The 57,496-nt window shown below is 65.6% G+C and carries 51 protein-coding genes and 2 tRNA genes (1 of these 53 cut by a window edge); 32 read left to right on the top strand and 21 right to left on the bottom strand.

The features are described 5' to 3' along the window. A protein-coding gene (locus AC6CH3_RS16740; protein WP_498133480.1) for a prolyl oligopeptidase family serine peptidase crosses the window boundary here: on the bottom strand, positions 1–1,843 show its 5' portion. Its footprint begins 410 nt before the window's first position; only the first 1,843 of its 2,253 coding nucleotides appear in the window; its start codon is at positions 1,841–1,843; the stop codon falls past the left edge of the window. A gap of 61 nt (positions 1,844–1,904) precedes the next feature. Between AC6CH3_RS16740 and AC6CH3_RS16735 the strand changes: the two genes are divergently transcribed. Further along, positions 1,905–3,842, top strand: coding sequence for an FAD/NAD(P)-binding protein (locus tag AC6CH3_RS16735; RefSeq protein WP_498133479.1), 1,938 nt, complete (start codon positions 1,905–1,907; stop codon positions 3,840–3,842). Positions 3,843–3,886: 44 nt separating this feature from the next. Here the strand turns inward: AC6CH3_RS16735 and AC6CH3_RS16730 are convergent, their stop codons facing one another. The 3 genes from AC6CH3_RS16730 to AC6CH3_RS16720 all read right to left on the bottom strand — a co-directional run bounded on the left by AC6CH3_RS16730 (position 3,887) and on the right by AC6CH3_RS16720 (position 5,275). Next, positions 3,887–4,678: a VOC family protein gene (locus AC6CH3_RS16730; protein ID WP_498133478.1), complete on the bottom strand. Its 792-nt coding sequence runs from the start codon at positions 4,676–4,678 to the stop codon at positions 3,887–3,889. Positions 4,679–4,785: 107 nt separating this feature from the next. Beyond that, positions 4,786–4,917, bottom strand: coding sequence for a hypothetical protein (locus AC6CH3_RS16725; RefSeq protein WP_400579971.1), 132 nt, complete (start codon positions 4,915–4,917; stop codon positions 4,786–4,788). Positions 4,918–5,187: 270 nt separating this feature from the next. Next, positions 5,188–5,275: transfer RNA gene (locus AC6CH3_RS16720), tRNA-Ser, on the bottom strand. A gap of 113 nt (positions 5,276–5,388) precedes the next feature. Between AC6CH3_RS16720 and AC6CH3_RS16715 the strand changes: the two genes are divergently transcribed. The 8 genes from AC6CH3_RS16715 (at position 5,389) to AC6CH3_RS16680 (ending at position 12,121) form a co-directional block, all read left to right on the top strand. After that, positions 5,389–6,372, top strand: coding sequence for an NAD(P)H-quinone oxidoreductase (locus AC6CH3_RS16715; protein WP_400579973.1), 984 nt, complete (start codon positions 5,389–5,391; stop codon positions 6,370–6,372). After that, positions 6,372–6,920 carry a PadR family transcriptional regulator gene (locus AC6CH3_RS16710; protein ID WP_498133477.1) on the top strand — a complete coding sequence of 183 codons (549 nt, stop codon included), beginning with the start codon at positions 6,372–6,374 and terminating at the stop codon, positions 6,918–6,920. The genes AC6CH3_RS16715 and AC6CH3_RS16710 overlap by 1 nt, the downstream gene beginning before the upstream one ends. 120 nt (positions 6,921–7,040) lie before the next feature. Further along, a complete protein-coding gene (locus tag AC6CH3_RS16705; RefSeq protein WP_498133476.1) occupies positions 7,041–9,341 on the top strand; it encodes a carbon starvation CstA family protein in 2,301 nt (766 codons plus the stop codon). Positions 9,342–9,354: 13 nt separating this feature from the next. Continuing rightward, positions 9,355–9,546: a CstA-like transporter-associated (seleno)protein gene (locus AC6CH3_RS16700; protein WP_494033135.1), complete on the top strand. Its 192-nt coding sequence runs from the start codon at positions 9,355–9,357 to the stop codon at positions 9,544–9,546. A 2-nt stretch (positions 9,547–9,548) separates the two neighbouring features. Continuing rightward, a complete protein-coding gene (locus AC6CH3_RS16695) occupies positions 9,549–10,013 on the top strand; it encodes a GNAT family N-acetyltransferase (protein WP_498133475.1) in 465 nt (154 codons plus the stop codon). A gap of 38 nt (positions 10,014–10,051) precedes the next feature. Continuing rightward, the gene (locus AC6CH3_RS16690; protein ID WP_498133474.1) at positions 10,052–10,729 is read left to right on the top strand and encodes a bacterial proteasome activator family protein; all 678 of its coding nucleotides are present in this window, start codon (positions 10,052–10,054) and stop codon (positions 10,727–10,729) included. 7 nt (positions 10,730–10,736) lie between these two features. Next, positions 10,737–11,180 (top strand): hypothetical protein, encoded by a 444-nt coding sequence (locus AC6CH3_RS16685; protein ID WP_498133473.1) that lies wholly within the window; start codon positions 10,737–10,739, stop codon positions 11,178–11,180. Between the two features lie 95 nt (positions 11,181–11,275). Continuing rightward, a complete protein-coding gene (locus tag AC6CH3_RS16680; protein WP_498133472.1) occupies positions 11,276–12,121 on the top strand; it encodes an aldo/keto reductase in 846 nt (281 codons plus the stop codon). A 119-nt stretch (positions 12,122–12,240) separates the two neighbouring features. On the opposite strand, the gene AC6CH3_RS16675 is transcribed toward AC6CH3_RS16680, so the two are convergent. The 8 genes from AC6CH3_RS16675 to AC6CH3_RS16640 form a co-directional block, all read right to left on the bottom strand. Next, complete coding sequence (locus tag AC6CH3_RS16675; RefSeq protein ID WP_498133471.1) at positions 12,241–12,420, bottom strand: hypothetical protein; 180 nt, start codon at positions 12,418–12,420, stop codon at positions 12,241–12,243. A gap of 38 nt (positions 12,421–12,458) precedes the next feature. Continuing rightward, positions 12,459–13,484 (bottom strand): hypothetical protein, encoded by a 1,026-nt coding sequence (locus AC6CH3_RS16670; protein WP_498133470.1) that lies wholly within the window; start codon positions 13,482–13,484, stop codon positions 12,459–12,461. A gap of 279 nt (positions 13,485–13,763) precedes the next feature. After that, entirely contained in the window at positions 13,764–14,396 is a 633-nt protein-coding gene (locus AC6CH3_RS16665) for a DUF305 domain-containing protein (protein WP_498133469.1), read from the bottom strand. A gap of 126 nt (positions 14,397–14,522) precedes the next feature. Continuing rightward, positions 14,523–15,008, bottom strand: a complete 486-nt coding sequence (locus tag AC6CH3_RS16660) for a hypothetical protein (RefSeq protein WP_498133468.1) — start codon at positions 15,006–15,008, stop codon at positions 14,523–14,525. 76 nt (positions 15,009–15,084) lie between these two features. After that, positions 15,085–17,235, bottom strand: coding sequence for a heavy metal translocating P-type ATPase (locus AC6CH3_RS16655; RefSeq protein WP_498133467.1), 2,151 nt, complete (start codon positions 17,233–17,235; stop codon positions 15,085–15,087). A 63-nt stretch (positions 17,236–17,298) separates the two neighbouring features. Further along, positions 17,299–17,520 (bottom strand): heavy-metal-associated domain-containing protein, encoded by a 222-nt coding sequence (locus AC6CH3_RS16650; protein ID WP_498133466.1) that lies wholly within the window; start codon positions 17,518–17,520, stop codon positions 17,299–17,301. A 323-nt stretch (positions 17,521–17,843) separates the two neighbouring features. Beyond that, complete coding sequence (locus AC6CH3_RS16645; RefSeq protein ID WP_498133465.1) at positions 17,844–19,265, bottom strand: alkaline phosphatase PhoX; 1,422 nt, start codon at positions 19,263–19,265, stop codon at positions 17,844–17,846. Positions 19,266–19,400: 135 nt separating this feature from the next. Beyond that, positions 19,401–21,758, bottom strand: coding sequence for a SulP family inorganic anion transporter (locus AC6CH3_RS16640; protein ID WP_498133464.1), 2,358 nt, complete (start codon positions 21,756–21,758; stop codon positions 19,401–19,403). A gap of 148 nt (positions 21,759–21,906) precedes the next feature. On the opposite strand from AC6CH3_RS16640, the gene AC6CH3_RS16635 reads away from it, so the two are divergent. The 6 genes from AC6CH3_RS16635 (at position 21,907) to AC6CH3_RS16610 (ending at position 26,853) form a co-directional block, all read left to right on the top strand. Next, the gene (locus AC6CH3_RS16635) at positions 21,907–22,356 is read left to right on the top strand and encodes a hypothetical protein (protein ID WP_498133463.1); all 450 of its coding nucleotides are present in this window, start codon (positions 21,907–21,909) and stop codon (positions 22,354–22,356) included. Positions 22,357–22,414: 58 nt separating this feature from the next. Next, complete coding sequence (locus AC6CH3_RS16630; protein ID WP_498133462.1) at positions 22,415–23,245, top strand: ribose-phosphate pyrophosphokinase-like domain-containing protein; 831 nt, start codon at positions 22,415–22,417, stop codon at positions 23,243–23,245. Positions 23,246–23,247: 2 nt separating this feature from the next. After that, on the top strand, positions 23,248–24,792 hold the full coding sequence (locus AC6CH3_RS16625) for a nicotinate phosphoribosyltransferase (RefSeq protein WP_498133461.1): 1,545 nt from the start codon (positions 23,248–23,250) through the stop codon (positions 24,790–24,792). 32 nt (positions 24,793–24,824) lie between these two features. Beyond that, positions 24,825–24,989 carry a hypothetical protein gene (locus tag AC6CH3_RS16620; RefSeq protein WP_498133460.1) on the top strand — a complete coding sequence of 55 codons (165 nt, stop codon included), beginning with the start codon at positions 24,825–24,827 and terminating at the stop codon, positions 24,987–24,989. Next, positions 24,976–25,629: a hypothetical protein gene (locus AC6CH3_RS16615; RefSeq protein ID WP_498133459.1), complete on the top strand. Its 654-nt coding sequence runs from the start codon at positions 24,976–24,978 to the stop codon at positions 25,627–25,629. Before AC6CH3_RS16620 ends, AC6CH3_RS16615 begins: the two co-directional genes overlap by 14 nt. 150 nt (positions 25,630–25,779) lie before the next feature. After that, the gene (locus AC6CH3_RS16610; protein ID WP_498133458.1) at positions 25,780–26,853 is read left to right on the top strand and encodes a DNA polymerase IV; all 1,074 of its coding nucleotides are present in this window, start codon (positions 25,780–25,782) and stop codon (positions 26,851–26,853) included. 152 nt (positions 26,854–27,005) lie between these two features. On the opposite strand, the gene AC6CH3_RS16605 is transcribed toward AC6CH3_RS16610, so the two are convergent. The 4 genes from AC6CH3_RS16605 to tmk form a co-directional block, all read right to left on the bottom strand. After that, a tRNA-Thr gene (locus AC6CH3_RS16605) sits at positions 27,006–27,078 on the bottom strand. 121 nt (positions 27,079–27,199) lie between these two features. Next, positions 27,200–28,774: an alpha/beta hydrolase gene (locus AC6CH3_RS16600; protein ID WP_498133547.1), complete on the bottom strand. Its 1,575-nt coding sequence runs from the start codon at positions 28,772–28,774 to the stop codon at positions 27,200–27,202. Positions 28,775–28,837: 63 nt separating this feature from the next. Beyond that, positions 28,838–29,980, bottom strand: coding sequence for a DNA polymerase III subunit delta' (locus AC6CH3_RS16595; protein ID WP_498133457.1), 1,143 nt, complete (start codon positions 29,978–29,980; stop codon positions 28,838–28,840). After that, on the bottom strand, positions 29,977–30,633 hold the full coding sequence (tmk, locus tag AC6CH3_RS16590) for a dTMP kinase (protein WP_498133456.1): 657 nt from the start codon (positions 30,631–30,633) through the stop codon (positions 29,977–29,979). Before tmk ends, AC6CH3_RS16595 begins: the two co-directional genes overlap by 4 nt. Before the next feature lie 90 nt (positions 30,634–30,723). Between tmk and AC6CH3_RS16585 the strand changes: the two genes are divergently transcribed. Both AC6CH3_RS16585 and AC6CH3_RS16580 read left to right on the top strand, forming a co-directional pair. Beyond that, complete coding sequence (locus tag AC6CH3_RS16585) at positions 30,724–31,908, top strand: trans-sulfuration enzyme family protein (RefSeq protein WP_498133455.1); 1,185 nt, start codon at positions 30,724–30,726, stop codon at positions 31,906–31,908. A gap of 9 nt (positions 31,909–31,917) precedes the next feature. Beyond that, complete coding sequence (locus AC6CH3_RS16580; RefSeq protein WP_400580009.1) at positions 31,918–32,274, top strand: DUF2516 family protein; 357 nt, start codon at positions 31,918–31,920, stop codon at positions 32,272–32,274. 9 nt (positions 32,275–32,283) lie between these two features. Here AC6CH3_RS16580 and AC6CH3_RS16575 read toward each other — a convergent pair whose 3' ends face one another. Then, on the bottom strand, positions 32,284–33,123 hold the full coding sequence (locus tag AC6CH3_RS16575; RefSeq protein WP_498133454.1) for a class I SAM-dependent methyltransferase: 840 nt from the start codon (positions 33,121–33,123) through the stop codon (positions 32,284–32,286). Between the two features lie 70 nt (positions 33,124–33,193). Between AC6CH3_RS16575 and AC6CH3_RS16570 the strand changes: the two genes are divergently transcribed. Then, on the top strand, positions 33,194–33,940 hold the full coding sequence (locus AC6CH3_RS16570) for a phosphoglyceromutase (protein ID WP_498133453.1): 747 nt from the start codon (positions 33,194–33,196) through the stop codon (positions 33,938–33,940). 148 nt (positions 33,941–34,088) lie between these two features. Here the strand turns inward: AC6CH3_RS16570 and phoU are convergent, their stop codons facing one another. After that, a complete protein-coding gene (phoU, locus tag AC6CH3_RS16565) occupies positions 34,089–34,754 on the bottom strand; it encodes a phosphate signaling complex protein PhoU (RefSeq protein WP_498133452.1) in 666 nt (221 codons plus the stop codon). 205 nt (positions 34,755–34,959) lie between these two features. Here phoU and AC6CH3_RS16560 point away from each other — a divergent pair, with 205 nt between their 5' ends. Together AC6CH3_RS16560 and AC6CH3_RS16555 are read left to right on the top strand one after the other, a co-directional pair. Next, positions 34,960–36,141 carry a sensor histidine kinase gene (locus AC6CH3_RS16560; protein ID WP_400580050.1) on the top strand — a complete coding sequence of 394 codons (1,182 nt, stop codon included), beginning with the start codon at positions 34,960–34,962 and terminating at the stop codon, positions 36,139–36,141. Further along, positions 36,138–36,818: a response regulator gene (locus tag AC6CH3_RS16555; RefSeq protein WP_400580016.1), complete on the top strand. Its 681-nt coding sequence runs from the start codon at positions 36,138–36,140 to the stop codon at positions 36,816–36,818. Before AC6CH3_RS16560 ends, AC6CH3_RS16555 begins: the two co-directional genes overlap by 4 nt. 101 nt (positions 36,819–36,919) lie before the next feature. On the opposite strand, the gene AC6CH3_RS16550 is transcribed toward AC6CH3_RS16555, so the two are convergent. Then, positions 36,920–37,486, bottom strand: a complete 567-nt coding sequence (locus AC6CH3_RS16550) for a hypothetical protein (protein ID WP_498133546.1) — start codon at positions 37,484–37,486, stop codon at positions 36,920–36,922. Between the two features lie 327 nt (positions 37,487–37,813). Between AC6CH3_RS16550 and AC6CH3_RS16545 the strand changes: the two genes are divergently transcribed. The 6 genes from AC6CH3_RS16545 (at position 37,814) to rlmB (ending at position 42,773) form a co-directional block, all read left to right on the top strand. Then, the gene (locus AC6CH3_RS16545) at positions 37,814–38,296 is read left to right on the top strand and encodes a CarD family transcriptional regulator (RefSeq protein ID WP_026266570.1); all 483 of its coding nucleotides are present in this window, start codon (positions 37,814–37,816) and stop codon (positions 38,294–38,296) included. A gap of 150 nt (positions 38,297–38,446) precedes the next feature. Continuing rightward, complete coding sequence (ispD, locus tag AC6CH3_RS16540; protein WP_498133451.1) at positions 38,447–39,229, top strand: 2-C-methyl-D-erythritol 4-phosphate cytidylyltransferase; 783 nt, start codon at positions 38,447–38,449, stop codon at positions 39,227–39,229. Positions 39,230–39,266: 37 nt separating this feature from the next. Beyond that, positions 39,267–39,749 (top strand): 2-C-methyl-D-erythritol 2,4-cyclodiphosphate synthase, encoded by a 483-nt coding sequence (ispF, locus tag AC6CH3_RS16535; protein WP_498133545.1) that lies wholly within the window; start codon positions 39,267–39,269, stop codon positions 39,747–39,749. Between the two features lie 93 nt (positions 39,750–39,842). After that, positions 39,843–40,169 (top strand): hypothetical protein, encoded by a 327-nt coding sequence (locus tag AC6CH3_RS16530; protein WP_498133450.1) that lies wholly within the window; start codon positions 39,843–39,845, stop codon positions 40,167–40,169. 56 nt (positions 40,170–40,225) lie between these two features. Next, a complete protein-coding gene (gene cysS, locus AC6CH3_RS16525; RefSeq protein ID WP_498133449.1) occupies positions 40,226–41,689 on the top strand; it encodes a cysteine--tRNA ligase in 1,464 nt (487 codons plus the stop codon). Between the two features lie 91 nt (positions 41,690–41,780). Then, positions 41,781–42,773 carry a 23S rRNA (guanosine(2251)-2'-O)-methyltransferase RlmB gene (gene rlmB, locus AC6CH3_RS16520; RefSeq protein ID WP_498133448.1) on the top strand — a complete coding sequence of 331 codons (993 nt, stop codon included), beginning with the start codon at positions 41,781–41,783 and terminating at the stop codon, positions 42,771–42,773. A 105-nt stretch (positions 42,774–42,878) separates the two neighbouring features. Here rlmB and AC6CH3_RS16515 read toward each other — a convergent pair whose 3' ends face one another. After that, entirely contained in the window at positions 42,879–43,688 is an 810-nt protein-coding gene (locus tag AC6CH3_RS16515) for a carbon-nitrogen hydrolase family protein (RefSeq protein ID WP_498133447.1), read from the bottom strand. 114 nt (positions 43,689–43,802) lie between these two features. Between AC6CH3_RS16515 and glgX the strand changes: the two genes are divergently transcribed. The 3 genes from glgX to AC6CH3_RS16500 are packed head-to-tail and all read left to right on the top strand — an operon-like array spanning position 43,803 to position 46,774. Next, complete coding sequence (gene glgX, locus AC6CH3_RS16510) at positions 43,803–45,914, top strand: glycogen debranching protein GlgX (RefSeq protein WP_498133446.1); 2,112 nt, start codon at positions 43,803–43,805, stop codon at positions 45,912–45,914. A gap of 37 nt (positions 45,915–45,951) precedes the next feature. Beyond that, positions 45,952–46,413 carry a guanyl-specific ribonuclease gene (locus AC6CH3_RS16505; RefSeq protein ID WP_498133544.1) on the top strand — a complete coding sequence of 154 codons (462 nt, stop codon included), beginning with the start codon at positions 45,952–45,954 and terminating at the stop codon, positions 46,411–46,413. 4 nt (positions 46,414–46,417) lie between these two features. Then, entirely contained in the window at positions 46,418–46,774 is a 357-nt protein-coding gene (locus tag AC6CH3_RS16500; protein WP_400580031.1) for a barstar family protein, read from the top strand. A gap of 97 nt (positions 46,775–46,871) precedes the next feature. Here the strand turns inward: AC6CH3_RS16500 and glgP are convergent, their stop codons facing one another. Continuing rightward, entirely contained in the window at positions 46,872–49,490 is a 2,619-nt protein-coding gene (gene glgP, locus AC6CH3_RS16495; protein ID WP_498133445.1) for an alpha-glucan family phosphorylase, read from the bottom strand. A 188-nt stretch (positions 49,491–49,678) separates the two neighbouring features. Between glgP and AC6CH3_RS16490 the strand changes: the two genes are divergently transcribed. From AC6CH3_RS16490 to AC6CH3_RS16480, 3 genes are read left to right on the top strand one after another with little or no spacing between them, the layout of a single operon-like run. Beyond that, positions 49,679–51,694, top strand: coding sequence for an alpha-1,4-glucan--maltose-1-phosphate maltosyltransferase (locus AC6CH3_RS16490; protein ID WP_498133444.1), 2,016 nt, complete (start codon positions 49,679–49,681; stop codon positions 51,692–51,694). 5 nt (positions 51,695–51,699) lie between these two features. Next, entirely contained in the window at positions 51,700–53,496 is a 1,797-nt protein-coding gene (gene treS / locus AC6CH3_RS16485) for a maltose alpha-D-glucosyltransferase (RefSeq protein WP_498133443.1), read from the top strand. A 1-nt stretch (position 53,497) separates the two neighbouring features. Then, the gene (locus tag AC6CH3_RS16480) at positions 53,498–57,253 is read left to right on the top strand and encodes a 1,4-alpha-glucan branching enzyme (RefSeq protein ID WP_498133442.1); all 3,756 of its coding nucleotides are present in this window, start codon (positions 53,498–53,500) and stop codon (positions 57,251–57,253) included. Positions 57,254–57,496 lie beyond the last annotated feature (243 nt).

Below are 57,496 nucleotides of genomic sequence, written 5' to 3'. Positions count from 1 at the left end.
GCATGTTCCCCACGAGAAGGCCGCCGTTGGAGCCGCCCACGCAGCCCAGGCGTTCCCGGCTCGTGACGCCCCGCGAGATAAGGTGTTTCGCCACCGCGGCGAAGTCCTCGAAGGCCCGGTGCCGGTTTTCCTGCAGCGCCGCCCGGTGCCAGGAGGGCCCGTATTCGCCGCCGCCGCGGATGTTGGCCACGACATAGACGCCGCCGCGGCTGTGGGGTGCAACGCCGTCGGATGGGGCGGTCCGGCGCTCCAGCCAGGCTCGTCCCACGGCGCCGCTGTAGGCCGGGGTGCGGGACACCTCAAATCCGCCGTACCCGGAGAGCTGGGTGGGGTTCTGACCGTCCAGCACCAGGTTGCGCGCCGCAATCTGGAAGTACGGCACCCGGGTGCCGTCGTCGGAAACGGCGAAATGCTGCTGGACTTCGTACGCCGCGTCGTTGAAGAACGACGGCGAGGCCTTGACCACCGTGTGGCTGCTCACCACGCCCGCGTCCCCGGCAGGGTTTCCGCGGGGCAGGTTTCCGCGCGTAAGGGTTCCGCGGGTCAGGGTGGTGGGGGTGGTGAAGCCGGTGGCCACGAGCCAGAAATCGTCCCCTGCCCCTCTCGGGCCGCCGGGGGAGCGGTGGCCACCCTCGGAGCCGCCCTCGGCGTCGTCTTCGTCGTCCACGGCGAAGGCATTGACGTCGTGCAGCGGAGGGCAGGCGTCCAGCACCGAGGACGACCACCCCGTAGACGGGTCGAGCACGCGGATTTCCGAGGAGACGTCACGCAGCAGGTTGAGCAGCAGGAAGTTCCGTGTCCAGCTCCAGGACTGCAGGGATGTGTGGGCATCCGGGGTGAAGAGGACGGTCAACGAGCGCTCGCCGGCAATGTAACGGTCAAGGTCCGCCGCGAGCAGCGACCCGGCCGGATAGCTGGTTCCGTCCACCGTCCATTCGCGCCGCGGCCGGAAGACCAGCCAGTCCCGGTGTGCGCTGAGATTGACGTCCGTGGGCACATCGATGGCCGTCCAGGACCCGTCCTGCAGCAGTGACGTCGTCCTGTTGAAGAAATCGATCCAGTCCACCGCGAAGGTCCGCTCGAAACCGGGCGTGGAGTCGTGGGTCACGATCGCCATCATGTGGTCCTCGGGGATCTCGAAGATACGGACGGCGTCGGCCAGGGACTGGCCGCGGTGCAGCCTCACGGCGGTGCGCGCATAGGACGACGCGGTCCGCGGCAGGCCATCGGCGGTGCTGGCAACCAGCAGGGTGTCCGCATCCAGCCATGAGACGTTCCCCTTCGCCGTCGGCAGGTCAAACCCGCCGGCTGCCGGGTCAACGAAACGGCGGGTCTCGACGTCGAACTCGCGGTAGCGGTCGGCGTCACCGCCGTCGGGGGACAGGGCCAGCAGAGCCAGCCGGTAAGGCTGGCCGGGCTCCGGCCGGAGGAAGTTTGCCCCGTGGAAAACCCATTCCTCCCCTTCCTCGGCCGCGAGCGCATCCACATCCAGCAGCACATCCCATTCCGGGGCGCCGGTGCAGTAGCTCTCCCACGTGGTCCGGCGCCACAGGCCCTTCGGGTTCTCCCGGTCCTTCCAGAAGTTGTAGTACCAGTCGCCGCGCTTGGTCACCATGGCGATCTTGTCCGTGGAGTCCAGCACTTCGAGGATCCCGCCCTCAAGGCGCGCGTACTCCGCGTCCTCCAGCAGGTCCTCTGTCCGGGCGTTCTGGTCGCGGACCCATGCCAGCTGTTCCTCGCCGTAGATGTCCTCCAGCCAAATGTTTTCGTCGGTGGGCTCGGGCGCGGTTCCCTCGGGAACGCCGCCGGACGCGAAGGCAGAATCAGCTGCGGTGGTGGTCATCGCCCCATCCAAACAACATCCCGGCTCAGCTAGCAAGTCACATGCCGATACTCTGGATGGCGTGGTCACATCGCAAAGTATCCGGACGGCACTGATAGGCGCCGGCCCGCGGGGTACCAGCGTGCTGGAGCGGCTGCTGGCCAACTGGGCCGCCGGCGGGGCCGTCAAGGCGGGATCCCGCCTGCACATCGATGTGATCGATCCCCACCCGGCCGGCCCAGGGCATGTATGGCAGCCCGGGCAGTCGCGCCTGTATCTGATGAACACGCAGTCGTTCTACCCCACGCTCATCCCGGAGGACCCGCAGCTGGCCGCGCCCGTGGCCGGCACGACGTTCGACCGCTGGCGGCAGCGCCAGCAGCAGGACCCCCTGCCCGCCCTGACGGAGGACGATCGCGCCGAACTCGCCGTCCTCGGGTCCCGCGACTTCCCCAGCCGCGCACTGTACGGCCGGTACCTCCGCTGCACGCTCGAGGAACTGCTCGCCGTACTGCCCGACGGCGTCACCGTGGATTTCCACGAAACGGCGGCAACCGCCGTGCGGCGCCTCGGGGACGGAACGTTCGACGTCGAACTGGCCGGCCGCGGCACGCTCACCGCGGACTCGGTGGTGTTCGCCCTGGGCCACCTGGACTCCCGTCTCAGCCCGGAGCAGCGGCAGCTGCAGGCAGCCGCCGCCCAGCTGGGGCTGCGGTACTTTCCGCCCGCCGTCCCCGCGGACGTCGACTGGTCTGCAGTCCCCGCCCGGGAACCCGTGCTGGTCCGCGGCATGGGGCTGAACTTTTTCGACGTGATGGGCCAGCTCACCGAGGGGCGGGGCGGAAAATTCGTTGACGCCGGGGACACCCTCGAGTATCTGCCGTCGGGCCAGGAACCGCTGATCATCGCGGCATCCCGGCGAGGCACCCCGTACCGGGCCAAAGCCAGGCTGGAGGGCTACTACCCGGCGTCGGTGACCCTGCGGTACTGCACCGGGCCGGCGCTGCAGCGATTCGAGTCGACAGGCATCACCCCCGCTTTCGACCATGACCTCTGGCCCCTCCTGCACCGCGACGCCCTGTGGGCCTACTACTCCACCCTGATGCGCTCGGAGCCCGGAGCGGTGCCTGACCCCGCAGCGTTCCTGGACGAACTGGACGAGGCGCTGCACCCGCACGCGCACACCACGGCGAAGTGGGAGGAGACGGTCGGGGCCGTCGTCGAAAGCCATGTCCGCCCTGAACACAGGCTGGACCTGCTGAGCCTCGCCGCGCCGCTGGCGGGACGGACGTTCGAATCCCGTGCCGATCTGGATGCCGCCGTCGTCGACTACCTGCTCGACGATGCCCGCCGTTCAGCCCTTGGCGAGGGCGACCCCGTGAAGATGACCATCGGCGCGCTGCACCACGGCAGGGCGGTGCTGAAGTCGGTGGTGGCCGACGGCGGCATCACCGACGAGTCCTGGGTCGCTGGCCTGCGTGGCTGGTTCGAGTCCTTTGTTGAGGGCCTCGCGAGCGGTCCCCCGGCGCTCCGGGCCGAGCAGCTGGCCGCGCTGGCACGGGCGGGCGTGGTCAGCTTCGTCGGGCCGGACCCCAAATTCGGCCTCGACCGGAAGGCCGGGCTCTTCACGGCCGCCTCACCGTGGGTGGCCGGCGGCGCCGCGGCAGCGCGCACCATGGTGGAGGCCCTGGCGCCGGCCAACCGGGTGACCGTCAACGAGTCGCCGCTGCTGCAGCAGCTCCTCGCTGACGGGCTGGTGCGGCCGCGGACCATGATGACGGTGGAAGGCACTCCCGTCCAGGCCACGGGACTGGATGTCAGGCCGCACCCGTACCGCCCGGTGGCCGCCAACGGGAAAGTCTCCGGGCGGCTCTTCGTGTTGGGTCTCCAGCTTTCGTCTAACCAGTGGGGAACGGCCATCGCCGCAGAGGCCGTGCCGCAGCCCGGACCGGTCTACCCCAGCGGGCAGCGCACCCTGCGCGACGCCGACGAGATAGCCCGCGCCATCCTCGCCCTCTGAGGTTCAGCCCCTCAGGCCGAGGGACCCCATGGAATTGAAGGAACTCAGCCCTGCGCTGACTGGCCGGTGTCCGCCACGATTTTGAACATGGCGCCGGTGGGGTCGGTCAGTGTGGCCAGCCGTCCGAAGGGAGGGTCGTCGGGCCCGTCAACGACCGTCCCGCCCATGCTGACGGCTTTTTCGATGGACGCGTCGGCATCTCCGACGGCGAAGTACACCTGCCAGTTGGACGGGACGTCGGCCGGGAGGTAGCCGGAGGCGTCCATGATGCCGGCCTTCGCGTCCGCGCCGGCGCCCAGCGTGGTGTAGCGGAACTCCGGGGTGTCGCTCATGACGTCCGTGTCCCAGCCAAAGACCTCCCGGTAGAACTTCACTGCGGCGTCGTAGTCCTTGGTGTGCAGCTCGTGCCACGCGGGTGCGCCCTCCTCGGCCACCAGCTCATATCCCGGCATTTCCCCCGGCTGCCACACTCCGATGGCGGCGCCGGAAACGTCGCCGAAGACTGCCATGTGGCCCTGCTCGGGGACGTCCATGGGCTCCACGTAGATTTCCCCGCCGCTTGCGGTGACGGCCGCGGCTGTGGCAGCGGCGTCGTCCGTGCGCAGGTACGTGGACCACATGTCGGGCATGGCACCCTGGTCCGCAGGCTTCTGCATGATGCCCGCGACCATTTTGCCGTTCTTGTTTGCGGTGATGTAACCGCCGTACTTTTCCTCGTCACCGGTCTGGAATTCCCAGCCGAACAGATGGCCGTAGAACTTCTTCGCGGTGTCGGGGTTGGACGTCATCAGGTCAATCCAGCAGGGCGCACCGGGCGTGATCGCAGGCGTGGGCATAGTCGGCTCCTGTTTGTGTGCCGCGGAGTGCATGTCCGCGGAGCAAGGGATGTCGAGACAGGACCGACACTATGCCGGGGCTATGACAGTTTCAATGGTTTCCGCCGTCAGGGGCGGTCGGAAAACGACGTTCCGGGCTCGTTGTCGTCGTCGGCCTCGACCCATTCGATGAAGTCCTTGAGGGACATGCACCAGTAGTAGTCCGAGTACCTCAGGCTCTGCTTCTCGGCCTTGCTCACGACGACTACCTTCCCCCCAAAAGGGCGGCGGGTGTGGAACGGTGCTCTTATCTCGGAACCGGGGCAGGAGCACCGTTGATTCCTTCAAGTGAACGCCCTCAGGGGCGGTCCGCGCATGAGTGGTGCGTACTCGATTTTTCCGGCCGCCGGTACTCGCCGGTACTTGTTTTCCGGTTCCAGGTACACGCTCTACCTGCACACGCAAAAGGCCGGTGGGACCAACCCTGCGGTCGGCCCCACCGGCCTTCATCGTGCGCACAGTGCGCCGCGCGGAAGGTAAGAGATTCGAACTCTTGGTACGGGGTTACCGCACACTGGTTTTCAAGACCAGCTCCTTCGGCCGCTCGGACAACCTTCCCTGACTAGTAGTGTTTCATAGGCAGTTGGCTGCAACAAAAACCGAAATGTGGCGGTTGCTGCCGTTGCGCACTATTTTTGGGGCAGGAATCAGCTAGAAATCGGGAGTTCTCCATGAAAGCCGTCTACATCTCCGAGCCGGGCGGGCCGGAAATGCTGGAAATCCGGGAGGTCCCGGCTCCCGTTCCCGGGCACGGCGAGGTCCTGATCGACGTGGTGGCGGCAGGCCTGAACCGCGCGGACGTGCATCAGCGGAAGGGCTTCTATCCGCCGCCGCCGGGCGCCTCGGAAGTTCCGGGGCTGGAAGTTTCCGGCCGCATCGCCGGTTTCGGTCCGGGTGTCACGAAACCCTTTTCCATCGGAGACAAGGTGGTGGCGTTGCTGGCCGGAGGCGGATATGCGCAGCAGGTCGCGGTCCGCTCGGAGCAGGTAGTCAGAATTCCCGACGGCGTCGACCTGGTCACCGCTGCTGCGCTCCCGGAGGTTGCCGCGACCGTCTACTCCAACCTCATCATGACCGCACAGCTGCAGGCAGGTGAAACGGTCCTGGTCCATGGTGCCACCGGCGGTATCGGCACCATGGCCATCCAGTTTGCCAAGGCGATCGGGGCAACCGTCGCCACCACGGCCGGCACCGACGAGAAAGTCGGCACCGCCAAGGCTTTCCTGGGGGCTGACATCGCCATCAACTATGCGGAGGAGAACTTCGCCGAGAGCCTCCGGGCCCAGAACGGCGGCAAGGGCGCGGACGTGATCCTGGATGTCGTGGGCGCCAAGTATCTGCAGCAGAACGTCGACGCCCTGGCTGACTACGGCCGGCTCATCGTCATCGGACTCCAAGGCGGCACGAAGGGCGAACTGGACCTTGGACAGCTGCTGCGGAAACGCGCGGCCGTCGTCGCAACGGCGCTCCGGCCCCGGCCCGTGGAGGAGAAGGGCGCCATCATGACGGCCGTCCGGGACGCCGTGTGGCCCCTGATCGCCGACGGGCGGGTCCATCCCCTCGTGGACAAGACATTTCCTTTGGACCAGGTCAGGGCTGCCCACGAATACTTCGACGCGGGGGAACACGTAGGCAAGATCCTGCTGGTGGTTTAGTGTCCGTCCGGCACAGTCTCCTGGCCCTGCTGCACGACCGGCCGCGGTACGGCTACCAGCTCAGGAGCGAGTTCCACGACCGCACAGGCTCCGCCTGGCCGCTGAACATCGGACAGGTCTACACCACGCTTGACCGGCTGGAGCGTGACGGTCTGGTCCGGAAGGAAGGCGGCGACGGCGGCAACCAGGTGGTCTACGGCATCACCGATGCCGGGGCCGGCCAGGTGCGGGCCTGGTTCTCCTCGCCCGTGGAGCGGAGCACGCCGCCCCGCAATGAACTGGCCATCAAGCTCTCCCTTGCCCTGACGCTGCCCGGAGTGGACGTGACCGCCATGATCCGGGTCCAGCGCGCAGCCTCACTGGCCGTGCTGCAGGAATACACGAAGTCCAGGCGGGACATGGCCGCTAGCCCGCGCAGCGCCGACCTCGCTGGGCTGCTCGTGCTGGATTCCCTGATCTTCCAGGCAGAGGCGGAGGTCCGCTGGCTGGACCTCTGCGAGGCGCGCATGGCGCAGTTGGCGCCGGCCCCGGTGACCGCTGAGCGCTGAGCCATGACCGCTTGCCGCTTTGTCCGGCGGCACCCGGCGATCGATCGTATCGATTCGGGGCACCCGTTGGTAATGTGCGCTTGAGATGGTTGTCACATTTTTTGATCTCAAGGAGGAGACATGAGCAGCATGCCTGGCGGCAGGGCTCGCACCGCGGACGATGATCTGGAACTGACACCGGACCCGTCACTCCCGCCGACCGCCGTGGATGACGCGGTCCGCGAAGCGGAAGAGAAGAAGTGGACTCCCAGCCGGATTGCCATTTGGGTGGCGATCGCGCTGCTGGGCGGCGTGGCCTGGTTCATGCTGGCGATCATTCGTGGAGAAACGGTCAACGCGATCTGGTTCGTGTTCGCGTCCGTCTGCACGTACCTGATCGGCTACCGCTTTTACTCGAAGGTGATCGAACGCTACATCACCCGGCCGAACGACCGCCGCGCCACTCCGGCCGAATACAAGGCGGACGGCAAGGACTATGTCCGTACAGACCGCAACGTCCTGTTTGGCCACCACTTTGCTGCCATCGCGGGCGCCGGTCCGCTCGTTGGACCCGTCATCGCGGCCCAGATGGGCTACCTTCCCGGCACCATCTGGATCATCATCGGCGTCGTGCTGGCAGGAGCCGTCCAGGACTACCTCGTCCTGTTCTTCTCGATGAGGCGCGGCGGCCGCTCCCTGGGCCAGATGGCCCGTGAGGAACTAGGCGTGATCGGCGGAACAGCCGCCCTCGTCGCGACGCTGCTGATCATGGTGATCATCGTCGCCATCCTCGCGCTTGTCGTCGTGAACGCTCTTGGTGAAAGCCCGTGGGGCGTCTTCTCCGTGGGAATGACCATCCCCATTGCGCTCTTCATGGGCGTCTACCTGCGCTTCATCAGGCCCGGCAAAGTCATGGAAGTTTCGCTGATCGGCTTCGTCCTGCTCATGGCTGCCATCATCGGGGGCGGCATGGTCGCCGAGACTGAATGGGGCGCCGCGTTCTTCCACCTTGACAAGGTCACCATCGCGTGGGGCCTCATTGTTTACGGCTTCATCGCCGCGATCCTGCCCGTGTGGCTGCTCCTCGCTCCGCGCGACTACCTCTCCACGTTCATGAAGATCGGCGTCATCGTCATGCTGGCCCTGGCCATCATCGTGGTCCGTCCCGAAATCACGGTGCCGGCCTTCAGCGAGTTCGCCAGCCGCGAGGACGGTCCGGTGTTCCCCGGTGCGCTGTTCCCGTTCCTCTTCGTCACGATTGCCTGCGGCGCGCTGTCCGGCTTCCACGCACTGATCTCCTCCGGCACCACGCCGAAACTGATCGAAAAGGAACGCCAGACCCGCCTCATCGGCTATGGCGGCATGCTGATGGAATCCTTCGTGGCCATCATGGCCCTCGTGGCAGCCATCTCCATCGACCGCGGACTGTACTTCGCCATGAACTCGCCCGCCGCCCTGACCGGTGGAACCGTGGAAACCGCGGCCACCTGGGTGAACAGTCTCGGGCTCTCGGGCGTGAACCTGACACCGGACCTCCTGTCGCAGACGGCGGCCAACGTCGGTGAGGAAAGCATTGTCTCCCGCACCGGTGGCGCACCCACACTGGCCGTAGGGCTGGCCCACATCATGCAGCAGTTCATCGGCGGCACCGCCATGATGGCGTTTTGGTACCACTTTGCCATCATGTTCGAGGCGCTGTTCATCCTGACCGCGGTGGACGCCGGAACCCGCGTTGCCCGCTTCATGCTGCAGGACTCCATCGGCAACTTCGTCCCCAAGTTCAAGGAGCACTCGTGGCGGCCGGGAGCCTGGCTCTGCACGGCGATCATGGTCGGTGCGTGGGGCGCGGTGCTGCTGATGGGCGTCACCGACCCGCTGGGCGGCATCAACACCCTGTTCCCGCTGTTCGGCATCGCGAACCAGCTGCTTGCCGCCATCGCCCTTTCGGTATGCATGGCCATAGCGGCCAAACGCGGCACCTTCAAGTACCTGTGGATTGTTGCCCTGCCGCTGGCCTTCGCGGCCGTGGTCACCATCACCGCCAGCTTCCACAAGATCTTCTCCCCGGTGCCGGCCGTCGGCTACTTCGCCAACAACGCAGCGTTCTCCCGGGCACTGGCGGACGGCAAGACGGAATTCGGTACCGCGAAGACCGTTGCCGCCATGGAAGCCGTGGTCCGCAACACCATGATCCAGGGGTGGCTGTCGGTGATCTTCGTACTGCTGAGCATCATCGTCATCATCACGGCCATCATCGCCACCGTGAAGGCCTTCCGCCATGAGGCCGCCGGCCTGGACCACGCGGACCACGAAGACCCGCCGGTGGCGTCCAGGGGCTACGCGCCCGCAGGACTTATTCCGACCCCCGCCGAGCGTGAGCTGATGGCCGAGTGGAACAAACTTCCGGCGGACCTGAGGCTCGAAAAGTCCGCCCACCACTGATGCGGAGCCGGTCATGAACGCGATAGCAGAAGGGTTCCGGGGTTTCGCCCGGTACCTGGGTGGAGTGATGGGGGCCGACGCCTACCAGAAATACCTGGAGCACCACTTCGCCTCGGGGCACCTTGCCCAGCCCATGACGGAACGGGAATTCTGGCGGGACAGGACGGACCGCCAGGACAGCAACCCGCAGGGACGGTGCTGCTGACCATGGCTGTTCCCTCCGCCGCGCTGTCGATCCGCAGGATCGGGCCGGAGGACGGTGCATCGCTCAACGCCCTGGCGGAAACGGACAACCTGTTCGATGAAGATCCCGCCGTCGCGCCGTCGGGCGCCTTAACGCCCGACGGCGCCAGGGACTTCCTGGCGGATCCCACCGTCCTGTTCTGGCTGGCTGAGGCGGAAGACCGGACGGTGGGCTTCCTGCATTGCTGCGTGCAACGCCGTCGTACTGCCGGCCCATGGGCCGAACTGCTCCTCATGGAGATGGGCACCCACGCCGGCTGCCGCAGGCAGGGCATCGGGCGCGCCCTGATCGGCGCCATGGAGGACTGGATGCGTGCCAGCGGGGTGCGCGACGTGTGGGTCCCTGCCAACACCTCTGCCGTCGGCTTCTACCGGAAATGCGGTTTCGCTATGGACGAAGGCGAAATCCTGGTCAAGGAGCTTCATTGACTGGACTCCGCGTTCCGGGCTCATGAGAGTATGAACGCATGACCGATCCGAACGACACTCAAACCGGCCCTGCGGCTGCCTCCGGCGCCGGCCTCCAGGCGGCGCGGCCAAGTGACGACGTCCCCGTGGAGGGCACCCCCGTAGAGGCTGAGACAATCCCTGGCAATGGCGGAAAGCCCGGGCAAGCGGCCAAGCCGAGGGGAAGCAGCCTTCAGGACCTCGTGGACGAGCCGGCCAAGGTGATGCGCATCGGCACCATGATCCGCCAGCTGCTGGAAGAGGTTAAGTCGGCGCCTTTGGACGATGCCGCACGGGGCCGCCTGGCGGAGATCCACGAGCGCTCCATCAAGGAGCTCGAGGACGGCCTGGCGCCGGAACTGGTGCAGGAGCTGGAACGGATCAGCCTGCCCTTCCCGGACGACGGGACGCCGTCGGACGCCGAGCTTCGGATCGCCCAGGCCCAGTTGGTGGGCTGGCTGGAAGGCCTGTTCCATGGCATCCAGACGGCGATCGCCGCCCAGCACGCGGCACGGGAACACGCCATGGCGCAGATGCAGCTGAGGCAGCTTCCTCCCGGGACGGTCATCGCGCCCGGGGTAGTCATCGGAGAGAACGGCGAACCGCAGCGGGCCAAGGCCCCGCAGCAGCCGGGCTCGGATCCGCTAAAGCCGGGCCGGCAGGAAGAACCTGACCACGGCCCGGGCCAGTACCTGTAGGTCCGGCTTGGGGTTCTTCACTGCTGCCCGGCAAGGGCGGAAAGACGACGCCGAACTGGGTAAGGGGCTGTGGCGCCGCGCCAACGACCGCTTCCACAGGGGTCTGGACCGCTACCACCAGGTCCTCGAGGGCGTGGAGGACGAGCAGCTGTATGCCGAGCTGGTCGACATAGCCAACCACCTGGCGGAATTGTCCGGCCGTGTCAGGAAAGTCTGCGTCGAGGCGCAGCTGCGTTCCCCAAGCGACGGGCTGGACATTCCGCACTCACTGTCCGGTGTCCACCGCGCGCTGTCGAAGGCGGGAAATTCCCTGGCGGCTACGGCAGAGGCGGCAGCGATGCTGCGGCTTGCGGTTGGCCCGGTTCCCGTGGGGGCAGCCTCGGTCTGGAGGCGGGCAGAGACCGTCTTCGAACAGGTGGCGGATGCTGAGCGGCTGCTTGCCGAATCCTGAGTCCCTCAAAAAATTCCCGCCACAGGGCATTAAGCGCCTAGCTTAGCTTCCGGGCATTGGCTGCATCCCGGCGGGAGTGTTGGCAGGATGGATGAATGACTCCTTCACCGACACTGACATTCAATGACGGAAACACGATTCCCCAGCTCGGCTACGGGGTGTGGCAGGTGGAAGACGACGTTGCCGAAAAGGTCGTCTTCCAGGCTTTCCAGGCGGGGTTCCGCCACATCGACACGGCCAGGATTTACGGCAATGAGTCCGGGGTGGGCCGTGCCATCGCCGGTTCCGGGCTGTCGCCGGAGGAACTCTTCATCACCACCAAGCTGTGGAACTCCGACCAGGGCTATGAATCAACGCTCGCGGCGTTCGAGGAGTCCATGGAGCGCCTGGGACTCGAGACGCTGGACCTGTACCTGATCCACTGGCTCCAGCCGAAACAGGACAAGTACGTGGACACCTGGAAGGCCCTGATTGAGCTGCAGCAGCGCGGCCGGGTGAAGTCCATTGGCGTTTCCAACTTCACGGTTGAGGGACTGCAGCGGATCATCGACGAAACCGGAGTGGTGCCCGCCATCAACCAGGTGGAACTGCACCCCTTCTTCAACCAGGCCGGGCTCCGCGAGTTCAATGCCTCGCAGGGCATTCTGACCCAGGCCTGGTCGCCGCTGGGCCAGGGCGGCGAGCTGCTGGAGGATGCCACCATCACCGCCATCGCTGAGAAGCACGGCGCCACGCCCGCCCAGGTGGTTATCGCCTGGCACCTGGCCATCGGAAACGTGGTGATCCCCAAGTCCGTCACCGAGTCGCGGATCCGCGAGAACTACGCGGCGCTGAACATCACCCTGGACGCCGGGGACGTCGAAGCCATCAACGGCCTGGACCGCACGGCCGCCGGAACGGGACGCATCGGACCTGATCCGGCCGTCTCTGACTTCGCCTGATACCAGTCACGACTCCCGCCGCGCGGGCCCTGCACCGCTGAAACTGCCCTTGCGGCAGCATCATTCAACGGGGCGGGGCCCGTGTGAGCCAGGGCGTGCGCGGCCCAGACACAGGCCCGTCAGGCCGCCGCTTGCTCCTGTCGGATGGCCACCGCGTCAACGGTGGCCCAGTCGTCCTCACAGGACAGGCAACGGCTCATGAACCGCTCGGCTGCGGCAGAGGTATCAAAAACCTCGGTCCGGATCCGGCAGCTGTCGGCTTCGAAGAATGTGACGTGGAATTCCTGGTTCATTTCCATGACTCCATGGTGCAACCGGGGTCTGACATTTTTGTTCTTCAGTCCGGTGTGTTGCGCAGCCGGAGCACCCGCTGCTTCGCAAGCTCCGCCGTCCGCTGGCTCCGTTCAGCGGCGCGGGCGGCCTGCTTTGCCTCTGCCGCTGCCGTCTCGCGGTCCTTTCGGACGGCCTCCAGCGAGGCCTCCAATGCCTTTAGACGTTGCCTGACCTCCTTGACCTCGGCCGTCAGCCGGGTGAACTCCCCGGACGCCTCCTGGAAGGCTTCCTCTCGGGTTTCGGCCCCCGTCGCGGCTGATGCCGCCGCCGTCTCGGCCTCCGCGAGAGCGGCAAGGGCTTTATCCAGGATGGAGGGCGACGGCGGACGGGGCGTTCGTCCCACGGCCTGGAGGCGGGGCTTCTCCGGCGCGTCCGCAGGCTGTCGCCTTGGCATCGACGGCTTCGACGGCTTCGACGGCTGCCTCGACCGCGCGCCAGCCGCGCGCGGCGTTTCCGGTTCCGGGCGCGCTGGCATCGGCTGCGGCGGTTCGGTCCGCTCGGGCAACTGCCCGAGCGCGGAAGGAACGGCGACCGCGCCTTCGAGATCAACCCGGTCCACGCCGTCGGCCGTAAGAACCCGCAGAAGCATGCCGGTCTGGACGGCAGCCGCTGCAGCTGCGTCTGCTGTGGCTGCCCGCAGCGTCTCTTCCACTTCAGAGGCCACCGGGCCGCTGATGGCCCGGCCCTGCTGCTCCGCAGCGAGACGGGCGGCGTTGACGGCTTCGGCGAGGAGCTTGCGCCGCTCCCGGGACAGCTCCCGCAGGACTGCGGCATCGAGCGCGGCTTGCGCGCCCTGCATCGTCTCCCCAAGGTTCCGCAGCTGCCGCACGGCCTCCGGCTTGTGGTGCGCCAGCATGTTGACCGCCCATGCCGCGGCAGAGGGCTTCGGAAGGGCCTTGATGGCCTGGGAGAGCGGCCGGTTGGATTCCACCGCGGCGGTCTTGGCAGCGGCGGCACGGGCTGTCACGAATTCGTCGAATGGCAGGGCATACAGGCGCCCGGCGACGTCGGCAAGCTCCTGCTCTTCCATGAAGGCCATCTTAGGACGGCGGCGATCGCGGCATCGCACCACGCGATGTACGGATTTGGTGTACGGATTCCTCGCCCCAAAGGGCCGACGACGGCTGGGGGGACACCGCCCTGGTCTCAGACAGGCGGCACCGCCGCCGGCCCAGCCCCGGTGATCCATTTCCTATTATCCTCCCTGTTGAGGGGATGAAACAGCTTGCCGAACAACATCATTCATGGCTGCCGGGCCCTTGCCTGGCGGGTCCTTGTTTGCGGGTGGCTGGTACTGCCGGACGTCCTTCTATAGGGCGGCCAGCAGTTTCCGCATTTCCTGGATCTCGGCTTCCTGTGCGCTCACGATGTCCTTGCTGAGTTTGACCGCATCCGTATTCTTACCCGCGGTGTTCTCGGTCTTGGCCATAACGATCGCCCCTTCATGGTGGGCGATCATCTGCTGCAGGAAGAGCCGGGCAGCCTCTCTTCCCTGGGCGGCGTCGAGCTTCTTGAGGTCCTCATCGCCCACCATGCCGCCCATGCTGTGGCTGCTGTGACCGGAGGGCATCTGTGTGGGTTCGTTCCAGCTCTGGAGCCAGCCGGTCATCAGATCAATCTCCGGGTCCTGGGCAGCCTTGATCTTGGTGGCCAGGGCCGTCACCTGGGCAGGAATGTCCTGCTTCTTCAGTATCATGTCGCTCATGTCCAGGGCTTGGGCGTGGTGCGGGATCATCATCTGGGCGAACGCGACGTCGGCGGCGTTGTGATCGGTGGCCGAGTCCGGGGCACCGGTGGAGGGTGTGCTGGAGGAGGTGCCGGCGTGGTCCATGCCGGGCATGGACGTGCCCGAGGAACCGGTGCCGGATCCGCTGGCGCAGCCGGCGAGGGCGAGGGCTGCGGCGATGGCTGTGGCGGAAAGGGGGAGAAGTTTCTTGTTCATGGTAAATCAGGTCCTTCAGATCATGGGCGTATGGGTGCACATCAGGGGATGCGGGCTGACGGTCGGGAGGGACCGCAGCAACGTGCTTGCGTGGGAACTGGTCGTTTCCAGCGCAAGCTTCCTGCTTTACGTCCTGCTGATGGACAGCTCGCCCGGCGACGGACTGCCGGGTAGATAGGGATAGGACCCGGGGAGGGCCGCGGTCACCCCCGCATTGGAGACGGCGCCGAAAACGGCCGTGCCCGGCACCGGGACGGCCAGCGAGCCGGTCTTCCCTGACGGGGTACAGGACACCGTCATCGAGTGCATGCCCGCGCAGTTGCCGGAGCAGGCGCACTCCTCGCCGGAGACGCTGTCTGCATTATGCTCGCCCGAAGAAGGGTGGCCAGACGACGTGCCGGGGGTGCCATGCGCCGCATGACCATCGCCCGCTGTGGATCCTGCATGGCCCGTCGCAGCGTCCGCAGCTGTGAGGGCGGCAGGGGAATGCATGCCGTGGCTCCCTGTGATGACGTGCATGCCCAGGATTCCGGCGAGGACGGCAAGGATGCCGGCCAGCAGCCCGGCGCGGCGGAAGAACGCGGACGCGGCGTTCCGGCGGGATGCGGCCATGATGTTCCTCCTTCCGTTCGGGCTGGTGTTTAGGCTACCGGCCTTGACCGGTGGCCGGTGCTTTAGCGCCGGTGGGTCAACGAACCGCGGCGGGGTTGAGTTTCACCCGCCGCAGCAGCTGGGCATTGAGCGCAACCACGATGGTGGAGGCGGACATCAGCACGGCGCCCGCGGCAGGGGAGAGGACGACGCCGGCAAAGGCCAGCACTCCGGCGGCCAGCGGGACGGAAATGATGTTGTAGCCGGTGGCCCACACCAGGTTTTGCCACATCTTCCGGTAGCTGGCACGGGACAGATCGACCATCGACAGGACCGCCCGGGGGTCGTTGCCTGCCAGCACCACCCCGGCTGATTCCATCGCCACATCGGTGCCGGCACCGATGGCGATGCCGACCTCCGCCCTGGCCAGTGCCGGGGAGTCGTTCACGCCGTCACCAACCATGGCTACTCTCATCCCGCGTGCCTGCAGCTCCGCGACCTTCTTGTCCTTGTCGGCGGGAAGGACCTCGGCGAAGACCTCGCCGATGTTCAGCTCGGCGGCGACGGCGGCGGCGACCTGGCGGGCGTCGCCGGTGATCATGGCGACCTTGATGCCCCGTCTTTGCAGGGCCGCGACAGCCTGGCGTGATTCTTCCCGGACCGCGTCTTCCAGGCTGACCGCGCCCAGAATCCGGTTTCCGTCCACGATGTGCAGCACGGCTGCGCCGCGGTCCATCCACGTCCGGGTGGCCGCTGACAGGGCTTCGGGTTCCGTGCTGCGCAGTTCCTTCAGCAGTGCCGGGCCGCCGACCTGGACAGTCCGGTCCCCGACGGTGGCGCGGACACCCCGGCCTGTCATGGACGTGAAGCCTGTGGCCTGCGGGAGGTCCAGGCCCTGCTGGCGGGCTGCCCGGACGATGGCGCGCGCCACAGGGTGTTCGCTGTCGGACTCGACGGCGGCGGCCAAGGCCAGCAGTTCCTCACGGCCGATGCCCTCCGCAGCGGCAACGTCTTTGAGCTCGGGTGCGCCCTTGGTCAGGGTGCCGGTTTTGTCGAAGAGGACAACGTCGACGGTGCGCATGCGCTCCAGGGCCATCCGGTTCTTGATCAGTACGCCTGCGCGGGCTGCCTGCTCGGTGGAGATGGCGATAACCAGCGGGATTGCCAGGCCCAGGGCATGCGGGCATGCGATGACCAGTACGGTCACGGTCCGGGTGACGGCATCCGGAACACTGCCCAGCAGCGTCCAGGCGATGAAGGTGATGGCACCGGCAGCCGTTGCGAAGTAGAACAGGAAGGCCGCGGCCCAATCGGCCAGCGCCTGGGCTTTGGAGGATGAGGCCTGCGCCTCGGCAACCAGGCGCTGAATGCCGGCCAGCGCAGTGTCATCTCCCACGGCGGTAACGCGGACCCTGACCGTGTTGTCCGTGGCGACCGTTCCAGCGACGACGGAATCACCGGCGGACCGGAGCACGGTCTTGGATTCGCCGGTGATCATAGACTCGTCGAATTCGGCCTGGCCGTCGATGATGGTGCCGTCTGCGGGCATGCGGGCGCCGGAACGAACCAGCACTGTATCCCCGGGCTGAAGGTCTGTGACGCTGACCGTTTCCGTGCCCGTGGAGGTGATGCGTTCGGCCTCATCGGGCAGCAGGGCGGCCAGTGCGTCGAGCGCGCCCTGGGCGGAGCCGAGGGCGCGCATTTCGATCCAGTGGCCCAGCAGCATGATGGCTACCAGCAGGGCCAGCTCCCACCAGAAGTCCAGATCGAAGCCGCCGATCCCCAGGCTCGTCACCCAGGAAGCAACGAAGGCGACCGTGATGGCCATGCCGATGAGCAGCATCATCCCTGGCTTCCGGGTCCTCAGCTCGTTCAGGCCGCCTTTGAGGAATGGCTGGCCTCCGTAGAGGAAGATCACCGTTCCCAGGACGGGAGGGATCCAGGTCGAGCCCGGGAAACCGGGCGGCATGTAGCCGAGCAGGTGCCCGAACATCGGGCTGAAGTACACCACCGGCACAGACAGGACGAGTGTCAGCCAGAACCTGTCCTTGAACATGGCCGTGCTGTGCCCGGCGTGCTGGCCGTGGCTGTGCACCACGTGGTCATCCTGGGCGCCGTGGCCTGCCTGGCTGCGGCGTCCGGGTGCGGTTGCCAGCGCCGCCGGAGGGGACGCCGTCGACGCCGCGCCGCTGCCGGCGTCGTGTGCAGTGTGGTCTTGGTGGTTATGGTGCTGAGTGTGATCTTCCATGGTTCCTCCCTCTGAGGATGTGGGCGGTCCTGCGGACGGGATCTCCCAGGACAGCGGACCGGACTAGCGGGGGACCAGGCTGTATCCGGTGGAGGCGACGGCGTCACGGATCGCCTCGCGGGGCGCAGATCCGGAGATGACCAGGCGGGAGCGGCCGCCGGGGACGAGGGCGACAGATGCGGCTTGCACGCCCTTCACGGAGGCGAGGGCCTGCTCAACTGTCGCGACGCAGTGACTGCACGTCAGCCCTTCAAGGGCATATTCGGCATCTCCGGTGGCAGCCAAGGGGTCTGTGGCCTCCTGTGAGCAGCAGCTGCAGCCCGGGTCGGCGGACACCACTGGGAGTTCTTTACGGGATTCATTTCCGCACATGTCAGTTCCATTCCTTGAGAAGAAGTTATGGCGCTGGGGTTGAACGGCTGTGACGGCGATGCGATGCACCGGCCTGGACATACCACTTCACTGACAACACACTCAATATACCCCCAGGGGGTATAATCTTGCAAATATCTGGCCGCAAAAATTGCAGGACTTTGCCGTGCTTAAACGGGATTCCGCCCGCTGCCAAGGCCTGGCTGCGGGCGGAATCCGTACAGGGTTAAGGGAGTTTACGCTGCGTTGTCGGGGCTGTCCCAGGGGCCGGTGATGGCCAAGGTGAATCCTGGGGATTGGATGTTCACGAAGAGAGTCTGGCCGTCGGCGCTGAACGCCGGGCCGCAGAACTCGCTGTCGTTGTATTCGTTGCGGGCCAGCGGGTAGGGGTCGCCCTGCTCGGTGACGCCGACGAGGTGGGAGACGCCGTCGCCGTCTTCGGCCAGGATCAGGCCTCCGTGGGTGGAGACGGTGATGTTGTCGGGGCCGTCGAAGTTGCCGTTATCCACGTTAACGTTCGGATTGACGCCGAAGATGGTCTTGAGGGTGATGCTCTCGGTGTCGGGATCGTAGAACCACACCTGACCGTCGTGTTCGTTGACGCTGCCGTCGACGACGCGTGCGAAGCTGGAGACGAAGAACACCCCGCCGTCGCCCCACCACTGACCCTCGAGCTTGCGGGCACGGGTGACCTTATCGTTCGTGAACTGCTTGCGCACGGAAACGGTCTTGGCGCTGCGGTCGGGAACATCAATCCAGTTCACCTTGTAGCGCGTGTTGACCGCGGTTGCTTCGGACAGGTCGTTCACGTGGGATTCGTCATCGCGGGAGCAGCTCATTGCCTGCAGCCTGCCGGCGATGTCGCCCCCGGCGGAGAGGGCGAGTTTGCGCAGGGCATCCTTGCCAGGGACAAAGCCCTTGGGCGGGACCCAGCGGAAGTACAGGCCGTTGGGCTTGCTGGCGTCTTCGGTCAGGTAGATAACGCTGTTCTTGGGATCGACGGCGACTGCCTCGTGGGAGTAGCGGCCCATGAACTTCAGCGGCACCGGGCTCTTGCCGATGTTCGCTTCCCGGCTCGTCGGATCCACCTCGAAGACGTACCCGTGGTCCTTGGTGTTGGTGCCCTGTCCGGCGCGTTCTTCGGTTTCCTCGCAGGTGAGCCAGGTTCCCCAGGGCGTGATGCCGCCGGCGCAGTTGTCTTGGGTGCCGGCCAGTGAGGTGTACTGCTGCATCCGGTTGCCGGCCTTGTCCACCACGATGGTCGAGGTGCCGCCGATGGCGCCGGGGTCATAGGTGATTCCCTCGATGACGGGGACCTTGAAGGGCTCCTCACCGCCGTTTTCATGGTTGGTGACCAGGACGGATCCGCCGTCGGCGCTGGCGAAGACGCCCATGCCGTCCGGGTCGCTGGGGTGGACGCCGTCGGCAGTGGGAGTTTGTCCCGAGCGGGCAATGAGTTTGTAGGAAAATCCCGGGGGCAGGGCCAGAATGCCCTGCGGGTCCGGGACCAGCGCGCCGTATCCGGTGGCGGTGCCTGTCGCGGCCGAAGCCGGACGCACAAAGGCGTCGAGGCTGCCGGCACCGGCGAAGACGAAGCCGAGGCCCGCCGCGGCGGTGCCGCCGAGGAAGTTTCGGCGGGAGAGGGAAGTCGTGGTCATAGTTAACTCCTGGGGCTGAAAAGTCGGGAAACGGATAGGGCTGTCCGCAGCGGGACGAAGAATTCTGGCCGTGGACAGCCCTTGGGGAGGACCGGCCGTGAACGTGTGTTTGGAGGGGGTCCTAACTCACCGGGATCAGACCGCGGATGTATCGGATTCAACAGTTCCGGCGCTCACCAAGGCTGGGTCCAGGTTCTTGATGCCTTCGGTAGTGATGAGGATGACCCGGGCGGTGGAGATGTCGTAGAAGAGGCCGGTGAGGTGGACGCGGCCTTCCGCTACGGGGGCCTTGAGGAGTGGGTGGCTCTCGAGCTTCTGGAGCTGGACGGCGACGTTGACCATGCCAAGCTGGTCCAGCTGGCTGTAGCCTTCCACTCTCGCGGCCTGTGCTACAGGGTGGCCGGTCAGGAGTTCTTCGTAGCTGCCGCGGGCGTGGTCGATCCATACGTCGAGGACGTCGCGGGCTTGTCCTGCGGCGTGAGCGCCCGAGCCGGGGCTGGCAAGGACGGCTTTCATGGCTCCGCAGTTGGAGTGGCCGCAGACCACGATGGAGTCGATCGACAGGTTTTGCACGGCGAACTTCAGCGCGGATTCGGTGGAGGGGTCCTCGTTGTCGGCGCAGACGACGTTTCCGATGTTGCGCAGGGTGAGCAGGTCGCCGGGGCCGCTGCTGGTGATGAGGTTCGGGTTCACGCGGGAATCCACGCAGGTCAGGAACAGGGTGTCCGGGTTCTGGGTTTCGGCCATGTCCTGGGCGTGGGTGAGGGCGTGGTCTGCGTGGCGCAGGTGGTACTTGTCGATGCCAAGGAGGAGCGACTGGACGGGGTCCGGGAGGTCTCCATCCAGGGCGGCGGGGTTGAGGTCGGCGCCTTCCTGCCAGGCCTTGCGGGGTGCCAGGGGGAAGGTGCGGGGTTGCCGGCGGCTGGGGGGCGTGGCTGCTGCGTCGTGGAAGACCTCGTCGCCGTGTTCGTCGAAATGCACGGTTCCGCCGGTGCTGAGGTGCTGCTTCCGCCAGGATTCGATGGTTTCGTACACGGCGTGGTCCAGGAAGTCAGTGGACAGTTCGACGGAGACGTCGGTTCCTGCCGGTACGGAGTTCAGGACGCGGGTAAGGCGCGGGAGGGAGTAGAAGCTGCAGGATCCTTCAATGACCACGCGCCAGCGGCTGGTTTCAGGTCCGCCGACGGGTTCGGCGAACATCGTGGGCCGCAGCACGCGCCACAGGACGAAGGCTGAGGCTAGCACCAATCCGATGAGGACGCCTTCGAGGAGGTTCATGAAGATGACGCAGAACAAGGTGACGCCGTAGGCGAACATGTCTCCGGTCTTCAGTGCTGTCCTGATGTCCGCGGGCTTGACCAGGCGCACTCCGATGACGATCAGGAGGCCGGCAAGGACGGCCTTGGGAATGGTCTGCAACAGGCCGGCGAAGAGGAGGGAGAACACCAGGATCCAGATGCCGTGGAGCACTGCCGATTTGCGCGTCTGGGCGCCGGCGTCGACGTTGGTGGCGCTGCGGACGATCACACCGGTGATGGGCAGGCCTCCGATGAGTCCGGAGACCATGTTCGCGCTGCCCTGGCCGATGAGTTCACGGTCGAAGTTGGTGCGGGGGCCCGTGTGCATCTTGTCCACGGCGACCGCTGAAAGCAGCGACTCCATGCTCGCGATCAGGGTCATGGTGATGACACCCATAGCGACCGCGTTCCACTCTCCCGTGGGGAGCTCGGGCAGGGCTATGGCGTCGAAGACGTTTCCGCTGAAGCTGATCCGCTCAACGTCGGATGCCAGGACGACGGACAGGAGGGTTGCCACGATGACGGCGACGAGGGCACCGGGAATTCGCTGGACGCGGGCCGGAACGTATTTCCAGGCCACGAGGATGGCAATGACGATTCCGCCCAGCATCAGCGCCTGCACGTTGAGTGAGGCAAGGGTCGCCGGGATGTGTTCGATGTTGTCCCATGCGGATTTGCCCGCTTCTGCACCGAGCAGGACATGCAACTGCTGCAGCACGATGGTGACGCCGATGCCGGCGAGCATGGCGTGGACCACGATCGGCGAAATGGCGAGGGCCGCGCGGCCGACTTTGCTGATACCAAGGAGTATCTGCAGCAGGCCGGCTGCGGCCGTGATGGCGCACGTGGCCGGCCACCCGAATTGTTCGATCAGGCCGGCCACGACCACGGTCAGGCCGGCCGCGGGGCCGCTGACCTGCATGACCGAACCACCCAGGCTGCCGGCAACAATGCCGCCGACCGCCGCGGCAATGAGCCCGGCCATGATGGGTGCTCCGGAGGCCGCGGCGATGCCCAGCGACAAGGGCAGCGCCACAAGGAATACGACTAGTGATGACGGTAGGTCTGCGCGCAGTCCATTGAGCAGGGACGGCCCGCTGAAGAGGGGACCGGGAGACCCGGAGGGTGCGGAGGGATGTTCGGGTTTTCGGATGTTGGGTGTCGTCTCAGGAGAATTGCGAAGTGATTTGGGCATGACGTAGCCTCGGCTTCTGTTCGTCGTTGGGGACGCCGGCAATCGTAGGCCTGCCCATATGACCCAATTGGAAAGTGTGCATGAACAGCATGCTTATAGTGGTCAACCTTGCGGTTGGGTCGGTCCCGCAGGCGGCTAGGCTCAACCTGTGATGAGTTGGCAGAACGACGACGAACGCTATGTCGTCCGCCGGTGGTGGAGGGGGAGATCCCTGCCTTGGGCCGCCCTGGTTGTCGTCTCCATGGTCCTGACGGGTATCTCTCTGGAGCGGACTGCATTCTTCTTTTACGAGCCTGTCCCGGAGTTCATCGAGCGGCTGCGCGTGGGCAGGCTGTTCATGCTCGCGGGGTCTGCCGCGTCGATTGCGGCAGCGGTCTGGTCACAGGTCCGGAGCTACCCGCTGTGGGTAACGATCTGCGTGGCCGCGCCGGCAGTGCTGGCCGGCATGGCGACGATGATCACGACACCCCCGTCTCTGACCCCACAGATAGCCGGTCTAGTCGCCCTGCCGGCGGCCCTGGCCGGGCTCATCGGAGGGCTGCTTTTTCGGAGCCAAGGGACGATCCGGCCTGGTCACGCGTCAGGAAAATCACCTTGAGCGATGCACTTCCCGCAGATTAATCGTCAAATGACGATTAATCTGTTAGAGTTGCAACATGATCACGACATTCGCAAAGTTTCCGCAGGGCTGGACCTCCTTCTCCCGGGCCACCGAGATGCGTTTCCCCGCCGGGGAATGTCACATCCAGACCGACAGGGTCATGGACGGCGAAACCCCGCTCTACCTGTACCTGACCGGAACGGACGCGAACGATTACGTCACCGCCGGCATGTGGATCGATTACGCCCACCAGGGCGGCCACAAGGTCACGGCCCTCATCCCGTACCTCCCCGGCGCCCGGCAGGACCGCGGCAACCCGTTTGGGGCGAGGGTATACGCCAACCTGATCAACGCCATGGAAGCCGACGAGGTCGTCTGCTTCGACCCGCACTCCGAGACGATGCCCGCCTTGGTGAACAACCTGCGCGTGGTCCGCTCCGACGCCGTGATCAAGAAGGTCCTCCGCAAGCACCTGGCCGGATACGCCGGCATCATCTGCCCCGATGCCGGAGCGAGGGAACGGACGGAAAAGACTGCGGCAACCCTTGGCCTGCCCGTCTACTACGCCACCAAGCATCGCGACTTCATCACCGGCCGGCTCTCGCACTTCGAGTGCGAAGAACTTCCCGCCGACGGCAGGTTCCTGGTCGTTGATGACATTTGCGACGGCGGAGGTACCTTCCGGGGCCTCGCCGAAGCCACCGGCCTGCACAAGGAACGCCTCGACCTTTGGGTCAGCCACGGGGTGTTCTCCGGCAACGCCGCCGCGCTGAACGAGCACTTCGGCAACATCTTTACCACCGACTCCCACCCCGGCGCCGTCAACCCCGCAGTCGGGGCCAGCGTCTCACCTCTGATTCACCACCTCCTCGAAGGGACCAAGTAACCATGAGCACCGCCCTCAGCACCCGAATCACCGCCCCGTCCGTCACCGCCGCCCTGTTTGAGACGGACGCTTACAAGCTGGGCCACCGCGCGCTCTACCCCGAAGGGACCACCGGTATCCTCAGCAACTACACCAGCCGCGGTTCCCGTATCGACGGCGTCACCAAGGCAGTCCACTTCGGCCTCCAGGCCTTCCTGCAGTCCTACTGCATCGAAGCGTTCGCACCCTTCTTCGCAGCAGACGAGGACGAGGCCGTCGCCGAATACGCAGCCGTACTCGAATCGATCCTCGGTCCGAACGACATCGAGACCGACCACGTCCGCGCCCTGCACCGCCGCGGCTGCCTGCCCCTGATCTTCCGCGCTGTTCCTGAAGGCACCAAGGTGCCCCTGCGTGTTCCCTCCTTCACGATCGAGAACACGGAGCCGGAATTCTTCTGGCTCGTCAACTACATCGAGACGGTCCTCTCCGCCGCTGTCTGGCACCCCTCCACCACAGCGACCATCGCCGACCACTACCGCGGCATCCTGGACGAGGCCGCGGAAGTCACAGGCGTGGACCGGGCGACCGTGAACTGGCAGCTGCACGACTTCTCCTACCGGGGAATGACCGGTACGGCAGCCGCAGCAGCCAGCGGCGCCGGACACCTGCTGTCCTTCACGGGCAGCGATTCGCTTGCAACCCTCGACTGGGTCAACCGCTACTACCCGTCTGAAGCCGGGAAGGACAACGGACTGGTTCTCGGCTCGGTCCCGGCCACCGAACACTCGGTGATGTGCGCAGGCATCAGCGAATCCAGTGAACTTGAAACCTTTGAGCGCATCCTGGACAAGCACAAGTCCGGCATCGTGTCCGTGGTTTCCGACACTGATGACTTCTTCAAGGTCCTCACCCAGATCCTGCCGGCCCTGAAAGACCGGATCCTGGAGCGCGACGGCAAGCTCGTCATCCGCCCCGACTCCGGTGATCCCGCAGACATCATCTGCGGCACGATGTCCCGCCCCGGGGCCGTCTTCGCCGCCCAGGCCCGCACCACGGACGAGTCCCCGGAGTTCTACGGAGCGGTCCAGCTGCTCTGGAACGTCTTCGGCGGCACCACCAACGCCAAGGGCTACAAGGTCCTCGACAAGCACATCGGCCTCATCTACGGCGACTCCATCACCATCGGCCGTGCCAAGGACATCTGGACCCGACTGGAAGCCATGGGCTTCGCCTCTGAAAACATCGTCTTCGGGGTCGGATCCTTCTCCTACCAGTACGTCACCCGCGACAGCCTCGCCTCGGCCATCAAGGCCACTTGGGCCAGGATCAACGACGTCGAGCACAACCTGCTCAAGGACCCGGCCACCGACAACGGAACCAAGAAGTCCGCCACCGGACGCCTGGCCGTGTTCCGCAACAACGACGGCGAGCTGTACCTCGTGGAGAAAGCCACCCCGGAGCAGGAAGAGGAGTCGCTGCTGCAGCCGGTCTGGGCCAACGGCCAGTTCATCCGCCGCCAGTCCTTCGCCGACGTCCGCGCAGTCCTCGGCAACATCGCGTCCTAGGCAATCCAACGGCACCGACGAAAGGACCCGACATGGAACCGCATACGGTCGCCGCACGCCTGGCCAACGCCGAGCGGGAGCTGGATGCATTCGAACGCCAGCCCCCGCTCGGTGCCCGCGCCTACCTGCGCGGCCGAAACTGCCGCCGCGCAATCATCCTCGAACTTAGAGAAGAATTGACGCATGACCAAGAGTGACCTTCCGCAGCAGCCGCTCGTCTCCATCGACACGGTGCCCCTGATTCTCCGCGAAGGCCAGTGGCGCGTTGTGCTCGGCGTCCGCGAGTTCGAGCCGTATGCCGGCCAGGCTGCCCTGCCAGGCGTGCTCCTGCGTCCGATGGAGCGGCTGGGGGAGGCAGCGCTCCGCGCGCTCGAAACGAAGGTCAACATTCCGGAAGAGCATGTCCTGTTCCTGATGAACACGGGTGCTTTCGACAACCCCGACCGTGACCCCCGCGGACCCACCCTCTCAATCGCCCATCTTGCCGTGATCGACCCGGAGGACGAGCCCGGGGGCGTCGTCTACCAGCAGCTGGCCGTTACCGCCGATCTGCCCTTCGATCACACCGCCATCATCATGGCCGCCGCCAAAGCAGCGCTGGACGCGCTCTGGGTGAACGAGATGCTCACCCGCGCCCTGCTGGGGGAGAAGTTCAGCACTGCCGACGTCGCCCGCCTCATGCGCGATCTCTCAGCAGCCGCCTCGGAGAACGAACCCGACACCTCCAATCTGGGTAGGGAACTGGCCCGGAACTCACGGCTGGTCAAGGCAGCCACCCCTGCCGCGCCGGTCGGAAAAGGACGGCCCGCAGCGGCGTGGGCCTGGGCGGAATCTTGATCCAGGCCGACCCACAAGGCGGCCCCTAAGCGGCGGGCGCGTCCTCAAAAAGGGATCCCGGTCCGCGTACAGGAGCAGGTTTTGGTGCTCAGCGGCCAAGCCCGGCGGAGAGCCGGTGCTTGGTGGGGATGTTTAGGGCAGACTGGTGGCGTGAGCGGAATCCGGTGGGTGCTGCATGTCGATCTCGACCAGTTCATTGCGGCGGTCGAAGTGCTCCGGCGGCCGGAGCTTGCGGGCAAGCCGATCATTGTCGGCGGTCGGGGCGATCCCACGGAACGAGCTGTGGTGTCCACCGCATCGTACGAGGCCAGGGCGTTCGGCGTGGGTTCGGGAATGCCCTTGCGCATTGCAGCCCGGAAAGTGCCCGAGGCAGTGATTCTGCCCGTCGATCAGGAGGCTTACCTTGCGGCGTCTGAGACGGTGATGGCCACCCTGCGCGCGCAGCCCGGCGCCACCGTGCAGGTGCTGGGCTGGGATGAAGCCTTTATAGGCACTGAGACAGAGAACCCGGAAGCCTACGCCCGGCAGGTGCAGGCCGCTGTCCTGGAGCGAACGCAGCTGCATTGCAGCGTGGGCATCGGCGACACCTTGGTCCGAGCCAAGGTGGCCACCGGTTTCGGCAAGCCGGCCGGCGTCTTCCGTCTCACTGCCGGGAACTGGCTCGACGTCATGGGCAGCCGGCCCACCAAGGACCTGTGGGGAGTCGGAACCAAAGTGTCGGGCCGGCTGGCCAGACTCGGCATCAAGACAGTCGCCGAGCTCGCAGCGTCCGACCCCCAAGACCTGGTCCCGGAGTTCGGCCCCAAAATGGGTCCCTGGTACGCGGAGCTCGGACGCGGGGACGGCGCCAGCGTCGTGGATGACACACCCTGGGTTGCCCGCGGGCACAGCCGGGAGACCACCTTCCAGCGGGACCTGACCGAGCCGGCCGAGGTGGACGACGCCGTGAGGGAGCTGACAGCGCATGTCCTTGAGGATGTTGTGGCCGAAGGGCGGCCCGTGGTTGGGCTGACCCTTAAAGTCCGGTACGCGCCGTTCTTCACCAAGACCCACGCGAAGAAGATTCCCGAGACATTCGACCGCAACGAGATACTCGCCCGGGCCTTGGACCTCGCCGCCGGAATCGAAGCGGGCCGTCCGATCCGGCTCCTGGGCCTGCGGGCTGAAATGGCAATGCCCGACGATGCCCGAAAGGGACATACGCCGACGCGTGGCGGCTGGTGACGCGAAGGTTCAGCGGCGTCGAACGCGGCACCGTCGCGGCGAGTTCCGGAAGGAGTAGAAAGCGTGCCCTGACCTCAGGCGGAGGTCCCACCTTAACCAGCAAAAAACCCCGCATCATCGTCGGAATCAACGACAATACGGGGTTCTTCCCGAGCTTCCTATCAGAATCGAACTGATGACCTTTTCATTACGAGTGAAACGCTCTACCGACTGAGCTAAGGAAGCACCGCACCAATCAACCGGGAAAACCCGGCCGGTTCATGCAAGAGTCAACTGTAATAGAGTCCCTGCGTCCGGGTCAAAATGACGCCGGAACGGCGCCCCAATGCAGCGACTCGCAGGCCGGTCAGCAGACAGTCTTGTCCGCAGGCTCCTTGCCTTCCACGAGGTATGAATCCACGGCGTCCCTGATGCAGCTGTTGGCCCGGCCGTAGGCGGTGTGGCCCTGGCCTTTCCAGGTCAGCAGGGAAGAGTTGCCCAATTGCTTGCTCAGGGCGCCCGCCCACTCCACGGGCGTCGCGGGATCTCCTGTGGTGCCGACCACCACGATCGGCGATGAGCCCGTGTATTCTGCCGGGGCGGGAGCGGTCCGGACGTTCTTGTACGGCCAGTTGGCGCAGTTCGTGCCGCCGTAGGCGAAGAAGTACCCGAGCGTCGGTGACGCCTCACGGAGCCGCTGCTCCTCGGCCCGCATGGCCGCAGGATCGCTGGTCATGGGGTAGTCAAGGCAGTTGATTGCGGAGAATGCGAAAGTCGTGTTCGAGGTGTACTTTCCGTTCGAACTGCGGTTGGCTCCCAGATCCGCCAGGCGGAGCATGAGGCTGATGTCGCCCTGCATGGCTGCCTCAAGGGCCTGGGTCAGGGCGGGCCAGTTCTCGTTGGCGTACAGGGGCACGATAAGGCCGCTGACAAACGTGTTCCCGCCCACAACCCGGCCATCCTGCGCCGCACGCGGTGCGGCGGTGACTGACTGGATGACGTCGCTGATCTGCTGCACGCCGTCGTCAATGGTCCCGCTCAGCGGGCATCTTTCCTGCTGCATGCAGTGCTCGACGTAGGCGCGGAGTGCCTTATCGAAGGCCTTGGCCTGGCCCAGAGTGAGCTCCTCAGCGCCGAGGGAAGGGTCGATCGCTCCGTCAAGCAGCATCCGCCCAACGTTGTCCGGGAACAATGAGGCGTAGGTGGAGCCGAGGAAGGTTCCGTAGGAGAACCCCGCATAATTGAGCTTTGCGTCGTTGACGACCGCCCGGAGGACATCGAGGTCTTTGGCTGCGCTGACGGTGTCGATATGACCCAGCACCGGCCCCGTCTTTTGGGCACACTTCTGCGCAATCGCCTTGTTGTCGGCCAGCAGCGTGGCGAGACCGGCGTCCGTCTCGGGAGCGTAGATCTTCTCCCGCGCCTCGTCCCGTTCCTTGTCGGTCAGGCACACCACGGGCGCCGACCGTTTGACCCCGCGCGGATCGAAACCGATGAGGTCGTAGTTGGCCCGCACTTTGTCAGAGAAATTGCTGAAGCCGGCGTCCTTGACGAAGTCATAGCCGGAGGCCCCCGGTCCACCCGGGTTGACCAGCAGGCTGCCCTGTTTCTTGCCGCCCGTGCTGGGCATCTTCAGAGCGGCGATTTCAAGGGTTGCGCCGTCCGGCTTGGCATAATCCAGCGGCACCTTGACCTTGGCGCACTGCATCTTGTCCTCGCAGGGCTCCCACACCACTTTCTGGGAGTAGAAATCCTCCAGCCCCTCCGGAGCCGCAGCAGCGATGGAGGGGTCGGCCTGACCTGTGGCATTTCCCTGGCTGCCGTCCTTGGAAAGCCCGAGGAAGCTGCACGACGTCAGCAACAGGACCGCAGCCATCGCTCCGGCAGCCCGCACCGCAGCCGCGAGCGACCGCGACCGCGGGGTCAGGGGAGGTGTGGACATCATGCGGTTCTCCTTGGGGCAGAGCGTTTGGCGGCGTCAGGCAAGACAGGACTGGACGTTGGCCTAGATCAGGCCGGCGGCCATTGCCTCGATGGTCAAAAGCGGTGCGACGTTGGTCGTAGTGATGCGTTTCCTCGCCTTGTTGATGGCGTCCATCCGGGCGAGGGTGACCTCCGGTCCCGAGCGGCCTGCGAAATCCTCCAGTTCACTCCTCAACTCAACGTTGACGAGCTCTACCGAATTCCCCATCTGGATGATCAGCACATCCCGGTAAAAGGAGAGGAGGTCGGTCAGCGTGCGGTCCAGGGAGTCCGTGATGGACCGCTTGGCGCGCCGTTTCTGATCATCCTCAAGCTGTTTCACCTGGCTGCGCATCGCGGGCGGGAGAGTGCCGGTTTCGGGGGCGCCCAGCGTGGCCAGCAGTGCGGCCTTCTCGGCGGCGTCCCGCTCCTCATTGGAGCTGTTGGCCTCCTCGGTGGCGATCTTGACCAGTTTATCAGCCATCATCACGGCGGCCGTAATGCCCCGGAGGCCCAGCGGGAAACGGACAGTCTCCAGGCGGCGCTCCCTGGCCTCGGCGTCGCGGGCCAGCCGGCGGGCAATCCCCACATGGCTTTGCGCTGCGCGTGCCGCGCGTTCCGCCACGGCCGGATCGACGCCGTCGCGCTTCACCAGCAGCGCCGCGACGTCGGCGGCCGGGGGAAGCCGGAGGGCTACGGCCCGGCACCGCGACCGGATGGTGACCAGGACATCCGCCGGGGACGGTGCGCACAGCATCCAGACGGTCCGCGGCGTGGGTTCCTCGATGGCCTTCAGCAGAACATTCGTGGTGCGCTCTGCCATGCGGTCGGCGTCCTCCACCACGATGACCCGCCACCGGCCCGACGAGGGCCTGTTGCCTGCAGTGGAGACCAGTTCCCGGGCCTCCTCGATGGTGATGGTCACCTTTTCGGTCCGCACAAAAACGACGTCGGCATGGGTTTCGCCGAGGATGGTCCTGCAGGCGTGGCACTCGCCGCAGCCGCGCCGGGACACGTCGTCCTGATCGCAGTTCAGGGCCGCGGCAAAGGCCTTGGCCGCATTCGACCTGCCGGAGCCCGGCGGGCCGGTGAACAGCCAGGCATGGGTGAGTCCATCACCCGTTGCCGCCTGCTGCAGCTGTGCGACGACGGCAGACTGGCCCTGGAGATCGTCCCATACCGTCATCGGGTGCTCCTGCCGGAGACTGCCAGCAGCCGCTCCACGCGGTCCAGGATGCGGGCGGCAATCTCATCGACGGACAGCTGCGCCTCAAGCACCAGGTAGCTGTCCGGACGGGCCGCGGCAAGATCCAGAAAGGCCTGCCGGATCCGTGCATGAAATTCGTCGGCTTCCGATTCCAGCCGGTCCTCTGCGGCGTCACCGGCCGTGCGGCGGCTGCGGCCGTCTGCGGGGTGCACATCCAGCAGCACGGTGAGATCAGGAATCAGCCCGGAGGTGGCCCACTCATTGACGCTCCGGACGGCATCCGTGCCCAGATCACGCCCCGCCCCCTGGTACGCAACGGAGGAATCGATGTACCGGTCGGTCAGCACCACGTCGCCGCGCTCCAGCGCGGGCCGGATGACCTGGCTGGCGTGGGCAGCCCGGGATGCCGCGAAAATCAGCGCTTCTGTATGGGCATCGATGTGGCCGTGGCCGTGGTCCAGCACGAGGGAGCGGAGTTTTTCGCCAATCGGTGTTCCGCCCGGTTCCCTGGTCCGCAGCACGGTCAGGCCGCGGGATTCAAGAGCCCCGGCCAGCAGGGCAGCCTGCGTGGACTTGCCTGCGCCGTCACCGCCTTCGAAAGCGATGAAAAGTCCGGGACTCTGATTATTCACTCATCCAGCCTACCTACAATCACCGACAGGAAGCCGCCCGCGCCCGGAACCGCTTTTCCCCGCGGCGGGAGCCCAAAGTACCCTTTGTTCATGAGCCTTTCCCAACACCATGCCGCATCCCTTTCGGCTGAGACGGTGGTTGTGGCCGCCGGCCGCCCCGCGCGCGAACGGGACGAGCCGGTCAACCCGCCGATCGTGATGTCCTCCACCTACTTCGGCACCGGTGCCCTGGACGACGGCGACCGCGGCTACGGCCGCTACTCCAACCCCACGTGGGACCCGTTCGAGGAAGCGCTGGGGCAGCTTGAAGGTGCGGCGCTGCCGGGCCTCCTCTACGCCTCCGGCCTGGCCGCCGTCAGCTCGGCCCTCTCGCTCCTTCCCGCCGGGGGAGCATTGGTGATGCCGACGCACAGCTACTCCGGCTCGCTGGTGATGGCCTCAGAACTGGCGGAAAAGGGCTTCCTCGAGCTCCGCTTGGTGGACATCGCCGACACCGACGCCGTCATCGCCCAGCTCGCCCCCGCGGACGGCAACCCGGCGGCCATGCTGTGGCTGGAAAGCCCGACAAATCCCATGCTCGGCATCGCGGACGTCCGGGCGCTGACCCAGGCTGCGCACGACGCCGGAGCGATCGTTGTCACGGACAACACCTTTTCCACCCCTCTGGTGCAGCAGCCGCTGAGCCTCGGGTCCGACGTCGTCCTTCATTCGGTGACCAAATATCTGGCCGGGCATTCCGACGTCGTTCTGGGCGCCCTGGTGACCTCCAACCAGGGACTGCGGGATACGTTGCTCCACCACCGCACCATCCACGGCGCCATCCCGGGCCCGTTCGAAGCCTGGCTTGCCCTGCGGGGGCTGCGGACTCTCGCCCTGCGGATCGAACGCTCGCAGGCGTCCGCGGCAGTCCTGGCTGAACGGCTGGCCTCGCACCCGCAGGTCGAAGGTATCCGCTATCCCGGCCTCGCCACGGACCCGGGCCACGACCGCGCCAAGTCCCAGATGTCCGGCTTCGGCTCCATACTGTGCATCCAGGTTGCGCCGGCAGGGGACCTCACCGGTCCCGACGCCGCCGACAAGCTGGTCCGGGCCCTGCAGCTGTGGCTGCCCGCCACCTCGCTCGGCGGTGTGGAATCGCTCATTGAACGACGACGCCGGCACGTGGCCGAGCCGGTCAGCGTCCCCGAGAACCTGGTCAGGTTGAGTGTCGGAATCGAAAACGTTGAAGACCTTTGGTCCGATTTGCAGCAGGCTTTAGAGGCTTTGGCCAGTTAGGCTTGACAGGTGGACGGAACAGTACTGATTGACTATGTCGAATCTGGAGTTGGATTCATCCTCCTATTCGTGGCTCTCGCGCTGGAGGTGTGGGCCTTCTTTGACTGTGTCCGTCACAGGGCCAACGCCTTTCAGGCCGTGGGCAAACGGACCAAGACGTTCTGGCTGGCGCTCACTGGCGGCGCACTGGCCGTTGGAGCACTGGCACTAGCCACGTACCGCGGAGGCAGCCTGCTCGGGTCCTTGGGCCTCTTCGGCTTGGCGGCCGTCGTGGCAGCATCCATCTATCTGGCGGACGTCCGCCCTGCGGTCAAGGACGCCGGCCGCGGCGGCAGCCGCAACAGGGATCCGTACGGCCCCTGGTAATTCCCGGCATTAGCCCTCCGGGGCCACGGCTTCCCAGCCGACGGTGAGTTCCCCCAGCCGCCACCGCGACGGTCCGTCGTGGACCGGCCACCCGCCGTCGAGCAGCGTCCTGCACATGGCCGTCCAGCGTTGCCTGTTTCCGAAAGATGCCAGCGGCGCCGACTCCAGCCACGCCTTGTCCATGGCCTGCAACAGCCCGTGGACGCGTTCGCCGGGAACGTTCCGGTGGATGAGCGCCTTGGGCAGGCGTTCGGCCACATCGGACGGCAGCTGAAAACTGCCAAAGCGCATGGACATGCTCAGGGTCAGCGGACGCGCGGCATCCAGCGCTATCCATGTGACGCGCCGGCCGATTTCGTCGCAGGTCCCGTCGATGAAGAGCCCGTCCGGGGCGAGCCTGTCCTGCACCAGCCGCCAGATGCCCGGGACGTCCGCTTCCTCGTATTGGCGGAGCACGTTGAAGGCCCGCACCAGGACTGGCCGGCCAGGCACGGGGAGCTCAAAGCCACCCATCACGAAGCTGAGGCCGGGACGTTCAAGGGCCTTGGCGGCCAGCACCCTGTCCGGCTCGATTTCGATGCCGCAGACGCGCACATCGGGCCGGACAGCGGCAAGCCTCTCGAAAAGTTCGACGGCGGTGGCCGGGGATGCGCCGTAGCCCAGGTCGACCACGAGCGGGTCGGCCGCGGACCGGAGCCGCCAGGCCTGCGGCCCGGCCAGCCAGCGGTCCAGCCGGCGCATGCGGTTGGGGTTGGTGGTGCCGCGGGTCACGTTGCCGACCGGCCGTCCGCGGTTGGCCCGGCTGACCCCTGTTATGGGGTGAGTCACCCGCTCTGCTTTCTGCACCACCGCCCCAGACTACCGCGCGATTTATGTAACGCTCGGCAGCAGCAGCGTCTGCTCGGCTAGGATGAAAATCATGACTTATAAGCTGATTCTGCTGCGCCACGGCCACAGCGAATGGAACGCCAAGAACCTGTTCACCGGCTGGGTGGACGTTGACCTGAACGATCAGGGCCGCGAGGAAGCAGCACGCGGGGGTGAGCTCCTGGTTGAGCACGACGTGCTCCCGGACATCCTCTACACGTCGCTCCTGAAGCGGGCCATCAACACCGCCAACATTGCCCTGGACAAGGCCGACCGCGGCTGGATCCCGGTCAAGCGCGACTGGCGCCTCAACGAGCGCCACTACGGCGCTCTGCAGGGCAAGGACAAGGCCCAGACCCTCGCCGAATACGGCGAGGAGCAGTTCATGGAATGGCGCCGTTCCTACGACACCCCGCCGCCGCCCCTGGATGACAACTCGGAGTTCTCCCAGGCGAGCGACCCCCGCTACGCCGGCCTGGGCGATGACCTGCCCCGCACCGAGTGCCTCAAGGACGTCCTGGTCCGGCTGCTTCCGTACTGGGAATCAGACATCAAGGAAGACCTGAAGTCCGGCAAGACGGTCCTCGTCACGGCCCACGGCAACTCCCTGCGCGCGCTGGTGAAGCACCTCGACGAGATCAGCGATGAGGCCATCGCCGGCCTGAACATCCCCACCGGCATCCCGCTGGTGTACGACCTGGACGAGAACTTCCAGCCGGTCAAGCGCGGCGGAACCTACCTCGACCCCGAGGCCGCGGCCGAGGCCATCCTGGCCGTCGCCAACCAGGGCAAGAAGTAGAGCTCCGTCAAGAATCCCGCTGGCTGCTCGGTCGTTCCTCCCTTAGACGCAGCTCAGCCGGGCCTGACTTCGCGTTAAACAGACGACGGCGGCTGGTCACCTCAGGTGACCAGCCGCCGTCGTTCGCCGTTTGGGCGGACGAGAACTGTCAGCCGTGCTCGACGCTGCTGTTCGGGTGCCAGGCGCCCGTCACGAGATAGCTGACTTTCTGGGCAACGGACACGCCGTGGTCGGCAAAACGCTCGAAGTAGCGGCTGGCCAGGGCGACGTCCACGGTGGTGGCGGGGGATTCCTGCCAGTCACTGCGGGCGATGGCCTTGAAGACGCTCAGGTGCAGGTCGTTCACCTCAGAATTCGCCTTAAGGATGTCGCGGGCAACTTCGAGGTCCCTGGTCTCCAGCAGCTGGGTGACCTTGTTGGCGATCAGGATGTCGTGTTCGGCAAAGCTCTTGAACGTCTCCGTCAGGGACGCCGGGATAACGTTGGCGGGGAAGCGGAGGCGGGCCAGCTGGGCGATGTGGCGTGCGAGGTCACCCATGCGTTCCAACGACGCGCTCATACGCAGGGAGCCCACGATCATCCGCAGGTCACTTGCCACCGGACCCTGGAGAGCGAGGATGTCGATTGCGCGCTCATCAAGGCTGTTCTGGAGGAAGTCAATACGGGCATCCGCCGCGATGACATCCTGCGCCAGGTCGACGTCGGCGACCTCAAACGACGTGGTTGCCTTGGCGATCGCTTCGCTGACCAACTTTGAAATTTCGATGAGGTCCTCACCCACGTGGGCGAGCTCTTCCTGAAAAACCTTACGCACGTAGGCGTCCTTTCCTTGGAACTCCGCCACGCCGCGATGGCAGCCAGAGTCTCGTGTCACCGATCCGTTAGTCCAACTTGCCACTTTTCCAGTGCCGGGTGAACTGTTACTCATCTCTAGATGAACGTTAGCTGAATCCATCGCGTTATGGACCCGCGGCAGCTTTTCAGACGTTTCGAAAGCATAAGCTTGAGCCGTGGATCCAATGCTCATCGGTGTCATCGCCGGCCTGCTCGGCCTGTCGTTTGGTGTCTTCGGCGTGCTCGCGTTCAGGGTCAGCGAACAGCAGCGCAGGATCGTCGACGTCGAATTCGATGAGCCCGCCCTGCCGCCGGGAGCCGCGGAAGTGCTGGCCGTCATCGGTAAGGCATTCGTGGTGGTGGACGCCATTGACGGCGTGGTCCGGGCAAGTCCTGCCGCCTATGCGTACGGCCTGGTGCGTGGCCACACGGTGGTGCACCGGGAACTCCTGGAGATGACGGCAAATGTCCGCCGGGACGGCGTCATCCTGGAAAAGAAGCTCGAGCTCCAGCGCGGCCCGGTGGGGCAGGGCACCATGATCGTGCAGGTGAGGGCGGCCATGCTTGGCGAGGAATACATCCTCCTCCTGGCCGATGACCGGACCGAGATAACGCGTACGGAGGAGATCCGTAACGACTTCGTGGCCAACGTATCCCATGAACTGAAAACACCGGTGGGTGCCATCTCGCTGCTGGCGGAGGCGCTGGAGTCTTCAGCAGACGATGAAAAGGCCGTACGCCGTTTCGCCGCGCGCATGCACAAGGAGTCCGCCCGTCTCGCGGCGTTGGTCCAGGACATCATCGAACTGTCACGCCTGCAGGGCGCAAACGTGGCACAAGAGGGCCATCCCGTGGACATCAATGATGTGATCTCGGAGGCAGTGGACCGCTCGCAGTTGCCGGCCGAGAGCAAGAACATCCAGATCGTCATCGGCGGCCGGATCGACGCGAAGGTCTACGGCGACCAGGACCTCCTGGTGACGGCACTGCGCAACCTGATCGACAACGCCATCCGCTATTCGCCCGAGAACACCCGCGTGGGGATCGGGGTGCGCGCCAAGGAGGGCCTGATCGCCATCTCCGTAACGGATCAGGGCGAGGGACTCTCCGCCGAGGACCAGGAACGGGTATTCGAGCGCTTTTATCGTGTGGATTCCGCACGCTCCCGGCATACCGGCGGCACAGGGCTCGGACTGAGCATCGTCAAGCATGTCATCTCCAACCATGGCGGGGAGGTCACCGTCTGGTCCCAGCCCGGGCAGGGATCGACGTTCACGCTGCGCCTGCCGGAGATGGAAGGCCAAGCGCAGAATGCCAAGGAACCAAAGGACGCCGCCGGCGCCCATGAACGAGGAGTTACCGCTTGAGCAGGATTCTTATTGTTGAGGACGAGGAATCGTTCAGCGATCCCCTGTCCTATCTGCTGGGCAAGGAAGGCTTCGAGGTTGAGGTCGTCGACAACGGCGTGGATGCGCTCATGGAGTTCGACCGCAACGGGGCTGACCTGGTGCTGCTGGACCTGCAGCTGCCTGGCCTGTCGGGGACGGAAGTATGCCGGCAGTTGCGCCAGCGTTCGAGTGTCCCGGTGATCATGCTTACCGCCAAGGATTCAGAAATCGACAAGGTCGTGGGGCTCGAACTGGGCGCCGACGACTACGTCACCAAGCCGTACTCGTCGCGCGAGCTGGTGGCCCGTGTCCGGGCTGTGCTCCGGCGGCAGGGCGAACCGGAAGAACTCGTCTCCTCCACGGTCCAGGCCGGACCGGTGCGGATGGACATCGAGCGCCACGTGGTCAGCGTGGGGGGCGAGCAGGTGCCGCTTCCCTTGAAGGAGTTTGAACTTCTCGAGATGCTGCTCAGGAATTCCGGCCGGGTGCTGACCCGCGGACAGCTAATCGACAGGGTCTGGGGGTCAGATTATGTGGGCGATACGAAAACGCTTGACGTCCACGTGAAACGGCTCCGGAGCAAAATCGAACCCGACCCCTCGCTCCCGCGGTACCTGGTGACCGTCCGCGGCCTGGGCTACAAGTTCGAACCGTAACCAACGCGGGCACGCAGCCTGCCGTACACGAAAGAAGGAGGGGATCCCGCCGGGATCCCCTCCTTCTTCATGCCGGCGTGCCTGCGACGCCGGCGTGGGTGTCAGTGGCCGCCTGTTGCCGGTGCGGCACCGTCTGTCTGTGCGCCATCAGTGTGGGTGCCGGTTTCGCTGGGAGTAGGTGTGGGGGTACTGCCCGCGGGCAGGTATGCCTGGTACTCCTTGAGCGTGCCATCCACGACGGGCACCTTGACGGTCTTGTTCATGTTGGTTCCGTCCTCGGTGACCTTGATGTCCACGAGGGAGCCCGGCTTGCCTCCGGCCGTGCTCAGGATGGCCGGATCGGTGGAGTCGTTGAGCAGTGTGTAGGAGTTCTTCTTGACGGAGATCTCAGTCTGGGCGCCTTCTGCGCCGCTCAGCGTGACCTTGACGTCCTCGGACGAGGAGTTGTAGACGGCGCCGATGACCCGGCCCGGCTGGTTCTCGCCCGCGGCGACAATGAGCATGTTCCGCAGTTCCAGCGGTCCAACGTCAGAGCGCGTTCCGTCCGAAGCGGCATACTGCTCGGAGGTCTGCTGCGCGTTGATGTAGCCGCAGCCCGTCAGGGCGAGCAGTCCCACGCTCAGGGCGGCAGCCGCCATTGCCAACTTGCCGCGCTGGCCCCGGTTCATCGCAGTGAAACGCACGTCACGCACTCCTAGAAAGTCTTGAAAAAGTTTTCAGCCATAGCCTATCGGCAAACGGGTCCAAACGAGGATTCGGCCAGTACACAATAGCGCCAGTTTCAGGGCCCCCTGACGCTGTATCAGGGCTTCCCGGCTACCCGCGCGTAACGCTTGTCCGCGCGTGGGCGATGCACTATTATCCGCGTCCGTCAAGGGGTCTGAGAGGTCGATTCGGCCCATTTTCCGCGGATTCTCGCGGTTCCCGGCCCGTTTCCATGCCAGTCGTATGCCCTAATCGTGATAAACTGGTCTGCGGGAAAGGGGAAAGTCCACATGGTTTTTGAGGTCGGCGAGACAGTAGTTTACCCTCACCACGGTGCAGCAAAAATTGAAGAAATCAAGATGCGCACTGTCAAGGGCGAAGAGAAGATGTATCTCAAGCTCAAGGTGGCTCAGGGTGATCTGACCATTGAAGTTCCAGCAGAGAACGTTGACCTCGTGGGGGTTCGCGACGTAGTGGGCAAGGAAGGTTTGGAGCACGTATTCGATGTGCTTCGAGCCGAGTTCACTGAAGAGCCCACCAACTGGTCGCGTCGTTACAAGGCAAATCTGGAGAAGCTTGCTTCCGGTGACGTCATCAAGGTTGCAGAGGTCGTCCGCGACCTCTGGCGCCGCGATCACGATCGGGGCCTTTCCGCAGGTGAGAAGCGAATGCTGGCCAAGGCACGTCAGATTCTGATTTCAGAATTGGCTTTGGCTGAGAAGACCGACGAAGAGAAAGCTGCAAGCGTTCTCGACGAGGTCTTGGCTTCCTGAGAATTGAACCCCGGCGGCAGAGTGCCGCCGGGGTTTCTTTTGCCCAAAATCCCGGCCGGGTAGCCGTACGAACCGTCCTGGGCGCCTAAAACGGCGTGTGCCGCCACTCGGTTGGGCGGGGCCGGGCGGCCGGGACGTAGGCTAGTCCGCATGAACGATGCACCCAGACGACCCGTCACCGCCGTGATCCTCGTCGCCGCAGGTTCCGGGCAGCGGCTTGGCTACGGCATGCCCAAGGCGGCCGTGCCGCTCGGCGGCGAACCCATTCTTATGCACGCGCTCCGCGGCATTGTCGCCGCCGGAGTGGCCAGCCAGGTCTGTGTTGCGCTGCCCGCGGGTGAATCCGGGCTGCGGCAGCTGGTCGAGGACTTCCGGCTGGAGCTCGCGGATGGGGGTCCGCTCCTGACAATGGTCGACGGCGGTGCCACCCGGGCGGATTCCGTCCGGTCGGCGCTGGCCGGCCTGGAGGACGGTACGGAGGCTGTGCTCGTCCATGACGCCGCACGCGCACTGACTCCCGAGTCTGTCTTCCACCGCGTGGCGCAGGCGCTGGCCAACGGAGCCTCCGCCGTCATCCCGGTCATCCCGGTTGTGGACACCGTCAAGACGGTTTCCGCCACAGACGGCGGGGACTCGGATATCGCTCCGGAAATCGTCACGGGAACCGTATCCCGGCAGGAGCTCCGCGCAGTCCAGACGCCGCAGGGATTCAGCGTGGACACCCTGAAGGCCGCCCACGAGGCCGCCCTGGCCCTGGATGAGAACCGGGCCGCGGCCGTCACCGACGACGCCATGCTGGTGGAGCTCCTCGGGGTTCCGGTGCATGCCGTGCGCGGGGCCAGCCAGTCCCTGAAAATCACCACGCCGCTGGACCTCATCATTGCCGAGGGCCTCCTCGAAGGGCCCCTGGGCGCCCGCTGGGTGGAGGGCTGACCGCGTGCGTTCAGAGCAAGAGAAGGAAGCCGTCAGGATGGTCCTGCCCCGCACCGGAATCGGCGTCGATGTGCATGCGTTCGCCCCGGAGAACGACCCGCGCCCGCTATGGCTCGGGGGCCTCTTCTGGGAAAACGAGCGGGGGCTCGCCGGTCACTCCGACGGCGATGCCGTGGCCCACGCTGCCGCCGATGCTCTGTTCTCCGCCTCCGGAACCGGTGACCTCGGCACCCACTTCGGCACCGACCGTCCTGAGCTGGCGGGCGCTTCCGGGGTTACGCTGCTGGCCGAGGCGGCCCGCATCGTCCGGGCGGCCGGTTTTGAGATTGGCAACGTGGCCGTGCAGCTCGTGGCGAACCGCCCCAAATTCGGACCCCGCCGCGAAGAGTCGCAGCGCGTCCTGACAGAGGCTGCCGGCGCTCCCGTCAGCGTGTCGGCCACCACGAGCGACGGACTCGGTTTCACCGGCCGCGGCGAGGGCATCTCCGCCGTGGCCACCGCCCTCGTCTATCCGGCCTGACCGTCATCCACCCGGCCGTATCGCCTACGCTGGAAGAAGGACCGGCGGCGCGCCCGCCGGCACGATCTGTACCGCCACACCAGGAGACTTCCCGTGAAAAAGCTGCTTCCCGCCGTCGTGATTTCCTGCCTGCTGCTTGCAGGCTGCGGCGGCGCGCCCAGGATGAGCGTCGGCGAGAGCTGCACGTTCCTCCAGGGCGATACGTTCAAGCCCACCGGAAACCAGCAGCAGCAGGCGGAGCAGATCGCCGCGCATTACCAGGAGGTCGCCGACAAGGTGGCCCCGGAGGTCGCCGACCCGATCCAGAAGATGGCCGACGTCATGAAGCAGGTGGCCAGCACGTCCCTGGGCGACAAAAACCAAGAACAGGTCGCCGAGCTCACCAAACAGAACAACCGCATCGGCAAGATCTGCAAGTAATCGGACGCGCACCCGGGGAAGTAAGCAGGGACAGGCCAATCGGCTAATCTGGAGCGGTGACCCTGCGCTTTTACGACACTGCATCCGCCGAAGTCCGAGACTTCGTCCCCCTGGTACCGGGCAAGGTAAGCCTGTATTACTGCGGCGCCACGGTGCAGGGCATGCCGCACGTCGGCCACATCCGCTCCGCCATCGCCTTCGACCAGCTCACGCGCTGGCTCGAGTACCGCGGCTTCCGCGTCACCGTCGTCCGCAACGTCACCGACATCGACGACAAGATCCTGGCCAAGTCCGAGGCGTCCTTTCACCCGGATTACGAGCAGGAACCGGACACCGTGCCGGAAGAGGAATGGTGGGCCCTGGCCTACCGGTACGAGCAGGAGTTCCTCAAGGCCTACGACGTCCTCGGCGTCTCCCGTCCCACCTACGAACCCCGGGCCACCGGCCACATTCCCGAGATGCACGCGCTCATCCAGCAGCTGATCGACCGGGGCCACGCCTACCCGGCACTGGACGGCTCGGGCGACGTCTACTTCGACGTGCGTTCGTGGAACAAGTACGGCTCGCTCACACGCCAGAAGATCGACGACATGCAGGGCGCCCCCGACGTCGAACCTGAGTTCATCAGCAGGAAGAAGGACCCCCGGGACTTCGCGCTGTGGAAGGGACACAAGGAGGGAGAGCCGACGACGGCGAGCTGGGTCTCCCCGTGGGGCGCCGGCCGTCCGGGCTGGCACCTCGAATGCTCAGCCATGGTCACCAAATACCTCGGCACCGAATTCGACATCCACGGCGGCGGGCTGGATCTGCGCTTCCCGCACCATGAAAACGAGATGGCCCAGTCTCAGGCTGCCGGCCACGGTTTCGCGAATTTCTGGATGCACAACGGCATGGTCACGTACCAGGGCGAGAAAATGTCCAAGTCCGTCGGCAACACCGTGAGCCCGGCGGAAATGCTGGAGCTCGCCCCGCCGCGCGTTGTCCGTTACTACCTCGGGCAGGCGCAGTACCGCTCCGTGCTGGACTACCAGCCGACGTCACTGCAGGAGGCCACAGCCGCCGTCGAGCGCATCGACGGCTTTGTCGCCCGCGCAGTCCGGGCCCTGTCAACGGACGGCGCCCTGTTCTTTGGCAGCCACGGCGACGTGCCGGACGCGTTCGCCGCCGCGATGGACGACGACCTCAACGTCCCCCAGGCCCTCGCGGTGCTGCATGACACGGTCCGCGCAGGAAACTCGGCCCTCACGGCAGGGGACCTCGGCACCGCCCGGCAGGCCCTGGCCGGAGTGACCGACATGCTCCGCGTCCTGGGAATCAGCGCCGCCGCGCAGCCGGCCCTCGACGACCAGGCGACGGCGGCGCTCGGCGTGCTCGTGGAGGCGCAGCTTGCGGCACGGGCCGAGGCCCGCGCCAGCAAGGACTGGGCCGCCTCGGACGCGATCCGGAACACGCTCGCCGCTGCCGGCATCGTGGTCGAAGACAGCGCAGACGGGGCCACCTGGAGCCTTCAGCGCGGCTGAAGCCTGCGGGTCCACCCCGCCCGGTCAACGATTTAACCTGAGTCAGTAGACTGGAGTGCAGACGTACTCAACACAACCAAGGGTGGAACTCATGGCCAACAACGGTCGCCCGGGCGCAGTCCGAAAGCTCAAGAAGGGCCCCACCACCGGAACCGGTGGCCACGGCCGCAAGGCACTCGAAGGCAAGGGGCCCACCCCCAAGGCCGAGGACCGCCCCTACCACAAGGCATACAAGAACAAGCAGCTCGCCGACCGCTCGGAGGCCAAGCGCGCCGGCGGCGGCCGCAGCGCAGGCGCACGGTCAGGCCCCAAGGGCCGCGCCACCGAGGAAGTCGTGACCGGCCGCAACTCGGTGGTCGAGGCCCTCCGGGCAGGCATTCCGGCCAAGGCGCTGCACGTCGCCATCCGCATCGAGATGGACGACCGTGTCAAGGAGTCCCTCAAGCTCGCCGCCGAACGCGGCATCCCGCTGCTGGAAACCGGCAAGCCTGAGCTCGACCGCATGACGGACGACGCCGTGCACCAGGGCCTCGTGCTGCAGATCCCGCCGTACGACTACCAGGACGCCTACGATCTCGCTGAGCAGACCGTGGACCGCTGGAAGAAGGGGCACGTCACGAACGCACCCCTCTTCGTCGCCCTCGACGGCATCACGGATCCCCGCAACCTGGGCGCCATCATCCGCTCGGTGTCCGCATTCAGCGGCCACGGCGTGATCGTCCCCGAGCGGCGCTCCGTCGGAGTCACCGCCGCAGCCTGGAAGACCAGCGCCGGCGCGGCTGTCCGCGTGCCCGTCGCCCGCGCCTCCAACCTGAACAACGCCCTTAAGCAGTTCAAGTCCATGGGCATCTTCGTCCTGGGGCTCGACGGCGACGGCGACGTTTCGCTGCCGGACCTCACCCTCGCCACGGAGCCGGTCTGCATCGTGGTGGGTTCCGAGGGCAAGGGACTCAGCCGCCTGGTCCGTGAGAACTGCGACCAGATCGTCTCGATCCCCATCGACTCCGCCATGGAATCGCTCAACGCCTCCATGGCCGTGGGCATCTCCCTCTACGAAGTGTCCCGCCAGCGCGCCGCGAAGTAGGTTATACGCCGTGAGGATGGCGGCGCAGCCGCCATCCTCCGCATGCCGCTCCTTCGTTGCTTGACGCGTATTGCTTTGACGCGTATTGCCTGACGCGCGCTTCCGCTAAAAAGCGCGGCGGTTGGCGAGGACGGGCAGCCTGGTTTGGGCTTCCTTGACGACGGCGGGATCAAGGTCGGCGAACAGCAGGCCGGCGGCGCCGTCGAGCTCTCCCAGCACTTCACCAAATGGCGAGACGACGGCGGAGTGCCCAACTCCTGTGGGTGCTGTGCCGCGCGGCCCGACGCCTTGGGTGGCGGGGTCGCCCTGGCCGCAGGCAAGGACATAGGTGGTCGTGTCGACGGCGCGGGCGCGGGCCAACAGCTTCCACTGGTCCACTTTGCCCGGGCCGGCGCCCCACGACGCGCAAATGATGTTGGCAACGGCTCCGCGGTCGGCATTTGCGGTGAAGAGGGCCGGGAACCGGATGTCGTAGCAGGTGGCCAGGCCGAAGGTGAGGCCGCCGGCGTCGAACGTCACAGGCCCCGTTCCGGCATCCACGGTGTCCGACTCAAGGAAGCCGAACGCGTCAAAGAGATGCACCTTGTCATAGCTCGCTTCCACGCCGGGGCCGGTGACGAGCAGTGTGTTCCGGACCTTGCCGCCGCCTGCCGCGGATGCCGCACCAGGCGTGAACATGCCCGCCACGATAACGATGTCCAGCTCAGCGGCAACGGAACGGACCCGGTCCGCCCAGGGGCCATCAAGCTGTTCGGCGATGCCGATCAGGGGATTCCCAAACGCGCGCATCGTGGCCTCGGGGAAAACGACCAGCCCGGCGCCCCCTTCCTTGGCCAGGCGGGCGTATTCCTCAACCAGGACGAGGTTGCGCTCCACGTCCCGACCAGTGATGATCTGGGCCAGTGCAATCTTCACAAATACCTCCACCTCGGTGCGGTTTTACGGTCAGCAGGCGCCGCCCTCTAATTAGCGAAACGTCACATGCCGGAATAAATCGGCATTCTGAACGGGACAGTTAAGCTTTAATCGATGGTAATGCCCTTAGTAGACACAGCCTCCAGCGTAGACGCCTCCCAGGCGTTACCCCTCGGTGTAAGTTCCCTCCGCCCTGGGCCCGCCCTGGACGGCTCCTCAGGCGGACGTGCCAATGTGGCTGTCTACGCTCCCGGCGTGCTGACACTGGAGATCGCCTACCAGGCACCGGGCGGCAGTTGGCGGCTCCAGACCCTGCCGAACGTCAACGATGGCGTCCATCACGGCATCGTGGAGGGCTTCCCGGTCGGATCGCGCTACGGCTTCCGCGAGGCCTCCGCCGCGCAGGTCCTGCCCCTCTCGGTTCCCACCGTGAATTTTGACGACGGTGAGCGGCAGCCGCTGCTGCTCGATCCCTACGGGCGGGCCGTGGACCAGCGCGCTGACCTGCTCACCAGCGTGAGGATGTCCAGCGACTTCGAATGGGGCTCCGACCGCCGGCTGCATACACCGTGGCGGGACACGATCATCTACGAGGCACATGTCCGCGGGCAGAGCATACTGCACCCGGACATCCCGGAGGGGCTGCGCGGCACGTACGCCGGCATGGCCCACCCTGCGATGATCGAGCACCTCACGGGCCTTGGCATTACTGCGGTGCAGCTGCTGCCGGTTCATTTCCACCTTGACGAGCCGCACCTTCAAAACCTGGGCCTGACGAACTACTGGGGCTACAACACCGCGGCGTTCTTTGCCCCGCACCCTGCGTATGCAACGCGGTCCGCGCAGGAAGCCGGGCCGCAGGCGGTGCAGGACGAGTTCAAGGGCATGGTTAAACTTCTGCACGCCGCCGGCATCGAGGTCATCCTGGACGTGGTCTACAACCACACCGCCGAGGGCGGACCGGACGGACACACGCTCTGTTTCCGAGGGCTGGGGGAGGAGAAGTACTACCGCACGGACGGCCATGGCAGATACATCGACACGACGGGCTGCGGGAACAGTCTCAACTTTGGCCATCCGCGCGTTGTACAGCTCGTGCTGGATTCGCTGCGGTACTGGGTGGATGAATTCCATATCGACGGGTTCCGGTTCGACCTTGCCGTGACGCTCTGCCGGAACGAAGCCAATGAGTTTGATCCGAAGCACCCGTTCCTGGTCGCCGTTGCGGCGGACCCGGTACTGTCCCGGGTCAAGCTCATCGCCGAACCCTGGGACGTGGGTTACGGCGGCTGGCAGACCGGCCGCTTCCCGATTGGCTGGGTTGACTGGAACGACCACTACCGCGATGCCATGCGTTCGTTCTGGCTGGCCGACCGCGCGGCCATCGACTCCGGCGGCCAGGGCGGCTCCGTGGCCCGGCTGGCAGATGCGCTGTCCGGTTCCGCCAGTCTCTTTGAACCGTCAGGCCGCTCCAGGCTCGCCTCCCTGAACTTCATCGCGGCCCATGACGGGTTCACCATGGCCGACCTTGTCTCCTACGACCGCAAGCACAACGAGGCGAACGGTGAGCAGAACCGGGACGGGCACGGCGACAACCGCAGCTACAACCACGGTTTTGAAGGCCGGACCGAGGACGAAGGCATCCTTGCCCGGCGGGCCCAGACACAGCGGAACCTGATGGCCTCGCTGATGATCTCCCTCGGGGTCCCTATGATCACGGCCGGAGATGAACTTGGCCGCACGCAGCAGGGCAACAACAATGCCTACTGCCAGGACAATCCCCTCGCCTGGCTCGACTGGACCAGCACACCGGAATCCCACGCCATGCTCAGGAGCACCAAGCGCGTCATCCGGCTGCGCAAGGAATTCCTCGCCGGGCAGCCATATGACTACGCGGTGCGGGACGCGCAGTCGTACCTGTTCTGGTATGACCAGAATGGCGAGCCGATGACCCTGGAACGGTGGAATGATCCCCGGAACCGCGTGGTGCAGCTGCTGTTGGGCTCGGACGACGGGAAGGCGGCCGGACTCATCGTGGTCAACGGCGGGCGCGACGACGTCCAGGTCATTCTTCCCCGGGCGATCAACGACGACGGCACAGCCAAGCAGATATTCGAGCTCCGCCTCACCACATCTGACCTCCATGACCAGCGCCAGGGCGTTCAGGTCGAGTCCGGTGATGCGGACGTCATGCAGGCCAACACCGTTAACATCTACCGCACCTAGCAACAGGGATGGGCATCAGGGACGGGAAAGCGTGAATATGCGCAGGCTGTTGGCGGCCGTCGTGCTGATTGTGCTGCTGGGCGTGGCCCTCGTCGTATCCAACGGACTCCAGCCGCAGGCGGGGGGTCCGGTTCCGGTGGAATCCGGGACCCCGATTCCGTCCTCCCGCGCACCTGCGGCAACCGCAGAGGCCGGAGGGGTTCCCAACCCATCCGCCCTGCCAGCCATTCCGGAGTCCCAGCTCCCGGCCGAAGGCCGCACAACCCTCGCGCTCATCCGGCGGGGCGGGCCGTTCCCTTACGAGCGCGACGGCGTGACGTTTGGCAACTTTGAGCGCATCCTGCCCCGGAAATCCCGTGACTACTACCGGGAGTACACTGTCCCCACACCCGGGGAGTCCGATCGCGGCGCCCGCAGGATCGTGGCGGGCAAAGCGGGCGAAAAATACTACACGGCAGACCACTACGAGTCATTCAAGTTCATAGCAGAGGGCAAATAGCGCAATGAAGATCTATTCAGCAGACACCTGGACCGTCGAGGAACTGACTGACCAGGTCGCTGACGCCGGGCGCCGCAGCCTGGTGATCCCTGCCGCCGATTCCAAGAAGGAAGTGCTGGCCACTTTCGGCGAAGCCCTGGAATTCCCGGAACACTACGGCGTCAACCTGGACGCCCTCAACGACTCACTGCACGACTTCGCGGACTCCATTTCCGACAACGGAGCGGAACCGCTCACGGTCATCTGGCAGGTGCCGGCAGCCTTCCGCAGCGACAGGTCCTTCGGGGTCATCTGCGAAATCCTGCAGGACGCCGAAAGCTACGCCGGGAAGGACCTGGCAGTCATCGCCGTACTCCTCTAAGCGCCAAGGCCCGCTACAAAGCGCGAGTCTAAACGCGACAGGGCCCGCGCCGATGCGCGGACCCTGTCCAAGCGTGGCCCGAAGGGGCCCGACAAGCCTAAGCGTTCACGATCAGGCCCAGCTCGGCCCTGGATGCGAGGGCGTCGTGCTTGGGCAGCACCCGCACCGTGTAGCCGAACGATCCTGAACGGTCGATCACGATGGAGCCTGTGAACAGGTACCGGCCATTGCCGAGTTCATCCTTCGGGTCAAGCTCCACGAGTGTCACATTGGCGAGTTCGTCGCTTTCCTCGGCCTGCCCATATGCGACCTCCACCGCCACGTCCTGCGGCGTCAGGGTGTGCAGTCCCACGTAGGCATTGACCTCGAGAGTGTCGCCGATCTGTGGATCCTCGGACACGCCCAGGGAATCCACATGCTCCACGTGGAGTTGGGGCCATGCAGCGCGGACCTTGGAGGTCCAGGCTGCGAGTTCCTTTGCCTGGCTGAAGGATGACGCCACCGCATGCCGTCCCGAGACCGCCGCCGGCCGGTACAGGACGTTGACGTAGTCCTGGAGCATGCGTTCGGCGGAAACGGCCGGGCCCAGGTGGGCGAGAGTGTGCTTGATCATGGATACCCAGTGGGTGGGGATCTTCTCGTGCCCGGTGGCGGACGGGCCGGCAGCCCCGGCCGCCTCGGAAACCGTGTTGCCGTAGAAGCGTGGCGCCACTTGCGTTTCAAGCAGCTCGTAGAGGGCGGCTGCCTCGATGTCGTCGCGTTCGTCCGCCGAGGCGCCGTTGTTGGCGGTGGGGATCGCCCAGCCGTTTTCGCCGTCGTACATCTCATCCCACCAGCCGTCCAGCACTGAAAGGTTGAGGGAGCCGTTGATGGCCGCCTTCATGCCGGACGTGCCGCACGCTTCCAGGGGGCGCAGGGGGTTGTTGAGCCAGACGTCGCATCCCGGGAACAGCGTGCGGGCCATGGCGATGTCATAGTTGGGCAGGAAGACGATGCGGTGGCGGACCTTGGGGTCATCCGTAAAGCGCACCAGGTCCTGGATCATCTTCTTGCCCGCATCGTCGGCGGGGTGGGACTTGCCGGCGATGACCAGCTGGATCGGGTGCTGCTTGTGCAGCAGCAGAGCCTTGAGGCGCTCAGGTTCGCGCAGCATCAGGGTCAGCCTCTTGTACGTGGGCACGCGCCGGGCGAAGCCGATGGTCAGGACGTCCGGGTCAAGCACGGAGTCCGTCCACGCGAGCTCGGCGTCTGCGGCGCCGCGCTTTTTCCAGGCCGCGCGAAGGCGGCGCCGGACATCCTCCACCAGAGAGGCGCGCATTTCGCGCCGCAAGGCCCAGACCTCGGCGTCGCTGACGTTGTAGGCAAGGTCCCAGCGCCCCATCGCTTCCGCTTCCGCGCCGAACCGTTTGCGGGCAAGCTTGGAAATCCGCGAATCGACCCAGGTGGGCACGTGCACACCGTTGGTCACAGAGGTGATGGGCACCTCTGAGTGATCAAATCCCGGCCAGAGCGCGGAGAACATGCCGCGGGATACTTCGCCGTGCAGCTTGGCCACGCCGTTGGCGCGCTGAGCCAGGCGCAGGCCCATGACCGCCATGTTGAAGACGAACGGGTTTCCGTCGGCGAAGTTCTCGCGGCCCAGGTCGAGGATGCGGGACGTGGGCACGTCGGGCGCAAGCCCGGCCTCGAAGAAGTGCTGGATCTGGGCGGTTTCGAAGCGGTCGATGCCGGCGGGTACCGGTGTATGCGTGGTGAAAACAGTGGACGCACGGCCCGCGGCCAACGCTTCATCAAAGGTGAGTGCATATTCGCCGGACATCAGTTCCTGGATCCGCTCGATCCCGAGGAAGCCGGCATGGCCCTCATTGGTGTGGAACACCTCCGGGGCGGGGGTGCCGGTCAGCCGCTGGTAGACCCGCAGCGCCTTGACCCCGCCCATGCCCAGCAGAAGCTCCTGCTGCAGGCGGTGGTCGCCACCGCCGCCGTAGAGGCGGTCTGTGATGCCGCGGGCGGCGTCGTCATTGCCCGGAACGTTGGAATCCAGCAGGAGCAGGGGAACGCGCCCGACGTCGGCACGCCAGATATACGCCGCCAAGTGCCGCCCGCTGGGCAGCGGCAGTGAGATTTCGATCGGCTTTCCGCTGCCGTCAGCCGACGGTTCCCGCAGCAGCGTCAGGGGCAGCCCATCCGGGTCAATGACCGGATACGTCTCCTGCTGCCAGGCGTCGCGGGACAGGGACTGCTTGAAGTAGCCCGCCTGGTACAGCAGGCCCACACCGATCAGCGGAACCCCGAGGTCCGACGCTGCCTTCAGGTGGTCGCCGGCAAGGATGCCGAGGCCCCCGGAGTACTGCGGCAAAACTTCGGTGATGCCGAATTCGGGGGAGAAGTATGCAATGGAGGCGGGAGCGTCCTCGCCCAGGCTCTGATACCACCGCGGCTGCTCAAGGTAACGGTCCAGGTCCTCGGCCGCTGCCTGCACGCGGGCCACGACGTCCTTGTCCGCTGCCAGACGGTGCATTTCTTCACGGCCCACCAGCCCGAGGAAACTGACCGGATCGTTGCCGCAGTCAGCCCAGACCCTGGGGTTGAGTCCTTCGAAGAGTTCCCTCGTGGGCCGATGCCAGGACCAGCGCAGGTTAGTGGCCAAACGGGCCAGCGGCCGGATCGGCTCGGGAAGAACGGTTCGGACGGTAAATCTGCGGATAGCCTTCACCTGCGCCACACTAATCGAGAAGATGAACAGCAGGAACCGGATTCGATTACTTTCCGGTAAATGACGAATCAGTTCATTTATTAACTTCGCAGGCTTAGCAATGGCTTGCATTTCTCGCTAATGTCGAGCCTGTGACGACAAACACGCGAACCAGTGCCCCAGCCAAGCAAACGCCGAAGGTTTCGATCATGGACGGCCTTCGATTTGGCCGTTTCCCGATCACGAATGTTCAGCCGGTTGTCGAAGGGGGGAAGTTCCCCGCCAAGGCGCTGCCGGGCGAAGGCATCGTGGTCAGCGCAAAGTGCTTCCGCGAAGGCCACGACCAGCTGGGCGTCAGCGCCGTGCTGCTGGACCCGAAGGGCAAGGAACGCCAGCGTGTGCGCCTCCAGCCGCCCGCCGGGGACCGCGGCAAGGGCACAGACCTTTGGGAAGGCATACTCACGCTTGACTCCACCGGCAACTGGTCCTTCGTCATCGAGGCCTGGCACGACCGTTACGGCACGTGGCACCACAACGCCGAGGTGAAGGTGGAAGCCGGCATCGACGTCGAACTGATGCTTGACGAGGGGGCCGCGCTGCTGGCGGAGGCCGCCGAGGAATCCTTCCGCGACGCCGCCGACAGGCGGACGCTCCGCTCCGCCGTCGTGGGTCTGTCCGATACCTCCAAAACCGCTGAAGAGCGGCTGGCTGCCGGCTTCGGTGCGGACGTCGCAGAGATCGTAGGCCGCGAGCCGATCCGGGAGCTGGTCACCGTTTCTGACCCGTTCCCGCTCCTGGTGGAGCGGGACAGGGCCGGCCGCGGTTCCTGGTACGAGTTCTTTCCGCGCTCGGAAGGCGCCATCCGCAACCACGAGACAGGCGCCTGGACGTCAGGCAACTTCCAGACGGCGGCCAAGCGGCTCGAAGCCGTCGCCGAGATGGGCTTCGATGTCATCTACATGCCGCCGATCCACCCGATTGGCGTCCAGCACCGGAAGGGCCCCAACAACACCCTGATCGCGGGTCCGAACGACCCAGGATCGCCGTGGGCCATTGGGGCGAAGGAGGGCGGCCACGACGCCATCCACCCCGATCTGGGCACCTTTGAGGACTTCGACGCGTTCGTGGCACGCGCCACCGAGCTGGGCCTTGAGGTGGCGCTGGACCTCGCGCTGCAGGCGGCGCCGGACCACCCGTGGGTCACGTCCCACCCGGAATGGTTCACCACCAGGGTGGACGGCAGCATCGCCTACGCCGAGAACCCCCCGAAAAAGTACCAGGACATCTATCCGCTCAACTTCGACAACGATCCCGAAGGCCTGTCCAAGGAAATCCACCGCATCGTGCAGCTTTGGGTCAGCCACGGGGTGAAGATCTTCCGGGTGGACAACCCCCACACCAAGCCCGTGTGGTTCTGGGAATGGCTGATCGCCAAGGTCAACAAGAAGAACCCGGACGTCGTGTTCCTGGCTGAAGCGTTCACCCGTCCTGCCATGATGCATGCGCTGGGCCGGGCAGGCTTCCAGCAGTCATACACGTACTTCACGTGGCGGAACACGAAGAAGGAACTGGAGGAGTACTTCCAGGAGGTCAGCCATGTCTCGCCGGCCTTCTTCCGGCCGAACTTCTTCGTCAACACCCCGGACATCCTCACCGAGTACCTGCAGTACGGCGGGCCGGCGGCCTTCAAGATCCGTGCTGCACTGGCTGCTACGGCCAGCCCGCTGTGGGGCGTCTACGCCGGCTTTGAACTCTACGAGCATGTGGCCCGGCCTGGCGCGGAGGAGTACATCGACAACGAGAAGTTCGAGTACAAGGCCAGGGACTGGGATGCTGCTGCCGCGTCCGGCCGGACCCTTGCCCCGTACCTGACCAGGCTCAACGAGATCCGTAAGGCACACCCTGCGCTGGGGGATCTGCAGAACCTGACGCTGCACCACAGCACGGATGAAGCCACCATCGTGTACTCCAAGCACAAGGCCCTCCCGGATGGCACCAAGGACACCATCATTGTGGTGGTCAACGTGGACCCGCACAGCACCCGGGAAAGCACGGTGTCGCTGGATCTGGCTGCGCTGCAGCTCGACCCGGACGACCTCACGCCGAACGGCGGCTTCAGGGTGGATGACCTGATTTCCGGCGAGTCTTGGGAATGGGGGGAATACAACTACGTCAGACTGGATGCCCATGTTGAGCCTGCACACATCCTGCACATCCGGAGGTAGCCTCAGTGAGTTTCAGCACGCAGAATCCGTCACATCACTTCACTCCGAAGAGCACCTTCGAGCTCAATGCGCCGGGATTGCAGCATGATCCACTGTGGTACAGGAAAGCTGTGTTCTATGAAGTGCTTGTGCGGGGTTTTGCGGATGCAAACGGTGACGGGTCAGGGGATTTCCACGGCCTGATCGAGAAGCTCGACTACCTGCAGTGGCTGGGGGTGGACTGCCTCTGGCTCCCGCCGTTCTTCCAGTCACCGCTCCGTGACGGCGGCTATGACATCTCCGACTACAACTCCGTGCTCGACGAGTTTGGAACCATCAGCGACTTCAAACGGCTCGTGGCGGAGGCCCACGCCCGCGGCGTCCGGGTCATCATCGACCTGCCGCTGAACCACACCTCGGATCAGCACCCCTGGTTCCAGGAGTCGCGGAAGGATCCGGACGGTCCGTTCGGCGACTTCTACGTGTGGAGCGACACGGATGAGAAGTACCAGGACGCCCGCATCATCTTCGTGGACACGGAAGAGTCCAACTGGACCTTCGATCCAATCAGGCGGCAGTTCTTCTGGCACCGGTTCTTCAGCCACCAGCCGGACCTTAATTTCGAGAACCCGAAGGTCATCGACGCTTTGTTCGACGTCGTGCGGTTCTGGCTGGATCAGGGGATCGACGGATTCCGCGCGGACGCCATCCCGTATCTCTACGAGGAGGAGGGCACCAACTGCGAAAACCTGCCCGCCACCCACGAGTTCCTCCGCAAGCTGCGGAAGATGGTGGATGAGAGCTACCCGGGGCGGGTCATCATCGCGGAGGCCAACCAGCCGCCCAACGAGGTGGTGGAGTACTTCGGAACGGAGGAAGAGCCGGAATGCCACATGGCGTTCCACTTCCCGATCATGCCGCGGCTGTACTACGCCCTGCGTGACCAGAAGGCTGCCCCCATCATCGAAACGATGCACGACACCCCGGAGATCCCCGAGGGCGCCCAGTGGGGCACCTTCCTCCGGAACCACGACGAGCTCACGCTGGAAATGGTCACCTCCGATGAGCGCGCCGCCATGCTCGGCTGGTACGCGCCGGATCCGCGCATGCGGGCCAACATCGGCATCAGGCGGCGGCTGGCGCCACTGCTGGACAACTCCAGGGCAGAGATCGAACTGATCAATGCCCTGCTGCTGTCGCTGCCGGGCAGCCCCTTCCTCTACTACGGGGACGAGATCGGCATGGGCGACAACATCTGGCTGGAGGACCGCGATGCCGTCCGCACGCCCATGCAGTGGAACCCGGACCGCAACGCCGGCTTCTCCAACGCCGATCCCGGCAAGCTCTACCTCCCGGTGATCCAGTCGCTTGTCTACAACTACAGCATGGCCAATGTTGAGGCGGAGGCCGCGCATTCCGGGTCGCTGCTGCGCTGGACCAGGCAGATCCTGAGCGTCCGGCGGAATCACGCCGCGTTTGGGCTCGGCAACTTCAGGCATGTGGAAGCAGACCACGAAGTGGTGCTGGCCTATCTGCGTGAACTCCCGGAAGGCAACGCGTCCGGTGAACCGGCAGAGACCATCCTGTGCGCCTTCAACCTTTCACAGCACCCGGTTGCTGCGACCCTCAAACTGCCGCAGTTCGCAGGCCGCGGCCTCCGTGACGTATTCGGTGGCCAGACATTCCCGGGAGTCGGCGATGACGGGAACCTGACCCTGACCCTCGGCAGCCATGATTTCTTCTGGCTCCGGCTGCGTTCCGTATCCTCCAACCCGGCATCTCCCTACACCCAGGCGATGCCCATCCTGTCCATTGAGGGGTGACATGACACAATCCACACTGATCCCAACGCTCGAAGAGTTACTGCGCCAGTGGCTGCCAAGCCAACGGTGGTTCCCCGTGAAGTCGGCCGCATTTTCGCTGGCCCCGGTGGGCGGCCTCATCCTCAATGACTCCTCCGGGGAGGCGGGACTTGAGGTGGTCCTGGCCTCCGTCGTGTCCGAAACGGCCGACGGCGGCCGGCGCACCGACGTCGTCCAGGTGCCGCTCAGCTACCGCCGCGATCCGCTGCCCGGCGCCGAACGGGCCCTGATCGGCGAAATCGAGAACACCGAACTGGGACACCGCTGGATCTACGACGGCGTCCACGACCCCGTCTTCATCGCCGAATGGCTTGACCTCATGCGCACCGAGGGAGTGGCCGGGACGGCCAGCGGGCACCTGCCGGAGGGCGGCCAACCGATTCCGACCGCCGCCGGTACCGTCCGCGTCCTCTCAGGCGAACAGTCCAACACTTCGGTGATCGTGGACGACGGCGTCTCCGCGGCAATCGTAAAGTTCTTCCGCGTGCTTTCGGCCGGCCGCAATCCGGAAGTGGAGGTCGGTGCTGCCCTTTCCGCAGCGCGGACCTCCGAAGTGCCGGCCACGCTCGGCTGGGTCACCGGCCAGTGGGTGCAGCAACACACGGCGACAGCGGACGCGCCCGCCGGGGCGGACGCTGCCGCGGAAATCACGGCGCAAGGCGAACTCGCCGTTGCCCACGAGTTCCTGGCCGGCGGGCGGGACGCCTGGCGGCTCGCGGTCGATGCCGCCGGGGCAGGAAAGGACTTCACGCAGGAAGCCCACGCCCTGGGCCACGCCACCGCAACCGTGCACCGGCGGCTGGCTGAAACCCTGGGGGTTTCCGAGGAAGCCGTCCCCGGCGGGGTCATCGCCCCCGGAGTAGCCCAGCGGGTGCGGCAGGCCTGGGCGGAGGCTGGTGCCGCCGTCGGGCCGTATGAGAAAGAACTGGATGCTCTGCTCCAGCAACTGGAGGGTGTCCCGGCCGGTGCGCTGCAGCGCATCCACGGCGACCTTCATCTTGGCCAGATCCTCCAGGTGCCCGGCCGGAACGGCGGGGCCGACCGGTGGGCGATCCTCGATTTCGAGGGTGAGCCGCTGCGGCCTATTTCCGAACGGAACTTTCCGGACGTCCCGCTGCGGGACGTCGTGGGCATGCTCCGCTCCTTCGACTACGCCGCCGGCGCCGCGGAGCGCGAGGGCAGCGGGGCGAACGTGCCCGAATCGTGGGTGGACGACTGCGCCGAGGCTTTCCTTGCCGGCTACTCCGAGGTCACGCCCGGCACCATTGACCGGAAGTCTCCGCTCTTTGTGGCATTGTGGCTGGACAAGGCGTTGTACGAAGTCGTGTATGAATTGCGTAACAGGCCAGATTGGCTAGCCATTCCTGTGACTGCGTCCAGGCGGCTACTCAGCAGTAAAGGCCCCGGCGATCCCGCCGGAGCCGCAGCGGAAGGTAAGAAGATGACAGGCTCTGCACCTACAGATCGGCCCCACGCCCCTCTCCAAGTGGATGCGAACACGCTCTCACGTGTGGCGGCCGGTGAGCACCACGCCCCGCACTCCGTGCTTGGTGCGCATCTGGATAACTACGGCCACGTAACCATCCGCACCGTCAAGCACCTGGCCGAGGCGGTCACCGTGGTGACGGCGGCCGGGTCGGTGCCGATGACCCATGAGGCAGAGGGCATATGGGTTGCCGTGCTGGAGCCCCTGCAGGCCGGCCACGTGCCCGACTACCGTTTGGAAGTGACCTACGAGGGTGCGGAACCGGTGACGGTGGATGAGCCGTACCGCTACCTCCCGACCGTGGGTGAGGTGGACCTGCACCTGATCGGGGAGGGCCGCCACGAGAAGCTGTGGAGCGTCCTCGGTGCCCACGTCCAGCACTACAAGTCCTCCCTGGGGGACGTCGACGGTGTGTCCTTCGCTGTGTGGGCTCCGAACGCCGAGGCGGTCCGCGTCAAGGGCGACTTCAATGCCTGGGACGGACGGGAAAACTCCCTGCGCTCCCTGGGGTCTTCCGGCGTCTGGGAACTGTTTGTGCCCGGCGTTGCGGCCGGCGCGTGCTACAAATTCGAGATCAAGGCCAAGGGCGGTTACTGGGTCGAGAAGGCTGACCCCCTGGCGTTCGGCACCGAAGTGCCGCCGCTGACTGCATCCAGGGTTGTCGAATCCCATTACCGGTTCGAGGACGACGAGTGGATGAAGGCCCGCGCCGCACGGGACCCGCACAACTCTCCGATGAGTGTCTACGAGGTCCACCTCGGATCCTGGCGCCTGGGGCTGAGCTACCGGGAACTTGCCAAGGAACTCGTCGAATACGTGAAGTGGCTGGGCTTCAGCCACGTCGAGTTCATGCCGGTGGCCGAACACCCCTTCGGCGGCTCCTGGGGCTACCAGGTCACGTCCTACTTTGCACCGACCTCACGCTTCGGGCACCCCGACGAATTCCGCTACCTGGTGGACGCGCTCCACCAGGCCGGCATCGGCGTGATCCTGGACTGGGTACCGGCCCACTTCCCGAAAGACAACTGGGCGCTTGCCGAGTTCGATGGACAGCCGCTGTACGAGCACGCAGACCCGAACCTGGGGGAGCACCCGGACTGGGGCACCCTGATCTTCGACTTCGGCCGTACCGAGGTGCGCAACTTCCTGGTAGCCAACGCGCTGTACTGGCTGGACGAATTCCACATCGACGGCCTGCGCGTGGACGCTGTCGCCTCCATGCTGTACCTGGACTACTCGCGCGAACACGGCCAGTGGCAGCCGAACCGTTTCGGCGGTCGCGAAAACCTGGAGGCCATCTCCTTCCTCCAGGAAGCCAACGCCACGGTGTACAAGACCCACCCCGGTGCGGTCATGATCGCCGAGGAATCCACGGCCTTCCCGGGCGTCACCGGTCCCACCAGCCATAACGGCCTCGGCTTCGGGCTCAAGTGGAACATGGGCTGGATGCACGACTCGCTTAAGTACATTTCCGAGGATCCCGTCAACCGGAAGTGGCACCACGGGACAGTCACCTTCTCGATGGTCTATGCCTTCACCGAGAACTTCCTCCTGCCCATCAGCCATGACGAGGTTGTCCACGGCAAGGGGTCGATGCTTCGCAAGATGCCCGGAGACCGCTGGCAGCAGCTGGCAAACCTGCGTGCCTTCCTCGGTTATCAGTGGGCGCACCCGGGCAAGCAGCTCATCTTCATGGGCACTGAATTCGGCCAGGAAGCAGAATGGTCCGAGCAGCACGGCCTCGACTGGTGGCTGGCGGACATCCCGGCCCACCGCGGCGTGCAGATGCTGACGAAGGACCTGAACGAGCTGTACAAGTCCACGCCGGCACTGTACTCACGCGACAACGAGCCCGGCGGGTTCCAGTGGATCAACGGAGCCGACGCGGATCGCAACGTCCTGACCTTCGTTCGTTGGGACACCGAGGGCAACCCCGTGGTCGTTGCGGTCAACTTCTCTGGAGGCCCGCACAAGGACTACGCACTTGGAGTACCGTCCGTTGGCGCCTGGACTGAAGTGCTCAACACGGATGCAACCTCCTATGGTGGTTCCGGCGTCCTCAACGACGGCACCCTGACAGCGGAGGATGCAGCCATCGATGGCCAGCCCGCCACGCTGACGGTGACGCTTCCCCCGCTGGGTGTTGTTTACTTCAAGCCCGCCGGGCCGAAGGCCAGGACGCTGCCGAGCCGTGCAGCCAAGGCAGAGTTGCCGGAGACGACTGTGAGCTGATTCCCGCTCTCATCACACCGCCGGAAGAGGCCCGGAATCCCCGTGATTCCGGGCCTCTTCCGTGCCTGCTGAAGGGCCCACTGCAGGGCCTGCTGGGGGCGGGTTGGCTACAAGGGAAAGTAGTGGTAGAGTTTATTTCCGCGCCGCTCCCCGGAGTCGGTCGGTACAGCGACTAAGATGCCTCAGGCATCAAGGGGTCGCAGGAGCCGATTTGACTAGGGCAAAGCGAGCCGGTAAGTTTGA

It is taken from the genome of Arthrobacter sp. GQ119 (genome assembly GCF_059759125.1).
This window is presented reverse-complemented; position numbering and strand designations above follow the sequence as displayed.

What these genes read in the sequence shown, in the direction of transcription:
- AC6CH3_RS16505 (WP_498133544.1), top strand. Translation starts at nt 45,952, where the DNA reads ATGCGCAGGCTGTTGGCGGCCGTCGTGCTGATTGTGCTGCTGGGCGTG.
- AC6CH3_RS16655 (WP_498133467.1), bottom strand. Translation starts at nt 17,235, where the DNA reads ATGGAAGATCACACTCAGCACCATAACCACCAAGACCACACTGCACAC.
- AC6CH3_RS16730 (WP_498133478.1), bottom strand. Translation starts at nt 4,678, where the DNA reads ATGCCCACGCCTGCGATCACGCCCGGTGCGCCCTGCTGGATTGACCTG.
- AC6CH3_RS16550 (WP_498133546.1), bottom strand. Translation starts at nt 37,486, where the DNA reads ATGAACCGGGGCCAGCGCGGCAAGTTGGCAATGGCGGCTGCCGCCCTG.
- ispD (WP_498133451.1), top strand. Translation starts at nt 38,447, where the DNA reads ATGAACGATGCACCCAGACGACCCGTCACCGCCGTGATCCTCGTCGCC.
- glgX (WP_498133446.1), top strand. Translation starts at nt 43,803, where the DNA reads ATGGTAATGCCCTTAGTAGACACAGCCTCCAGCGTAGACGCCTCCCAG.
- AC6CH3_RS16700 (WP_494033135.1), top strand. Translation starts at nt 9,355, where the DNA reads ATGAACGCGATAGCAGAAGGGTTCCGGGGTTTCGCCCGGTACCTGGGT.
- AC6CH3_RS16620 (WP_498133460.1), top strand. Translation starts at nt 24,825, where the DNA reads ATGGAACCGCATACGGTCGCCGCACGCCTGGCCAACGCCGAGCGGGAG.
- AC6CH3_RS16490 (WP_498133444.1), top strand. Translation starts at nt 49,679, where the DNA reads ATGGACGGCCTTCGATTTGGCCGTTTCCCGATCACGAATGTTCAGCCG.
- AC6CH3_RS16680 (WP_498133472.1), top strand. Translation starts at nt 11,276, where the DNA reads ATGACTCCTTCACCGACACTGACATTCAATGACGGAAACACGATTCCC.
- AC6CH3_RS16670 (WP_498133470.1), bottom strand. Translation starts at nt 13,484, where the DNA reads ATGGAAGAGCAGGAGCTTGCCGACGTCGCCGGGCGCCTGTATGCCCTG.
- AC6CH3_RS16695 (WP_498133475.1), top strand. Translation starts at nt 9,549, where the DNA reads ATGGCTGTTCCCTCCGCCGCGCTGTCGATCCGCAGGATCGGGCCGGAG.
- AC6CH3_RS16570 (WP_498133453.1), top strand. Translation starts at nt 33,194, where the DNA reads ATGACTTATAAGCTGATTCTGCTGCGCCACGGCCACAGCGAATGGAAC.
- AC6CH3_RS16640 (WP_498133464.1), bottom strand. Translation starts at nt 21,758, where the DNA reads ATGCCCAAATCACTTCGCAATTCTCCTGAGACGACACCCAACATCCGA.
- AC6CH3_RS16625 (WP_498133461.1), top strand. Translation starts at nt 23,248, where the DNA reads ATGAGCACCGCCCTCAGCACCCGAATCACCGCCCCGTCCGTCACCGCC.
- ispF (WP_498133545.1), top strand. Translation starts at nt 39,267, where the DNA reads ATGGTCCTGCCCCGCACCGGAATCGGCGTCGATGTGCATGCGTTCGCC.
- AC6CH3_RS16715 (WP_400579973.1), top strand. Translation starts at nt 5,389, where the DNA reads ATGAAAGCCGTCTACATCTCCGAGCCGGGCGGGCCGGAAATGCTGGAA.
- rlmB (WP_498133448.1), top strand. Translation starts at nt 41,781, where the DNA reads ATGGCCAACAACGGTCGCCCGGGCGCAGTCCGAAAGCTCAAGAAGGGC.
- AC6CH3_RS16545 (WP_026266570.1), top strand. Translation starts at nt 37,814, where the DNA reads ATGGTTTTTGAGGTCGGCGAGACAGTAGTTTACCCTCACCACGGTGCA.
- AC6CH3_RS16615 (WP_498133459.1), top strand. Translation starts at nt 24,976, where the DNA reads ATGACCAAGAGTGACCTTCCGCAGCAGCCGCTCGTCTCCATCGACACG.
- AC6CH3_RS16665 (WP_498133469.1), bottom strand. Translation starts at nt 14,396, where the DNA reads ATGAACAAGAAACTTCTCCCCCTTTCCGCCACAGCCATCGCCGCAGCC.
- AC6CH3_RS16690 (WP_498133474.1), top strand. Translation starts at nt 10,052, where the DNA reads ATGACCGATCCGAACGACACTCAAACCGGCCCTGCGGCTGCCTCCGGC.
- AC6CH3_RS16500 (WP_400580031.1), top strand. Translation starts at nt 46,418, where the DNA reads ATGAAGATCTATTCAGCAGACACCTGGACCGTCGAGGAACTGACTGAC.
- AC6CH3_RS16480 (WP_498133442.1), top strand. Translation starts at nt 53,498, where the DNA reads ATGACACAATCCACACTGATCCCAACGCTCGAAGAGTTACTGCGCCAG.
- AC6CH3_RS16600 (WP_498133547.1), bottom strand. Translation starts at nt 28,774, where the DNA reads ATGTCCACACCTCCCCTGACCCCGCGGTCGCGGTCGCTCGCGGCTGCG.
- AC6CH3_RS16660 (WP_498133468.1), bottom strand. Translation starts at nt 15,008, where the DNA reads ATGGCCGCATCCCGCCGGAACGCCGCGTCCGCGTTCTTCCGCCGCGCC.
- AC6CH3_RS16630 (WP_498133462.1), top strand. Translation starts at nt 22,415, where the DNA reads ATGATCACGACATTCGCAAAGTTTCCGCAGGGCTGGACCTCCTTCTCC.
- AC6CH3_RS16705 (WP_498133476.1), top strand. Translation starts at nt 7,041, where the DNA reads ATGAGCAGCATGCCTGGCGGCAGGGCTCGCACCGCGGACGATGATCTG.
- AC6CH3_RS16585 (WP_498133455.1), top strand. Translation starts at nt 30,724, where the DNA reads ATGAGCCTTTCCCAACACCATGCCGCATCCCTTTCGGCTGAGACGGTG.
- AC6CH3_RS16675 (WP_498133471.1), bottom strand. Translation starts at nt 12,420, where the DNA reads ATGGAAATGAACCAGGAATTCCACGTCACATTCTTCGAAGCCGACAGC.
- AC6CH3_RS16560 (WP_400580050.1), top strand. Translation starts at nt 34,960, where the DNA reads ATGCTCATCGGTGTCATCGCCGGCCTGCTCGGCCTGTCGTTTGGTGTC.
- AC6CH3_RS16645 (WP_498133465.1), bottom strand. Translation starts at nt 19,265, where the DNA reads ATGACCACGACTTCCCTCTCCCGCCGAAACTTCCTCGGCGGCACCGCC.
- AC6CH3_RS16595 (WP_498133457.1), bottom strand. Translation starts at nt 29,980, where the DNA reads ATGACGGTATGGGACGATCTCCAGGGCCAGTCTGCCGTCGTCGCACAG.